This is a genomic window from Streptomyces sp. NPDC043878 (assembly GCF_056435735.1).
On record NZ_JBWKDW010000029.1, the window covers coordinates 36,606 to 90,791 of the forward strand.

At 72.6% G+C, this 54,186-nt stretch carries 56 protein-coding genes (1 of these 56 cut by a window edge); 19 read left to right on the top strand and 37 right to left on the bottom strand.

The genetic code is table 11. From position 1 onward, the window contains the following. Nucleotides 1-118 precede the first annotated feature (118 nt). The 5 genes from AC07AZ_RS31780 to fabG are packed head-to-tail and all read right to left on the bottom strand — an operon-like array spanning nt 119 to nt 5,623. On the bottom strand, nt 119-913 hold the full coding sequence (locus tag AC07AZ_RS31780) for an SDR family NAD(P)-dependent oxidoreductase (RefSeq protein WP_478853876.1): 795 nt from the start codon (nt 911-913) through the stop codon (nt 119-121). A gap of 16 nt (nt 914-929) precedes the next feature. Further along, complete coding sequence (locus tag AC07AZ_RS31785) at nt 930-2,138, bottom strand: acetyl-CoA acetyltransferase (RefSeq protein WP_478853878.1); 1,209 nt, start codon at nt 2,136-2,138, stop codon at nt 930-932. Nucleotides 2,139-2,150: 12 nt separating this feature from the next. Then, nucleotides 2,151-3,575: an OB-fold domain-containing protein gene (locus AC07AZ_RS31790; protein ID WP_478853880.1), complete on the bottom strand. Its 1,425-nt coding sequence runs from the start codon at nt 3,573-3,575 to the stop codon at nt 2,151-2,153. Next, the gene (locus AC07AZ_RS31795; RefSeq protein WP_478853882.1) at nt 3,575-4,828 is read right to left on the bottom strand and encodes an acetyl-CoA C-acetyltransferase; all 1,254 of its coding nucleotides are present in this window, start codon (nt 4,826-4,828) and stop codon (nt 3,575-3,577) included. The genes AC07AZ_RS31790 and AC07AZ_RS31795 overlap by 1 nt, the downstream gene beginning before the upstream one ends. Nucleotides 4,829-4,876: 48 nt before the next feature. Beyond that, a complete protein-coding gene (gene fabG / locus AC07AZ_RS31800; protein ID WP_478853884.1) occupies nt 4,877-5,623 on the bottom strand; it encodes a 3-oxoacyl-ACP reductase FabG in 747 nt (248 codons plus the stop codon). A gap of 177 nt (nt 5,624-5,800) precedes the next feature. Between fabG and AC07AZ_RS31805 the strand changes: the two genes are divergently transcribed. Next, nucleotides 5,801-7,027, top strand: a complete 1,227-nt coding sequence (locus tag AC07AZ_RS31805) for an acyl-CoA dehydrogenase family protein (RefSeq protein ID WP_478853886.1) — start codon at nt 5,801-5,803, stop codon at nt 7,025-7,027. Between the two features lie 140 nt (nt 7,028-7,167). On the opposite strand, the gene AC07AZ_RS31810 is transcribed toward AC07AZ_RS31805, so the two are convergent. Together AC07AZ_RS31810 and AC07AZ_RS31815 are read right to left on the bottom strand one after the other, a co-directional pair. Next, nucleotides 7,168-7,737, bottom strand: a complete 570-nt coding sequence (locus AC07AZ_RS31810; protein ID WP_478853888.1) for a DUF2889 domain-containing protein — start codon at nt 7,735-7,737, stop codon at nt 7,168-7,170. After that, nucleotides 7,734-8,606: an enoyl-CoA hydratase-related protein gene (locus AC07AZ_RS31815; RefSeq protein WP_478853890.1), complete on the bottom strand. Its 873-nt coding sequence runs from the start codon at nt 8,604-8,606 to the stop codon at nt 7,734-7,736. Before AC07AZ_RS31815 ends, AC07AZ_RS31810 begins: the two co-directional genes overlap by 4 nt. Before the next feature lie 209 nt (nt 8,607-8,815). On the opposite strand from AC07AZ_RS31815, the gene AC07AZ_RS31820 reads away from it, so the two are divergent. Continuing rightward, nucleotides 8,816-9,619 (top strand): FadR/GntR family transcriptional regulator, encoded by an 804-nt coding sequence (locus AC07AZ_RS31820; RefSeq protein ID WP_478853892.1) that lies wholly within the window; start codon nt 8,816-8,818, stop codon nt 9,617-9,619. A gap of 113 nt (nt 9,620-9,732) precedes the next feature. Further along, the gene (locus AC07AZ_RS31825; RefSeq protein ID WP_478853894.1) at nt 9,733-10,914 is read left to right on the top strand and encodes an amidohydrolase family protein; all 1,182 of its coding nucleotides are present in this window, start codon (nt 9,733-9,735) and stop codon (nt 10,912-10,914) included. Between the two features lie 73 nt (nt 10,915-10,987). Here the strand turns inward: AC07AZ_RS31825 and AC07AZ_RS31830 are convergent, their stop codons facing one another. The 6 genes from AC07AZ_RS31830 to AC07AZ_RS31855 all read right to left on the bottom strand — a co-directional run bounded on the left by AC07AZ_RS31830 (nt 10,988) and on the right by AC07AZ_RS31855 (nt 15,900). Continuing rightward, complete coding sequence (locus tag AC07AZ_RS31830; protein ID WP_478853896.1) at nt 10,988-12,133, bottom strand: serine hydrolase domain-containing protein; 1,146 nt, start codon at nt 12,131-12,133, stop codon at nt 10,988-10,990. Next, complete coding sequence (locus AC07AZ_RS31835) at nt 12,123-13,595, bottom strand: class I adenylate-forming enzyme family protein (RefSeq protein WP_478853898.1); 1,473 nt, start codon at nt 13,593-13,595, stop codon at nt 12,123-12,125. The genes AC07AZ_RS31830 and AC07AZ_RS31835 overlap by 11 nt, the downstream gene beginning before the upstream one ends. Before the next feature lie 4 nt (nt 13,596-13,599). Then, nucleotides 13,600-14,022, bottom strand: a complete 423-nt coding sequence (locus AC07AZ_RS31840) for a MaoC/PaaZ C-terminal domain-containing protein (RefSeq protein WP_478853900.1) — start codon at nt 14,020-14,022, stop codon at nt 13,600-13,602. After that, on the bottom strand, nt 14,019-14,471 hold the full coding sequence (locus AC07AZ_RS31845) for an FAS1-like dehydratase domain-containing protein (protein ID WP_478853902.1): 453 nt from the start codon (nt 14,469-14,471) through the stop codon (nt 14,019-14,021). Before AC07AZ_RS31845 ends, AC07AZ_RS31840 begins: the two co-directional genes overlap by 4 nt. 72 nt (nt 14,472-14,543) lie before the next feature. Continuing rightward, the gene (locus AC07AZ_RS31850; RefSeq protein WP_478853904.1) at nt 14,544-15,404 is read right to left on the bottom strand and encodes an enoyl-CoA hydratase-related protein; all 861 of its coding nucleotides are present in this window, start codon (nt 15,402-15,404) and stop codon (nt 14,544-14,546) included. 4 nt (nt 15,405-15,408) lie between these two features. Further along, nucleotides 15,409-15,900: a PaaI family thioesterase gene (locus tag AC07AZ_RS31855; protein WP_478853906.1), complete on the bottom strand. Its 492-nt coding sequence runs from the start codon at nt 15,898-15,900 to the stop codon at nt 15,409-15,411. 147 nt (nt 15,901-16,047) lie between these two features. Here AC07AZ_RS31855 and AC07AZ_RS31860 point away from each other — a divergent pair, with 147 nt between their 5' ends. After that, the gene (locus AC07AZ_RS31860; protein ID WP_478853908.1) at nt 16,048-17,259 is read left to right on the top strand and encodes a CaiB/BaiF CoA transferase family protein; all 1,212 of its coding nucleotides are present in this window, start codon (nt 16,048-16,050) and stop codon (nt 17,257-17,259) included. Between the two features lie 120 nt (nt 17,260-17,379). Here AC07AZ_RS31860 and AC07AZ_RS31865 read toward each other — a convergent pair whose 3' ends face one another. Genes AC07AZ_RS31865 through AC07AZ_RS31880 form a run of 4 tightly spaced genes read right to left on the bottom strand, consistent with a single transcriptional unit; the run spans nt 17,380 to nt 21,020 of the window. Next, nucleotides 17,380-18,147 carry an SDR family NAD(P)-dependent oxidoreductase gene (locus tag AC07AZ_RS31865; protein ID WP_478853910.1) on the bottom strand — a complete coding sequence of 256 codons (768 nt, stop codon included), beginning with the start codon at nt 18,145-18,147 and terminating at the stop codon, nt 17,380-17,382. Then, nucleotides 18,144-18,683 (bottom strand): nuclear transport factor 2 family protein, encoded by a 540-nt coding sequence (locus AC07AZ_RS31870; RefSeq protein WP_478853912.1) that lies wholly within the window; start codon nt 18,681-18,683, stop codon nt 18,144-18,146. The genes AC07AZ_RS31865 and AC07AZ_RS31870 overlap by 4 nt, the downstream gene beginning before the upstream one ends. Next, nucleotides 18,680-19,858, bottom strand: coding sequence for an acyl-CoA dehydrogenase family protein (locus AC07AZ_RS31875; protein WP_478853914.1), 1,179 nt, complete (start codon nt 19,856-19,858; stop codon nt 18,680-18,682). The genes AC07AZ_RS31870 and AC07AZ_RS31875 overlap by 4 nt, the downstream gene beginning before the upstream one ends. Nucleotides 19,859-19,901: 43 nt before the next feature. Next, nucleotides 19,902-21,020 (bottom strand): acyl-CoA dehydrogenase family protein, encoded by a 1,119-nt coding sequence (locus AC07AZ_RS31880; protein ID WP_478853916.1) that lies wholly within the window; start codon nt 21,018-21,020, stop codon nt 19,902-19,904. Between the two features lie 121 nt (nt 21,021-21,141). Here AC07AZ_RS31880 and AC07AZ_RS31885 point away from each other — a divergent pair, with 121 nt between their 5' ends. Further along, a complete protein-coding gene (locus AC07AZ_RS31885; RefSeq protein ID WP_478853918.1) occupies nt 21,142-21,963 on the top strand; it encodes an enoyl-CoA hydratase/isomerase family protein in 822 nt (273 codons plus the stop codon). Nucleotides 21,964-22,016: 53 nt separating this feature from the next. Then, nucleotides 22,017-22,517, top strand: a complete 501-nt coding sequence (locus AC07AZ_RS31890; RefSeq protein ID WP_478853920.1) for a MaoC family dehydratase — start codon at nt 22,017-22,019, stop codon at nt 22,515-22,517. On the opposite strand, the gene AC07AZ_RS31895 is transcribed toward AC07AZ_RS31890, so the two are convergent. Together AC07AZ_RS31895 and AC07AZ_RS31900 are read right to left on the bottom strand one after the other, a co-directional pair. After that, the gene (locus AC07AZ_RS31895; protein WP_478853922.1) at nt 22,496-23,908 is read right to left on the bottom strand and encodes a family 1 glycosylhydrolase; all 1,413 of its coding nucleotides are present in this window, start codon (nt 23,906-23,908) and stop codon (nt 22,496-22,498) included. The two genes, AC07AZ_RS31890 and AC07AZ_RS31895, sit on opposite strands and share 22 nt — an antisense overlap. 109 nt (nt 23,909-24,017) lie before the next feature. After that, nucleotides 24,018-24,215 (bottom strand): GMC oxidoreductase, encoded by a 198-nt coding sequence (locus tag AC07AZ_RS31900; RefSeq protein WP_478853924.1) that lies wholly within the window; start codon nt 24,213-24,215, stop codon nt 24,018-24,020. Nucleotides 24,216-24,293: 78 nt separating this feature from the next. Here AC07AZ_RS31900 and AC07AZ_RS31905 point away from each other — a divergent pair, with 78 nt between their 5' ends. Beyond that, nucleotides 24,294-24,416, top strand: coding sequence for a hypothetical protein (locus tag AC07AZ_RS31905; RefSeq protein WP_478853925.1), 123 nt, complete (start codon nt 24,294-24,296; stop codon nt 24,414-24,416). A 66-nt stretch (nt 24,417-24,482) separates the two neighbouring features. Here the strand turns inward: AC07AZ_RS31905 and AC07AZ_RS31910 are convergent, their stop codons facing one another. After that, nucleotides 24,483-25,349 carry a crotonase/enoyl-CoA hydratase family protein gene (locus AC07AZ_RS31910; protein ID WP_478853927.1) on the bottom strand — a complete coding sequence of 289 codons (867 nt, stop codon included), beginning with the start codon at nt 25,347-25,349 and terminating at the stop codon, nt 24,483-24,485. Between the two features lie 91 nt (nt 25,350-25,440). Between AC07AZ_RS31910 and AC07AZ_RS31915 the strand changes: the two genes are divergently transcribed. Genes AC07AZ_RS31915 through AC07AZ_RS31925 form a run of 3 tightly spaced genes read left to right on the top strand, consistent with a single transcriptional unit; the run spans nt 25,441 to nt 28,451 of the window. Continuing rightward, the gene (locus AC07AZ_RS31915; protein WP_478853929.1) at nt 25,441-26,235 is read left to right on the top strand and encodes an enoyl-CoA hydratase/isomerase family protein; all 795 of its coding nucleotides are present in this window, start codon (nt 25,441-25,443) and stop codon (nt 26,233-26,235) included. Between the two features lie 45 nt (nt 26,236-26,280). After that, nucleotides 26,281-27,432, top strand: a complete 1,152-nt coding sequence (locus AC07AZ_RS31920) for an acyl-CoA dehydrogenase family protein (RefSeq protein ID WP_478853931.1) — start codon at nt 26,281-26,283, stop codon at nt 27,430-27,432. Continuing rightward, nucleotides 27,429-28,451 (top strand): TIGR03617 family F420-dependent LLM class oxidoreductase, encoded by a 1,023-nt coding sequence (locus AC07AZ_RS31925; RefSeq protein WP_478853933.1) that lies wholly within the window; start codon nt 27,429-27,431, stop codon nt 28,449-28,451. The genes AC07AZ_RS31920 and AC07AZ_RS31925 overlap by 4 nt, the downstream gene beginning before the upstream one ends. Nucleotides 28,452-28,486: 35 nt before the next feature. Here AC07AZ_RS31925 and AC07AZ_RS31930 read toward each other — a convergent pair whose 3' ends face one another. The 10 genes from AC07AZ_RS31930 to AC07AZ_RS31975 all read right to left on the bottom strand — a co-directional run bounded on the left by AC07AZ_RS31930 (nt 28,487) and on the right by AC07AZ_RS31975 (nt 38,136). Continuing rightward, nucleotides 28,487-29,269 (bottom strand): FadR/GntR family transcriptional regulator, encoded by a 783-nt coding sequence (locus AC07AZ_RS31930; protein ID WP_478853938.1) that lies wholly within the window; start codon nt 29,267-29,269, stop codon nt 28,487-28,489. Between the two features lie 90 nt (nt 29,270-29,359). Further along, nucleotides 29,360-29,956, bottom strand: a complete 597-nt coding sequence (locus tag AC07AZ_RS31935; protein WP_478853940.1) for a GTP-binding protein — start codon at nt 29,954-29,956, stop codon at nt 29,360-29,362. Next, a complete protein-coding gene (locus AC07AZ_RS31940) occupies nt 29,937-30,305 on the bottom strand; it encodes a DUF742 domain-containing protein (RefSeq protein ID WP_478854036.1) in 369 nt (122 codons plus the stop codon). The genes AC07AZ_RS31935 and AC07AZ_RS31940 overlap by 20 nt, the downstream gene beginning before the upstream one ends. Before the next feature lie 17 nt (nt 30,306-30,322). After that, nucleotides 30,323-30,757, bottom strand: coding sequence for a roadblock/LC7 domain-containing protein (locus tag AC07AZ_RS31945; protein WP_478853942.1), 435 nt, complete (start codon nt 30,755-30,757; stop codon nt 30,323-30,325). A gap of 2 nt (nt 30,758-30,759) precedes the next feature. Next, a complete protein-coding gene (locus AC07AZ_RS31950; protein WP_478853944.1) occupies nt 30,760-32,034 on the bottom strand; it encodes a sensor histidine kinase in 1,275 nt (424 codons plus the stop codon). A gap of 31 nt (nt 32,035-32,065) precedes the next feature. Next, a complete protein-coding gene (locus AC07AZ_RS31955; RefSeq protein WP_478853946.1) occupies nt 32,066-32,464 on the bottom strand; it encodes a Zn-ribbon domain-containing OB-fold protein in 399 nt (132 codons plus the stop codon). Next, complete coding sequence (locus AC07AZ_RS31960) at nt 32,461-33,615, bottom strand: thiolase family protein (protein WP_478853948.1); 1,155 nt, start codon at nt 33,613-33,615, stop codon at nt 32,461-32,463. The genes AC07AZ_RS31955 and AC07AZ_RS31960 overlap by 4 nt, the downstream gene beginning before the upstream one ends. Nucleotides 33,616-33,627: 12 nt before the next feature. Then, nucleotides 33,628-35,259, bottom strand: coding sequence for an AMP-binding protein (locus AC07AZ_RS31965; protein WP_478853950.1), 1,632 nt, complete (start codon nt 35,257-35,259; stop codon nt 33,628-33,630). A 148-nt stretch (nt 35,260-35,407) separates the two neighbouring features. Continuing rightward, nucleotides 35,408-36,898: an aldehyde dehydrogenase family protein gene (locus tag AC07AZ_RS31970; RefSeq protein WP_478853952.1), complete on the bottom strand. Its 1,491-nt coding sequence runs from the start codon at nt 36,896-36,898 to the stop codon at nt 35,408-35,410. A gap of 95 nt (nt 36,899-36,993) precedes the next feature. Further along, a complete protein-coding gene (locus tag AC07AZ_RS31975) occupies nt 36,994-38,136 on the bottom strand; it encodes an acyl-CoA dehydrogenase family protein (protein ID WP_478853954.1) in 1,143 nt (380 codons plus the stop codon). A 142-nt stretch (nt 38,137-38,278) separates the two neighbouring features. On the opposite strand from AC07AZ_RS31975, the gene AC07AZ_RS31980 reads away from it, so the two are divergent. Genes AC07AZ_RS31980 through AC07AZ_RS32005 form a run of 6 tightly spaced genes read left to right on the top strand, consistent with a single transcriptional unit; the run spans nt 38,279 to nt 43,710 of the window. Continuing rightward, nucleotides 38,279-39,034 (top strand): SDR family NAD(P)-dependent oxidoreductase, encoded by a 756-nt coding sequence (locus AC07AZ_RS31980; RefSeq protein WP_478853956.1) that lies wholly within the window; start codon nt 38,279-38,281, stop codon nt 39,032-39,034. Nucleotides 39,035-39,044: 10 nt separating this feature from the next. After that, nucleotides 39,045-39,824 carry an enoyl-CoA hydratase/isomerase family protein gene (locus AC07AZ_RS31985; protein ID WP_478853958.1) on the top strand — a complete coding sequence of 260 codons (780 nt, stop codon included), beginning with the start codon at nt 39,045-39,047 and terminating at the stop codon, nt 39,822-39,824. A 59-nt stretch (nt 39,825-39,883) separates the two neighbouring features. Then, nucleotides 39,884-41,038, top strand: a complete 1,155-nt coding sequence (locus tag AC07AZ_RS31990; RefSeq protein WP_478853960.1) for a CaiB/BaiF CoA transferase family protein — start codon at nt 39,884-39,886, stop codon at nt 41,036-41,038. 28 nt (nt 41,039-41,066) lie between these two features. Further along, a complete protein-coding gene (locus tag AC07AZ_RS31995) occupies nt 41,067-41,978 on the top strand; it encodes an SDR family NAD(P)-dependent oxidoreductase (RefSeq protein ID WP_478853962.1) in 912 nt (303 codons plus the stop codon). Further along, nucleotides 41,975-42,517: a DoxX family protein gene (locus AC07AZ_RS32000; protein WP_478853964.1), complete on the top strand. Its 543-nt coding sequence runs from the start codon at nt 41,975-41,977 to the stop codon at nt 42,515-42,517. Before AC07AZ_RS31995 ends, AC07AZ_RS32000 begins: the two co-directional genes overlap by 4 nt. A gap of 29 nt (nt 42,518-42,546) precedes the next feature. After that, on the top strand, nt 42,547-43,710 hold the full coding sequence (locus AC07AZ_RS32005; protein ID WP_478853966.1) for an acyl-CoA dehydrogenase family protein: 1,164 nt from the start codon (nt 42,547-42,549) through the stop codon (nt 43,708-43,710). 150 nt (nt 43,711-43,860) lie between these two features. Here the strand turns inward: AC07AZ_RS32005 and AC07AZ_RS32010 are convergent, their stop codons facing one another. Together AC07AZ_RS32010 and AC07AZ_RS32015 are read right to left on the bottom strand one after the other, a co-directional pair. Beyond that, nucleotides 43,861-44,505 carry a GAP family protein gene (locus AC07AZ_RS32010; protein ID WP_478853968.1) on the bottom strand — a complete coding sequence of 215 codons (645 nt, stop codon included), beginning with the start codon at nt 44,503-44,505 and terminating at the stop codon, nt 43,861-43,863. Between the two features lie 289 nt (nt 44,506-44,794). Further along, on the bottom strand, nt 44,795-45,433 hold the full coding sequence (locus tag AC07AZ_RS32015) for a TetR/AcrR family transcriptional regulator (RefSeq protein ID WP_478853970.1): 639 nt from the start codon (nt 45,431-45,433) through the stop codon (nt 44,795-44,797). A 267-nt stretch (nt 45,434-45,700) separates the two neighbouring features. Here AC07AZ_RS32015 and AC07AZ_RS32020 point away from each other — a divergent pair, with 267 nt between their 5' ends. The 3 genes from AC07AZ_RS32020 to AC07AZ_RS32030 all read left to right on the top strand — a co-directional run bounded on the left by AC07AZ_RS32020 (nt 45,701) and on the right by AC07AZ_RS32030 (nt 48,964). Next, the gene (locus AC07AZ_RS32020) at nt 45,701-47,113 is read left to right on the top strand and encodes a lipase family protein (RefSeq protein ID WP_478853972.1); all 1,413 of its coding nucleotides are present in this window, start codon (nt 45,701-45,703) and stop codon (nt 47,111-47,113) included. 469 nt (nt 47,114-47,582) lie between these two features. Continuing rightward, nucleotides 47,583-48,179 carry a TetR/AcrR family transcriptional regulator gene (locus tag AC07AZ_RS32025; protein WP_478853974.1) on the top strand — a complete coding sequence of 199 codons (597 nt, stop codon included), beginning with the start codon at nt 47,583-47,585 and terminating at the stop codon, nt 48,177-48,179. Nucleotides 48,180-48,274: 95 nt separating this feature from the next. Beyond that, nucleotides 48,275-48,964 carry a type 1 glutamine amidotransferase domain-containing protein gene (locus AC07AZ_RS32030; protein ID WP_478853976.1) on the top strand — a complete coding sequence of 230 codons (690 nt, stop codon included), beginning with the start codon at nt 48,275-48,277 and terminating at the stop codon, nt 48,962-48,964. A gap of 369 nt (nt 48,965-49,333) precedes the next feature. Here AC07AZ_RS32030 and AC07AZ_RS32035 read toward each other — a convergent pair whose 3' ends face one another. The 5 genes in view from AC07AZ_RS32035 to AC07AZ_RS32055 are tightly spaced (at most 21 nt apart) and all read right to left on the bottom strand, a layout consistent with a single transcriptional unit that may run on beyond the window. Beyond that, nucleotides 49,334-50,449: an acyl-CoA dehydrogenase family protein gene (locus tag AC07AZ_RS32035; RefSeq protein WP_478853978.1), complete on the bottom strand. Its 1,116-nt coding sequence runs from the start codon at nt 50,447-50,449 to the stop codon at nt 49,334-49,336. Beyond that, nucleotides 50,446-51,690, bottom strand: a complete 1,245-nt coding sequence (locus AC07AZ_RS32040; protein WP_478853980.1) for an acyl-CoA dehydrogenase family protein — start codon at nt 51,688-51,690, stop codon at nt 50,446-50,448. Before AC07AZ_RS32040 ends, AC07AZ_RS32035 begins: the two co-directional genes overlap by 4 nt. Nucleotides 51,691-51,711: 21 nt before the next feature. Then, on the bottom strand, nt 51,712-52,860 hold the full coding sequence (locus AC07AZ_RS32045; protein ID WP_478853982.1) for a thiolase family protein: 1,149 nt from the start codon (nt 52,858-52,860) through the stop codon (nt 51,712-51,714). Next, entirely contained in the window at nt 52,857-53,300 is a 444-nt protein-coding gene (locus tag AC07AZ_RS32050) for a Zn-ribbon domain-containing OB-fold protein (RefSeq protein WP_478853984.1), read from the bottom strand. Before AC07AZ_RS32050 ends, AC07AZ_RS32045 begins: the two co-directional genes overlap by 4 nt. A gap of 1 nt (nt 53,301) precedes the next feature. Next, nucleotides 53,302-54,186: the 3' portion of an SDR family oxidoreductase gene (locus AC07AZ_RS32055; RefSeq protein WP_478853986.1), read on the bottom strand. Its footprint extends 27 nt past the window's final position; 885 of the gene's 912 nt are visible here — the last part of the coding sequence; its start codon lies off the right edge, out of view — the gene reads right to left on this strand; the stop codon is at nt 53,302-53,304.

The following is a 54,186-nucleotide window of genomic DNA, read 5'->3' on the forward strand; positions in this document are numbered from 1 at the left end:
GGTCGCACACGTGGGCAACCGATCCTCGTACCCTCTCACCTGAGCGGGGTCGTCACGCCCCGCACGCGATGCCTCCCCCTTCCGGTCCGTACGGCGGCGCCCTCGCGTGCGGGGCATGTCAGGCGTCGCGCAGGTCCGCGACGTAGGGCTGGTGGGCGAGCAGGCCGCCGTCCACGCGCAGGGTGTGCCCGGTGACGAAGGCGGACTCGTCGGAGGCGAGGAAGACGACCGCCGAGGCGACGTCCTCGGGCCGGCCCAGCCGGGGGGTGAGGTGATGGCGCAGCATCGCGTCCCGGATCGCCCCGTGGGCCGAACCGGAGCTCGCCGGCGTGACGATGAAACCCGGCGCGACGGCGTTACAGCGCACGCCCTGCTTGCCGTACTGGGTGGCGACGTACTGCGTCAGGTTGATGAGCGCGGCCTTCGAGGCGCCGTACGCGGGATTGCGCAGGTCGCCCGCGAGTCCGGCACCGGAGGAGGTGTTGATGACGGAGCCGCCGCCGCGCGCGATCATGTGCGGGACCGCGGCCTGGATGGCGACCATGGTGCCGCGCAGGTTGATCCGCATGGTGTCGTCCCAGACCGCCGGGTCGGCCTCCAGCACGGCGAGGTCCTGCCGGGCGGCGAGGTGCGTGGCCGCCGCGTTGTTGTGCAGGACGTCCAGACCGCCGTACGTCTCGACGGCCGCCGCCACCATGGCCCGCACGCTGTCGATGTCGCCGAGGTCGACCGCCACCGCCGTCGCGGAGCCGCCCGCGTCGCGGATCTCCTCCGTGACGGTTTCGGCGCCCTCCAGATTCAGGTCGGCGACCACCGTGTGCGCGCCCTCGGCCGCGAGCCGCCGCGCCGTGGCCGCGCCGATGCCCGACGCCGCCCCGGTGACGACGGCGACCTTGTCCTCCAGTCGTCCCATGGACGAACCACCCTTCTCAGTCGCTGCGTTCGCTGCCGACGACCGACACGAACGACACGCACTCGCCGGGCCCGCCGCCGAGGTTGTGGGTCAGGGCGAGGGAGCGGCCCTCGGCCAGTGTCCGTACCGTCCGCTCGGGCGGTGCCTCTCCGCGGAGCTGGAGCCACGCCTCGAACATCATCCGCAGCCCCGAGGCGCCGATGGGGTGTCCGAACGCCTTCAGTCCGCCGTCCGGGTTCACCGGCAGCGGGCCGTCCAGGTCGAACAGCCCGCTGGTGACGTCCTTCCAGCCCTGTCCGCGTTCGGAGAAGCCCAGGTCCTCCATCAGCACGAGTTCCGTCGGGGTGAAGCAGTCGTGGACCTCGGCGAGCGCGAGCTCGGCGCGCGGGTCGGTGATGCCCGCCTGCCGGTAGGCCTCCTGCGCGGAGGCGACGACCTCGGGGAACGTCGTGAAGTCGTACTCAGGGTCGAGGAGACCGTCCGCCGGGCCGGCGACGAAGGACAGCGCCTTCACGAAGATCGGCCGGTCGGTGTAGCGGTACGCGTCCTCAGCCCGCACCACGATCGCGGCGGCCGAACCGTCGGACACGCCCGAGCAGTCGAACACGCCGAGCATGCCCGCGATGATGGGCGCCGACCGGATGCGCTCCAGCGGCACCTCCCTGCGGAACTGGGCGCGCGGGTTGCGGGCCCCGTTGGCATGGTTCTTCCAGGCGATGCGGGTGATGACGTCCTTCATCTCCTCCTGGTCCAGGCCGTACTTGGCGGCGTAGGCGGGAGCGAGGAGGGAGAAGTTCGCCGGGGCGGTGATCTCGCCGCGGCTGTCGTCACCGGCGCCCGGGATGGCGGTGCCGGAGAGCCCCGACATGCCGGAGTCCTTCAGTTTCTCCACCCCGACCGCCATCGCCACGTCGTAGGCGCCGGAGGCCACCGCGTAGCAGGCGTTGCGCAGCGCCTCGGAGCCGGTCGCGCACATGTTCTCCACGCGGGTGACCGGCTTGTCGGGCAGCCGCAGCACCCGGCTCAGCGTGAGACCGGACACGCCGGACGCCTGGGTGCCGAACCAGTACGCGTCGATGTCGTCCAGGGTGATGCCGGCCGAGGTCGTCGCCGCGCCGACCGCGTCGATCAGCAGGTCGTCGGCCGACTTGGTCCAGTGCTCGCCGAACGGCGTGCACCCCATGCCGACGATCGCGACCCGGTCCCGAATTCCGTGCGAGCCCATTGCCCCGTCCCCTCAGTTCCCGCCCGGCCGCACCGGCCGGGCCTTCCAGAAGTAGTTGTGGATGCCGGCCGCGGTGACCGTGCGGCGGAAGGTCATCTCCACCCGGGCGCCGATGACGGCGTCGGCCTCGGTCGCGTCGGTGAGCTGGCAGCGGAACCGGCCGCCGCCGTCGTAGTCGACGACCACGACGAGCATCGGCGGGCTGGGCGTGTGGGCGAGCCGGTCCACGGTGAAGGTGGCGACCGTCGCCTGTACGGCGTCCATCGGCTCGTCGGTCATGGCGTCGACGGCGTGGCAGGAGGCGCACACCCGCTCGGGCGGCAGATGCCGGGTGCCGCACTTGTCGCACCGGGCGGCGACGAAGCCGAACTTCCAGCCGCCGCGGCGGTGCGCGGGCGGGGCGTACGGCGGCTCGGGGTCCGGCCGGCGGGGCGGCTCACGGTCCAGCAGTCCGCGCCAGGAGAGGTAGGTGGCGTACGGCAGCGGGGGCCCGCCCGCGGCGATCTGCGCGGCGACCGGGCGGGTGCCGCGGTGCGCCGGGAGCGCGTCGGTGGCGCGCAGCAGCAGCACGCCGGCGCCGTCGCCGAGCACGACGAGGGCGATCGTCTCCCCCGGCCGGGCCCGGTCGAGGACGTCGGCGAGGAGCAGTCCCGGCTGTGCGGTGCCCGCGTTGCCGATCACGCCGGCGAGGTCCGGGGCGAGGGCCTCGGGCCGGACGCCTGGGGTGCGCCGTACCGTGGCGCAGGCGCGCGCGTGCAGGCCGGACACCACGAAGTGGTCGATCGCGCCGATCTCCAGGCCGGCCTGGTCGAGGGCGGCGTCGAGCGCCTGGCCGGCGAGGGACACGTAGAGCTGTTCGGCGAAGCGCTCCTCCCAGACGCGGGAGGCGGTCGCGCCCGGCAGCCGCCAGCGTTCGAGGATCTCGTCGCTGACGGTGTCGTGGGCGAGGAGTTCCGCGATGACCGGTGCGCCGTTGCGGTGGCCGCCGAAGACGAACGCGGCCGCGCCGTCGCCGCCGGCCGACTCGTCGGCGCCGCCGGGCAGGCCGGTGCGCAGGTCGGACAGGACGGCCAGGGTCGGGACCGGGGAGCGGGCGGCGGTCACCAGCGCGCCGAGTCCGGAGCGCACGGAGCCCGCCATGTCGGCGGCGAGCACGTGCGGGTCGAGGCCGAGCGCGGCGTGGACCGCGGTCGCGTTGGTCTTGTCGAGGTAGGCGGGCGCGGCGGTGGCCAGGAACAGCTGGCCGATCCGGGGGCGCAGTCCGTCGCGGGCCAGGGCGCCGCGGGCCGCCTCCACGGCCATCGACGTGGTGTCCTCGTCGTAGCCGGCCACCGCCCGGGTGCCGCGGCCCGCCGCCGTCCCGAGGACGGCGGCGACGTCGGCGCGGGCGAGACGGTGGTACGGCACGTAGGCGCCGTACGCGATCAGTCCGGGCATCAGCGTCCTCCATGAACGTGGGTTGCGTGGGCCGGCCGTTCGAAGACCGCGGCCAGCCCCTGGCCGCCGCCGAGGCACATGGTCTCCAGGCCGTAGCGGGCCTGGCGGCGGTCGAGTTCGCGCAGCAGGGTGGCGAGGATGCGGCCACCGGTGGCGCCGACGGGGTGGCCCAGCGAGATGCCTGAGCCGTTGACGTTGAACCGCTCGAAGTCGGCCTCGGTCAGGCCCCATTCACGGGTGCAGGCCAACACCTGCGCGGCGAAGGCCTCGTTGAGTTCGATCAGGTCGATGTCGGCGAGCTTCAGTCCGGCGCGTTCCAGAGCGCGCGCGGTGGCGGGCACCGGGCCGATGCCCATCGTCTCCGGCGGCACGCCCACGACGGCCCAGGAGACCAGGCGGCCCAGCGGGCGCAGCCCGAGAGCGGCGGCGCGTTCGGGGTGGGTCACCACGCAGAGCGCAGCGCCGTCGTTCTGGCCGCTGGCGTTGCCCGCGGTGACGGTGGCGTCCGGGTCCTGCCGGCCGAGCACCGGACGCAGGCTCGCGAGCTTCTCCAGCGAGGAGCCGGGGCGCGGGTGCTCGTCGGTGTCGATGACCGTCTCGCCCCGGCGTCCGCGGACCGTGACCGGCACGACCTCGTCGGCGAACCGGCCCTCGCGCTGGGCCGCGACGGCCTTCTCGTGCGAGCGCAGGGCCAGCCGGTCCTGCTCCTCGCGGGGGATGCCGTAGGCGCGCCGCAGGTTCTCGGCCGTCTCCAGCATCCCGCCGGGGATCGGATGGTTGACGCCGCCCGAGGTGACCCGGCCGCGGGCCAGACGGTCGTGCAGCGTGGTGCCCGCGCCGACCACGCCCCAGCGCACGTCGGTGGTGTAGAACTCGGCCCGGCTCATGGACTCCACGCCGCCGGCCAGGACCAGGTCGCTCGCGCCGGTCTGCACCTGCATGGCCGCGGTGACGACCGCCTGGAGTCCGGAGCCGCAGCGGCGGTCGATCTGCAGTCCCGGCACCTCCACCGGCAGACCGGCGTCCAGCGCCGCCACCCGGCCGATGGCCGGGGCCTCGCCGTTGGGGTAGCACTGGCCGAGCAGGACGTCGTCGACGGCGGCGGGCGGGATGCCGGTGCGCTCCAGCACGGCGCGGACGACCGTTGCGGCGAGTTCGGCCGCCGGCACGTCGCGCAGGACACCGCCGTAGCCGCCGACGGGGGTACGCACGGGTTCGCAGATCACCGCGTCACGCAGGAGGGGGGCGGGCATCCTTCGGGCCTTTCGTCGGGGGTGGTGGAGAGCGGGACGGCGGGGTGCTCACATGTATCGGCCGCCGGTCACCTCGACGACGGCTCCGGTGACGTAGCTCGCCATGCCGGAGGCGAGGAAGAGGACGACCTGGGCGACCTCGGCCGGTTCGCCGGCCCGGCCCAGCGGGATCTCGGCGAGCTTCGCGTCCCACGCGTCCTTGGGCATCGCCTCGGTCATCGCGGTGCGGATCAGGCCGGGCTGTACGGCGTTGACGCGGATGCCCGCCTTCGCGAGCTCCTTGGCGGAGGCCTTGGTGAGACCGACGAGCCCGGCCTTGGCCGCGCTGTAGTTCGTCTGACCGAAGTTGCCGACCTTGCCGGCGATGGAGGAGATGTTGACGATGCTGCCGCCGTGGCCGTGCGCGCGCATCGCCTCGGCGGCGTACCGGGTGCCGTTCCAGGCGCCGGTGAGATGGACGTCGAGGACGGCGCGGAAGTCGGCGAGGGCCATCCGGCGCAGGGTCGCGTCCCGGGTGAACCCGGCGTTGTTGACCATCACGCCGACCGGCCCGAAGGTCTCGCCGCAGTGCGCGACCAGGGCGGCGACCTCGCCCTCGTCGGTGACGTCGCAGCGCAGCGAGGTGGCCGCCACGCCGTTCCTGCCGAGGCGTTCGGCGGCGTCCGCCGCGGCCTCCTCGTTGACGTCGCCGAGGACCACGCGGGCTCCGGCGGCGCCCAGGGCGCCCGCTATCTCGAAGCCGATCCCCTGCGCGCCGCCGGTGATCACCGCGTTGCGGCCGTCCAGCAGTCCCATGTCAGCCCGCCCTGGCTCGTCACTATTCCCGTTAAATAGATAACCTATTATGCTGAAACAATCAATACGGCGATACGCTGCCGACCGGCCGGGCCGGAGCGCTGGGCACGGTCGCCCCCGACCCCGGCCGTGGCGCCCCGGAGGCGGACCGCGCCACGAAGAACGAAGGAGCCGCAGGTGGACATCAGCTATCCCCCGGAGACCGAGGCGTTCCGCACCGGGGTCAAGGCGTTCCTGTCCGCGGCGCTGCCGGCCGACTGGCAGGGCATCGGCGCCCTCGGCGAGGAGGAGGCCTGGGCCTTCGCCCGCGACTGGCGCCGGCGCCTGGCCGAGCACGGCTACCTCTCCCTGACCTGGCCCGAACGGTACGGCGGACGCGGGCTGTCCAAGCTGCACCAGGTCGTCCTGATGGAGGAACTGGCCCTGGCCGGCGTGCCGTTCGGGCTGCCCCAGGACACCTTCGGCGTGAAGATGCTGGCCAACACCCTGCTGCGCTGGGGCACCGAGGAGCAGAAGAGCCACTTCCTGCCGCGCATCCTCAGCGGTGAGGACACCTGGTGCCAGGGCTACTCGGAGCCGGACGCGGGCTCGGACCTCGCCGCGCTCACCACCCGCGCCACGCGGGAGGGCGAGGAGTGGGTGATCGACGGCCAGAAGGTGTGGACCTCGGGCGCCCACCACTGCGACTGGATCTTCGTACTGGCCCGCACCGACCGCGAGGCCCCCAGACACCGGGGCATCTCCTTCCTCCTCGTCCCGCTCCGCCAGCCGGGCGTCGAGGTGCGGCCGTTCCGCATGATGAGCGGCCAACTGCACTTCAACGAGGTCTTCTTCGACGGCGCCCGCACCCGCGCCGACCTCGTGGTCGGCGGCGTCGACAACGGCTGGACGGTCGCCCAGAGCCTGCTGGGCGTGGAGCGCGGCGAGGAGGCGGCGACCAACCCCATCCTGTTCCGCGCCGAGGTGGAGCGGCTGGTGGCGCTGGCCCGCCTGTACGGCAGGGACCAGGACCCGGTGATCCGGCAGCGGATCGCCTGGTGCTGGTCGAAGGTCGAGATCATGCGCTACCTCGGCTACCGCATCCTGACCGGCTGGCTGAAGGGCGCCGAGCCGGGCCCCGAGTCCTCGATCGCCAAGCTGTACTGGAGCGAGTACCACACGAAGGTCACCGACCTGGCGCTCGACATCATGGGCCTGCACGGCCAGGTGCCGGCCGGGCGTCCGCCGCTGCGCACCTACCGCACCGACGACCCCGGCGCCGCCAACTCCTCGGCGTCCTGGTCGACGACGTATCTGATCGCCCGCTCCGGCACGATCTACGCGGGGACCTCGCAGGTGCAGCGCAACATCCTCGCGGAGAAGGTGCTGGGCCTGCCACGCGAGCCGAGGACACCGGCGAGCTGACACCGTGCCGTCCGGCCGCCGCGGGGCGTCACCTGACGACGGAGGGCGGCCCCCGCCCGGGAGCCGGGCGGCAGCGCAAGGCCGCCGGACAGGGTCACCGGCCGGCACCGCCCGTCACGGCCACCGCTCGGCACCGCCCGTCACGGGCGTTCGAAGGTGCTGAGTTCCGGGACCGGGCGCGGGCCGGTCCCCGGGCGCCAGCCGGCGTCCAGTTTGCGCAGGCCCACGCCGTCCGGCGCCCAGACGTGACAGCTGTTGAGCACCCCCGCGGTGGCGCGCGGACCGTCGGCGGGCTCACCCGCGTCCCGGCGCCGGGTGTTGGCCGACATGGCCGCCTGCACGACCGCGGGACCGAGGACACGGGCCAGCTCGTACAGGTGCGAGCAGCCGAGGACGCCACGGAAGCGTTCCTGGATGGCCCGGTTGTACCCGGCGGCCACACTGAGCCCGACCAGGCTGTCGAAGGCCGGCGTGATCAGGGGGCACTCGGCGTGCGGGAAGGTCAGCATGTCGGCGCCGGCGGCCACCACGACCATGTCCGTGACACGGACGCGCACGGTGAGCACCATCCGGTGCACGGCGGCGGCCGACGGCTCCGCCCACGGCCGCTCGTCGCGCAGCTCCGCCTCGACCGAGATCTCGTCGCCGGTCTCCTGGTAGGCGGTGCAGGTGACGGTGCGGCGGTGCAGCGGCAGTTCGGCGCGTGTCATGACGTGGCCTTCCCCGGGACCCGCGCGATCTCCCCCAGCGGCGCGAACCGGGGCGGTCTGCGTTCGATGAAGCTGAGCACGCCCTCGCGGTAGTCCGGGGCGCGCTTCGCGGTGGCCAGCAGCGCGATCGCGTCGTCACGGCTGCCGGTGAAGGTCTTCGCCTGGTCGTCGGCGAGCTGCCGCTTGATGAGGGACATCGCGTACGGGCTGGCCGAGCGGGCCAGTTCCGTGGCGTAGGCGAGCGCCGCCGCAAGCAGGTCCTCGGGCTCGGCCAGCCGGTTGACCAGGCCCATGGCCAGCGCCTCGGTGCCGGTGAGGCGGCGCGAGGACAGCAGCAGGTCACTGGCTTGGCCGTAGCCGACGAGCCGGGGCAGGAGCCAGGAGACACCGTCCTCGGCCACCAGCCCGCGCGCGCTGAAGGCGGCGGCGAACTTCGCCTGCGGCACGGCGAACCGGACGTCGCACATCAGCGCCTGGTTGAACCCGATGCCCGCGCAGGCGCCGTTGACGGCCGCCACGACCGGCTTGGGGAGGAACAGGGGCCGCGAGCGCGGGGGCAGCCGGTCGGTCGGCCAGGGGCGGGCGCCGGAGGAGGCTCCGTCCAGCACGCTCATGTCCATGCCCGGGCAGAAGCTGCGGCCGGCGCCGGTGAGCACGACCGCCCGCACCTCCGGGTCCCGCTCGGCGCGGTCGAACAGCTCGTTGTAGAGCAGTTCCATCTCCAGCGTCCAGGCGTTGTGGCGCTCGGGACGGTTCAGGGTGAGCAGCAGGACCCCGTCGCCGGTGAGCTCGGTGAGGATCACCGGGTCCGGGCTCTTCGCCGTCGAGGCTGCCGGGTCCGTCGAGTCGATCGATGCCGTCGAGTCCATCGAGGTCACTCCCGCGAGGCGGCCCACCATGGGGGCGAATAGATAGATGAATCATCTATATACCAAGGGAGGTCCCGGCACCAGGGACAACCTCGACCGACGGGTGATCACCGCCCTCTTGACCTGGTACCCTCGATGCACTAAGCAGATTCATTTTGCTATATACGGCGAAACTGAACAGGGTAGACCACCAGCGAGGAGAGTGCACCGTGGCCGAGGCAGCCCGTGCAGTACAGACGCCGACCCTACCCGCGCCCTCCCGCGCCCGGGTCGGACGTCAGGTCCGCGTACCGAAGACCGCCGAACTGGTCGCCGCCCACCTGCGCCGCCAGATCGTGCGGGGCGAGCTGCAGCCCGATGACGCCCTGCCCCCGGAGTCGGGCCTGATGGAGCAGTTCGGCATCTCCCGGCCGACCCTGCGCGAGGCGTTCCGCGTCCTGGAGTCGGAGTCGCTGATCACGGTGCGCCGCGGCGCCCACGGCGGCGCCCGGGTGAGCGCCCCCGACTCCGACGTGGCGGCCCGTTTCGCCGGGCTGATCCTGGAGTACCGCGGCGCGACCCTCGGCGACATCTATCGCGCGGCCGCCGTCATCGAGCCGCCCTGCGCCCGGCAGGTCGCCGCCAAGAACTCGCCGGCCGACATCAAGCGGCTGCGGGACGCGGTGGCCACCGAGAAGGCCGCCCTGGACGACCCGCTCGCCCTGGTGGAGGCACAGGACGCGTTCCACGCCCTGCTGATCGAGCTCACCGGCAACGAGACGATGATCCTGCTGTGCGGCATGCTGCGCAACATCATCGACCGCGCCAACGCCTCGTACACGGCGGGCGCCACGGACGCGGAGGCCCAGAAGGCGCAGGCCCTCAAGGGGCACCGGGCCCACGTCCGGCTGGTCGGCCTGATCGAGGCCGGCAAGGCGGACGAGGCCGAGAGGCTGTGGCAGCGGCACATCTCCAGCGCCGACGACGTCGTGAACGCGGCCGGGCCCAAGACGGTGCTCGAACTCCTCGACTGAGCCGCCCGGCCACGTTCCCCGCACCGCGTCCCCCTCACCCCTTGCGCCTTCGAATCAGTTAGATAATTATAGAAGGCGTACTGAATAGCTCAGGGGTCTCGGAGGCGACGGCCATGGCCGAACAGCGCAAGCGAATCTTCGACTGCGACCAGCACATGTACGAGGAACGGGACTCCTTCACCCGGTATCTCCCGAAGGAGTTCCTCGGCCAGGCAGTGGCCCCGGTGACACTGCCCGACGGCCGCGAGGTCATCCTCGCCGGGGACCGCGTCGTGGTGTGTCTGGAACCGGAGTTCGGGCAGGTCTACCGGCCCGGCTCGCTCAAGGAGATGCTCAAGGCCATGGCCTCGGGCAACCCCGACGAGACGTACCAGTTCGAGCCGATGCACGAGTCGTACCAGAACCGCGAGGCCCGGCTGCGCGTCATGGACGAACAGGGCCTGGACCAGACGATCATCTACCCCGGCGGCTGGGCACTGGTCGCCGAGGAGTACGTACAGGGCGTCGAACCGCTCTACGCCAACTACCACTCGTTCAACCGCTACATGAACGAGGTGTGGGGCTTCAACCACCAGGACCGCATCTACTCCCCCGCGCTGCTGTCGCTGCGCGACCTGCCCAGTGCGGTCAAGGAGCTCGAGTACGTCCTGAACGAGGGCGCGCGGTTCATCATGCTGCCGACCGGACCGCAGTACGGCCGCTCACCCGGCGACCCGTACTTCGACCCGTTCTGGAAGCTGGTCAACGAGGCCAAGGCCAGCGTGTGTTACCACATCAGCGAGTTCTACTACAACTCGCACGTCGCACCGGCCTGGGGCCACGACGCCAGCCCGATCCACTTCCGGATGTCGGCGTGGCAGTGGATGAACACCTACGGCCAGCGCCCCATCGAGGAGACGCTGTCCGCGCTGATCTTCGACAACCTCTTCGGGCGCTTCCCGGACATCAACGTCCTTGTGTCGGAGTTCGGCGCCGAGTGGGTGCCGCACTTCGTCCGGCACATGGACAAGAGCCGGGGCATGGGCCGCAACGGGCCCTGGATCGGCGGCCAGCTCGCCGAGCGTCCCAGCGAGGTCTTCCGCAAGCACGTCCGGGTGGTGCCCTACCCGGAGGACGACATCCCGAGCCTGGTGAAGCGGCTCGGGTACCACGAGTCCATCGTGATGGGCTCCGACTTCCCGCACGCGGAGGGCATCGCCAACCCGGCGGACTACCGCAAGCTCCTCGCGGAACTCGACGAGTCGGTCCAGGACGACATCATGTACAACAACGCCCAGCAGCTGATCAGCCGCTGAGCCCCCTGGCACACGGAGGCGGGCCCGGTACCGAGGTTCGGTACCGGGCCCGCTCCGCGCCGGCCGCCGGAACTCAGCCGGCGGGATCGGGGAGATCGGTGAGGTCCGCAGCGAGGTTCGCGACGTTGGTCAGCAGTGCCTTGCCGCGCGGGGAGTGGTCGTAGCCGGCGAGCGGGTAGCCGTTGCTCAGGCAGGCGAAGGACAGGCCGCTGGCCGGGTCCATGAAGCCCAGCTGGTAGGCGGCTCCGGCGCTGCCGAAGAGCGCGGGGGAACCGGTGGACGGCAGCCCGCTGCCCGCGTCGGGACCGGCCACGGTGACGAACAGGGCCATGCTGGTGCGCGGGCCACCGCCGCCGCCGTAGATCCGCTCCCCGTGCGGGTGGTCGGTCAGCCGGATCCGGGTGCCCTCGGCCACCGCCTCCGGCTTCCACAGACCGGAGTGCTCCAGCGCCTGGAAGTACAGCGCGACGTCGGCGGCGGTGGCGACCAGGGCGTGACTGGGCTCGCCCGCCGCGAGGACGCGTGGGTCGGACAGGTACCAGGGTCCCCAGGGGTCGACCTCCTGGTCGTCGCTGGTGCGGTCGGTGGCGGTCATCGGGGCGACGGAGCCCGGCTGCCGGTCCACCGGGACCCCGAGTTCGAGCGACGCCAGTCCGAGGGGCCGGGCGATCCGCTCACGCAGGTACTCGGCGAAGGCCAGCCCGGTGCGCCGCTCGACGATCTCGGCGATCAGCCAGGCCGCCGAGGTGAGATGGAACTGGAAGCGGCTGCCGGGCGGGTAGTCCAGGCGCCAGCGGCCGAACGCGGCGAGCCGCTGCTCACGGTCGAGCGTCCTGGGGTGGCCGAGCGGCGCGAAGGGGAAGCCCGCGGTGTGCGTGAGCACCTGCTCGACCGTCACCGTCTCCTTCCCGTTCGGCGCGAACTCCGGGATGATCGCGGCGACCTCCTCCTCCACGTCGAGGAGGCCGTCGCCGATCAGCTTCCACACCGCGCCCGCCACGATCGACCGGCCGACGGACTGCAGGACGTAGCGGGTGTCGCCGTCGGCGTCGCCCCAGGTCTCGAAGGCCACCAGCCGGCCGCCGCAGGCGACGGCGACCTGCGCGGACGGCAGCGGTCCGTGCTCCACCTCCAGGCGGACGCGGCGCAGCAGGACGTCCAGCCGGTGCGGGTCGACGCCGGCGGCCTCGGGGGCGACGAGGGTGTGGTCAAGCGTCACGTGTCTCTCCTTCGCGTGCGGCGGGCTCCCGCAGGCCGCGCCGCAGGACCTTGCCGTTGGCGTTGCGCGGCAGTTCGCCGGTGAACCACCAGCGCACGGGGACCTTGAACCCGGACAGCCGGGCCCGGGCGTACGCCCTGAGCGCCGCGGGGTCGGGCGGGGCGCCGGGGTCCGACGGCACGACCCAGGCGACGACCGTCTGGCCGAGCCGCTCGTCCGGGGCGCCGGAGACCGCCACGTCGGCGATGCCGGGGTGGGCGGCCAGGACGGTCTCCACCTCCAGCGGATGGACGTTCTCACCACCGCGGATGATCATGTCGGAGTGCCGGCCGGACAGGTAGAGGTAGCCGTCCGCCGCGACCCGGCCGAGGTCGCCGCTGTGCAGCCAGCCGCCGGCGTCCACCCGGAAGAGGTGATCGGCGCGGGCGTGGATCTCGCCGACGCCGTCCACACCCGCCTCGTGCAGGCGCAGTTCGACGCCGGGGGCGGCGCGACCGACGGACCGCAGCAGCTCGGCGCGTCCGGCGACCGCCTCCCGGTGGTCCTCCGGCGTGAGAACGCTGATCGGGGAGCCCTCGGTCTGACCGAACATGTTGAGCATGCGGACGCCGGGCATGGCCTCGTAGGTCCGCCGCAGCGTCTCGGGGCGCACGGGCGCACCGCCGTACTGGAGGACCCGCAGCGTCTCGTGGCGGGCCTGCCCGGCCGTCAGCAGGGTCTCCAGCATCGCCGGGACCATGCTGGTGTGCGTGGTGCCGAGCTCCCGCAGCAGGGTCCAGCCCTCCACGGTGAAGCGGGGCAGTCCGGTCACCAGGGCGCCCGCGGCGAGGGCCACGGCGATGTTGCCGAGGCCCGCGATGTGGTGGAAGGGCGCGCTGCCGCCGTAGAAACTGTCGGGGGCGAGGGCGCACAGCAGTCCGTTGACGCGGGCGCGGGCGGCCAGCCGCCGCTGCGTCATGGTGACGGGCTTGGGGCGTCCGGTCGTCCCGGAGGTGTGCAGCACTGCGGCGAGGTCGTCCGGACCGGCCGCCAACTGCCGTGTGGACGGTCGTGGTTGCGGAACCTGCACGGCGCGACGACCGGACAGGGCGGCCACCTGGCGGCCCAGCGCGGCGAACTCGGGCTGGACGACGAGCACCTCCGACCCCGTCGCCTCGACGACGGTGGCGATCTCGTACGCCGTCATGCGCACGCCCAGCGGCGCGAGCGGATGGTTCGATCCGGCGCCGCCGATCACCAGCGCGAGGGCCTCCGCGGAGGTGGCGACCAGCGCGGGCACCGGGGCGCCGGGCTCCAGGGCGAGCGTGTCGAGCCAGTCGGCCGCGCCGGCCGCCCGGTCCAGGAGTTCGCGTCCGCTCCAGGTGAGGTCACCGAACCGGACGGCGGGGCGGGTGTGGTCGTGGGCCCGGCCGACCATGGCGGTCCAGGTGTCCGGCGTCCCGGTGTCCTGCGCGGCGCCCACCGGTTCAGGGCTCCAGGCGGGCCGTCGCGGTGCCGGTGACCACCTCGGCGCCGTCCTGGGTGACGGTGCGCAGCGAGAAACGGGCGACCGGGCCGTCCGGGGTGTCCTCCACCGACTCGACGGTGGCCGTGGCGGTCAGCGTGTCGCCGGGCCAGACCTGCGCCCTGAAGCGGACACCGAAGCTGAGCAGCGCCTCGGGGCCGACCCAGTCGGTGAGGACCCGCCCGGTCATGCCCATCGTCAGCATGCCGTGCGCGAAGACCCCGGGGTATCCGGCGGTCTCGGTGGCGAACCGGTCGTCGGTGTGCAGCGGGTTGAAGTCGCCGGACGCGCCGGCGTACTGCACGATCCGGGTCCGCTTCAGGTCGTCGACCAGCACGCTCTCACGGGTCTCGCCGATCTTGACGTCGGCCGCGTGCACGCTCATCGGACGTCCTTCGGGGTCGCGGGGCCTTCGGGCACGACGGCCACGGTCCGGGCGCTGACGACCGGTCGGCCGTCGGCGTCCCGGTACTCGGTGACCCGCTCGCTGAACAGCAGCCGGCCGGTGCGGCCCTGCTTCTCCCAGCTGCGTCCGGGCACGGTGTGCGCGTGCAGCGTCTCGCCGGCGCGCACCGGCCGGTGATAGGTGAAGTGCTGCTCGGCGTGCAACCCGCCGCCGCCCTCCAGCATCACCCCGGGGCCCGCCCCGGAACCGAACCACTCCTGGCCCGGCTTGGGCCGCAGGTGGTAGTCGGGGTCGTGGTGGGCGCTCGCCATGGTGAAGGTGGGCGGCGCGAGCGCCGACTCCCCCTGGTACGCCGGGTTCTCGTCGCCGATGGCGCGGGCGAACATCATGATGTGCCCGGCTTCGACGGGGAACGGCTGCCCTGTCATCGTCCAGTCTCCTCGGTCGGTACGGCGGCGGGTCGGTACGGCGGGTCGGTACGGCAGATCCGTGCCGCGGGGTCAGTACGGCAGGAACGCGTCGCGCGTGGCCTCGTCGGGGTCGAAGTCCGGGGGCAGCCCCTCGAACTTGGGCTCCCGCTTCTCGGTGAAGCTGGCCACGCCCTCGCGGAAGTCCGGCGAGCCGGCGAAGAACTCCATGGCGGAGTAGGAGCGGGCGAGGGCTTCGGTGAAGGTCCGGTCCAGATCGCCGTACACCTGGTGCCGTACGACGGCCATGGCGCGCGGCGAGCAGTTGCGGGCGATGTCCCGGGCGTAGGCGCGGGCGGCGTCCAGCAGGTCCTCGGGTTCCACCACGCGGCTGACCAGGCCGAGTTCCCTCGCCTCGTCGGCGTCGAAGACCCGGCCGGACAGCAGCAGGTCAAGCGCGTTCTCCAGGCCGACGAGGCGGGGCAGGACGTACGGCAGGTTGTACTCGCCGGCCAGGCCGCGGCGGGTGAAGGCGGTGGTGAAGCGGGCGCCGCGGGCGGCGAAGCGGACGTCGCAGATGAGCGCCTGGATCAGGCCGATGCCCGCGCAGGCGCCGTTCACGGCGGCGATCATCGGCTTGGGCATGTTCCGTCTGCTGTACATGGGCACGCGGGCCTGGAGGTTGAGGGACTGGCCCGGCTGGGAGTTCTGCTCCAGCCGCTGCATGTCCATGCCCGGGCAGAACGACCGGCCCGCCCCCGTGATGATCACGGCGCGGACGGCGGGGTCGTGCGCGGCCTCGTCCAGGAGCGCGAAGAAACGGCGCTCCATCGGCAGGCTCCAGGCGTTCTTGCGCTCGGGCCGGTTGAGGGTGACGGTGGCGACGCCGTCCTCGTCGACCTCGTACAGCACCAGGTCCAGGTCCTCGGCGGACACCTCGGGTTCCTCGGGCATCACGTCACTCCTCGGTCAGCGGTTCGATGGGGTCGCCGACGCCCGGCCGTTCGCCGGAGATGGTCACCACCACCTGGCCGCGGGCGCAGATGCGTCCGTCGGTCATCACGTCGACGTCGGCGAAGTGCACCCGGCGGCCCCGGCGCACACAGCGGGCGTGGGCCACGGCCTCGCGGCCGCGGGCGGGTGCGAGGTACTGCACCGACATCGACACGGTGCTCAGCCGGCTCCCCTTGTCGAAGTCGTGTCCGGCGATCACGGCGCCGGCGCCGGCGGTGTCGATGAGGGCCGAGACCACTCCGCCGTGGAAGATGCCCTCGTGGGCGGAGAGGGACTCCGCGTAGGGCAGCACGATCTCGACACCGTCCGGGTCCCAGCGCGTCACGCGCAGCCCGCAGCGGCGGTTGAAGGCGACCCCGCGTTCCCAGCGGGCTCGGAACCACTCGCGGCGTTCGAGCTGTTCCTGGTCGGTGAGGGACCTCGCTGCGACGGTCATCCGCGTGCCCTCCGGTCTCGGCGATCAGCCGATCGATATAGTTACATGATTAAACAGATGAGGCAATCGTACGGGATGAGCCTCGGCGCCAGATGTATTATTTATATAACTCATTCGCCTGTTCGTCACGCAGAGAGGAACTCCCAGATGCCGTCGACCGCCCTGGCCGGTGTCCGCGTCCTCGACCTGTCCCGCATCCTCGCGGCCCCGCTCGCCACCCAGATGCTGGCCGACCTGGGAGCCGAGGTGATCAAGGTCGAGCGCCCCGGCGGCGGCGACGACTCCCGGACCTACGGGCCGCCCTTCGCCGGCGGACCCCGTGGCGACCGGACGGACACCGCCGCCTTCTACCTCTCCTGCAACCGCAACAAGCGGTCCATCACCGTCAACCACGCCTCCGCGGAGGGGCAGGAGCTGATCCGCGCCCTGGCCGCGCGTTCGGACGTCGTGGTCGAGAACTTCCGGGCGGGCACCCTCGCGAAGTACGGCCTCGACCACGAGAGTCTCCGGGCGCTCGACCCACGGCTGGTGTACCTCTCGGTGACCGGCTTCGGCCAGACCGGGCCGTACGCCGAACGCCCCGGCTACGACGGCATCTTCCAGGCCATGTCCGGCATGATGAGCGTCTCCGGGCACCCCGGCGAGCCGATGAAGGTCGGCGTCAGCATGGTCGACATCCTCACCGGGCTGTACGCCTCCACGGCCGTGCTGGCGGCACTGCGGCACCGGGACGCCACCGGCGAGGGGCAGTTCATCGACCTGTCCCTGCTGGACTGCGGGCTGGCCTCGCTGTCGCACTTCGCGATGAACTACCTGGTCTCCGGCGAGGTCCCGCGCCGCCGCGGCAACGGCGGCTACGGCGGCATCCCCTCCCAGGCGTTCGCCTGCCAGGACAAGCCGATCTTCCTCGTCGCGGGCAACGACAAGCAGTTCGCCGGGTTCTGCGCGGCGGCCGGCCGCACCGACCTGCTCCAGGACGAGCGGTTCGCCACGACCTCCGCCAGGATCGCCCACCGCGAGGAGATCGTGCCCGTCCTCGAAGCGGTCCTGCGCACCAGGACCCGGGACGAGTGGCTGACCGTGCTGGACGAACACGACGTGCCGGCGGGCCCGTTCAACGAGCTGCCCGAGGTCTTCGCCGACCCCCAGATCCGCCACCGCGAGATGCTGGTCGAGGTCGAGGACCCCGTGTCCGGCCGCCTGCCCCTGCTGGCCAACCCGATCCGCTTCTCGGCCACCCCGGTCGACGGCTACACCCCGCCCCCCGCACTCGGCGAGCACACGGCGGAAGTCCTCACCGGACTGGCAGGCGTGACGGACGACCGGCTGGCGGGGCTGCGGGCCCGGGGAGTGGTGTGAGGGGGCCGCGACGCGGCGGCCGGGAGTGAGCGCCGGCCGGCCGGGCGACGCGGCCCGCCCGGCCGTCACCCCGGCCGCCTCACCCAGCCCACCCCGCCCGCCTCACCCGCCTCACCCGCCTCACCCGAGGAGCGTTCGCCCGCCCTCCAGCATCAGGGTCGCGCCGGTCAGGTAGGTCATGTCGTCGCTGACCAGCGCGGCCACCGCCCGGCCGATGTCCGTCTCCGGGTCGCCCATCCGGCCCAGCGGGATGGCGGCCAGGACGCGTTCGGCCTTCTCCGGGTTGGCGCTGAGGTACTCCTCGGCCGCCGGGCTCAGCGCCGCCGGACAGACGACGTTCACGCGGATGCCGTACGCCCCCCACTCCCGCGCGGCGACCCGGGTGAGCCCGCGGACGGCCTCTTTGGCCATCGCGTAGGCCGCGAAGGTCACCTCGCCCTGCACGGCGGCCGAGGAACCGAGGTTCACCACGCTGCCGCGGCTGGCCCGCAGGTGTGGCAGGGCCGCCTGCATGGCATGGAAGGCGGCCAACGGCCCGCTGCGGTAGGTGAGTTCGACGTCGTCGTACGAGGTCGCCTCCAGCCGCCGCTGCACGGAGCTCTGCGCGTTGTTGACGAGCACGTCCAGCCCGCCGAACTCCGCCACCGTCTCGGCCACCATGCGGTCGACGTCGTCGCGTTCGCCGACGTCCCCGACCACGGTGTGCGCGCGTCCGCCGCGCCCGGTGATCTCCGCGGCGACCTCCTTCAGCTTGCCCTCGGTGCGGCCGGTGACCACCACGGCCGCCCCCTCGGCGGCCAGCGCGAGCGCGATGCCGCGGCCCACGCCCTGTCCGCCGCCGGTGACCAGTGCCGTCCTCCCGGTGAGCCGGGTCCCTCGCCGTGTCACGTCGTCTCCTTCCAGAAGGCCGCCCAGGAGGGAAAGGCGTCCGGGAGCGCCGGTTCACCGGCCCCCTCCCAGCCCTGGAATCCCACCGCCTGCGGGCGCTCGGTCGTGTCGGCCGCGTACCAGTGCTGCTCGCGGCGCCGGGAGAAGTACCACTCGCCGTCCACGCGCGCGTACTCGTCGAGGTAGCGGATGGCCATGACGATCCACCGCTCCCCCACCTCGTGCTCGGCCCGGCAGTACACCGAGCCGGTCGCGGTGTCGCGGCCGGTGAACTCGATGTGGTGGCCGCAGACCTGGTGGACCGACCGGCGAAAACCGCGGACCAGCGGCTCGATGTACGACACCAGTGCCTCCCGGCCGCGGCCCAGGCGCCCCATCTCCACGTCGGGCCGGAAGCAGCCGGCCCAGGCGCCGAGGTCGCGGGCGTCCACGGCGAGGGCGTAGCGGACGGGCAGCTGCTGGATCGCCAGGTGCGACTCGATGCGGTCGACCCGGTCCTCGAGGGACGGCGGGGCGCTCCCGTCGGGCGGCGTCACGGCCGGGGCTCCTTCGGCAGGCCGAGGAGCTGCTCGCCGATGATGTTCCGCTGGATCTCGCTCGACCCGCCGTAGATCGTCTCCGCGAGCGACAGCAGGAACGAGCGCTGCCGCCGGTCCAGGCCGTAGTCCTCGCCGACGATCTGTCCGGCCGGCCCGGCCAGCTCCATCGCCAGGTGGCCGAGTCGCTGGTGGCGGGTGGAGGCGTACAGCTTGGCCGTGGTGGCCTGCGCGCCCGGTGCGCGGCCGGCGGTGAGTTCGCCGAGGGTCCGCAGGTTCGTGGTGCGCATGATGCGTACGGAGATCCAGGCGTCCACGATCCGGCCGCGCAGCATGGGGTCCTCCAACGCGCCCCGCCGCCGGGCCAGTTCGACCAGCGCCTCCGCCTCCCGCTCGAACCCGAGCTGCTGGGGCAGCAGGGTCGTGCCGCGTTCGATGCCGAGGGTGGCCATCGCGGTGCCCCAGCCCCCGCCGACCTCGCCGACGACCATGTCCGCGCCGGTGCGCGCGCCGGAGAGGAAGACCTCGGCGAACTCGTCCTGGCCGGCGAGGTTGCGGATGGGCCGGATCTCCACGCCCGGCTGGCGGGCCGGGACGAGCAGCATGGTCAGCCCCTTGTGCCGGCGGGATTCGGGGTCGGTGCGGGTGAGGACGTAGAGCCAGTCGGCGTGCAGGCCGAAGGACGTCCACACTTTCTGTCCGTCGATCACCCACTGGTCGCCGTCCAGCACGGCCCGGGTGCGGACCGAGGCCAGGTCGGAGCCGGCGCCCGGTTCGCTGAAGCCCTGGCCCCACAGTTCCTCGACGGCGAGGATCGGCGGCAGGAACCGCTTGCGCTGCGCCTCGCTGCCCGTCTTCAGGAGCATGGGCCCCAGCAGGTCGAGGGCGTTGCCGGTGGCCCGGTAGGGGGCGTCGGCCCGCGCGTACTCGTACTCGAAGACGATCTCCTCGACGAGACCGAGGCCGCGGCCGCCGTACTCCCGCGGCCAGCCGACGCCCAGCCAGTTCCCGGCGGACAGCTCCCGGTCCCAGGCGAGGCGGACCTCCCAGGCGGCGCCGTCGGTGGGGCCGCCGACGCCCCGGTGCTCGGCGAACTCCCCCACGAGGTGGTCCGCCAGCCAGTCCCGCAGCTCCTGGCGGAACTCGTGTACGACGGGCCCGAAGTCGAGCTCCATGCCGGCTCCTTCACTAACGGTCGGGCGGTTCGGGCGATGAGGTTCAGATGCCGAGCCGGGTGGCGAGCAGTTCCCGGTGGTACGACGGCGGTCCGAGGAGCGCCTCGGAGCTCTTGGCGCGCTTGAAGTACAGGTGGGCCGGGTGTTCCCAGGTGAAGCCGATGCCGCCGTGCACCTGGATGTTGTCGCCGGCGACCCTGGTGAACGCCTCCGAGCAGAAGGTCTGGGCGAGGGCCGCCGCCATGGCGATCTCCGTCTCGTCGCCGTCATCCAGCGCCCACAGTCCTCCGTACGCCGCCGAGCGGGCGGACTCGATCTCCACCAGCATGTCGGCGCACTTGTGCTTGATCCCCTGGAACGAGCCGATGGCCCGGCCGTACTGGACGCGGATGCGGGCGTAGCCCACCGCGGCCTCCAGGGCGGCGGCGGCTCCGCCGGTCTGTTCGGCGGCCAGCAGGACGGAGGCGGTGGCGAGGGTGCGCTCCAGGGCGGGCCAGGCGGTGCCCTCGGCGCCCAGGAGCCGGGCGGGCGTGTCCGTGAACCGGACGCTCGCCTGCTTGCGGGTCTGGTCCAGGGTGGGCAGCGGGGTGCGGACCAGGCCGGGCGCGTCGGCGCCGACGGCGAACAGGCCGATGCCCGAGGGGGTACGCGCGGCCACCAGCAGCAGGTCGGCGAGGTGGCCGTCGGGGACGTAGGTCTTGACGCCGGTCAGGCGCCAGCCGTCGGTCCCCTCGGTGGCCGGGAGGCCGATGCCGCGCTCGTCCCAGCGGCCGGCGTCCTCGGTGAGGGCCAGCGTGGCCACCGTCGAGCCGGCGGCGATGCCCGGCAGCAGGTCGGCCCGGGCCCGCTCGTCGCCGCAGCGCAGCAGCGCCTCGGCGGCCAGCGCCACGGTGGCGAAGTACGGTCCGCCCAGCAGGGCGCGGCCCGCCTCCTCGAAGACGATGCCGAGCTCGACGTAGCCGAATCCGGAGCCGCCGTACTCCTCCGGTATCGCGAGGCCCTGGAGGCCGAGTTCGGCGGCCATGCGCCGCCAGACGACGAGGTCGTAGCCGCGCGGGTCGGCGGCCAGCCGGCGCACGTCCGGCTCGCCGGAGTACTTGCCGAGGAAGGACCGCACGACCTTGCGCAGTTCGTCCTGCTCCTCGCTGAAGGTGAGATCCATGCCGGGCTTCCCGTCCTGAGTGTGGCCCGCTCGCCAGTCCGCCGGTCGGGCGGCTTGTCGACCCGCCCTCGATACAGTTAGATAATTATAGTATCCACACTGAATGCACCAGGAGCGTGACGTGACCGATCTCTACGACCAGTTCACGAGCCTGACCTTCGAGCGGCCCGCACCCGGCGTGCTCCGCCTCGTGCTCGACGCCCCGAACCTCAACGCCGTGGACCCCCGGATGCACGGGGAACTGGCCGACGTCTGGCCGGTGATCGACCGCGACCAGCAGACCCGCGCGGTGATCGTCCAGGGCGCGGGCAAGGCGTTCTCGGCCGGCGGGACCTTCGACTCCATCGAGGCCATGACCGAGGACCACGCGGTCCGCGCCCGGGTGATGCGCGAGGCCAGGGACATGGTCTACGGGGTGATGAACTGCTCCAAGCCGGTGGTCTCCGCGATCCACGGTCCGGCGGTCGGCGCGGGACTGGTCATCGGTCTGCTCGCGGACATCTCGATCGCCGCCCGCACGGCGAAGATCGTCGACGGCCACACCCGGCTCGGCGTCGCGGCCGGTGACCACGCGGCCATCTGCTGGCCGCTGCTGTGCGGCATGGCGAAGGCCAAGTACTACCTGCTGACCTGCGAGGTGCTCACCGGTGAGGAGGCCGAGCGGATCGGCCTGGTCTCCCGGTGCGTGGACGCCGGCGAGGAGCACGCCGAGGCGCTGCGGGTGGCCACCGCGCTGGCCGCCGGCCCCGCCAGCGCCCTCAGCTGGACCAAGCGCTCGCTCAACCACTGGTACCGCTCGGCCCAGCCGATCTTCGAGGCCTCGCTGGGCCTGGAGTTCTTCGGTTTCGCCGGACACGAGGTCGTCGAGGGACTGGCCGCCCACCGCGAGAAGCGCGCCCCGGACTTCGAGGGCGTCGGCGAGAAGCACCCGATCGACCTGTGACGCCCCGGCCCACGCCCCGACCACCCACGCCCCGGCCCACGAAAGGCACCGCCATGACGACCGAGCACACCGTCACCGACGTACCCCCGCTGGTGCGGGGGCTGACCTATGAGGACATGCCGGTCGGGCAGGTCTTCCGGACCGCCCGCCGTACCGTCACCGAGACCGACCTGGTCAACTTCGTCACCTGGGGCGGGTTCACCGAACCGCTGTTCTGGGACGCCTCGCACGCCGCGGAGGGCGGCTACACCGGTCGGCTGGTGCCGGGCGGGCTGACCTACTGCCTGGCGGAGGGGCTCGTGCTCCAGACGAACGTGCTGCACGGCACCGGTCTGGCGTTCCTGCACATGGAGCTGAGCGTGCGGGGGCCGGTGTACGTCGGCGACACGGTGTACGCCGTCGTGGAGACCACCGGCAACCGTCCCTCCAGCAAGCCCGGCCGGGGCGTGGTGACCAGCCGGATCACCGTCCGCAACCAGCGGGACGAGGAGGTCCTCGTGTACACGCCGGTCCGGCTGATCCGGGGCCGGGACTACGGGGCCGGGACGCCCTGAGCCCGGGACGCGGCGGTCGGCACCAGGGTCAGCCGGCCCGCGGGCCCGGTCACCACGGCGTCCGCGAACGCTCCCCCGTGCACCCAGTCCGAGGGGATCGCGGGGCGCGGCGGGGCCTCGTGGTCCGGGACCGCCATCGCGTACAGCCGGGTGTAGCGGAACTTGGCCTCCAGGTTGTCCAGCACCGACCAGTACTCGTAGCCGCACACCTCCACCCCGGCGTCGACCAGTCCGGCCAGCCAGGACAGCCGGGCGCGCAGCAGGGCCCGCCGCCGGTCGTCGTCGCTGTGGCCGCTCTCGTCGACGAGGTCCAGGTCGGCCATGCCGTTGTCGATGACGGACAGCGGCGGCAGCAGGTCCCCGTACAGGTCGTGCAGGCCGGCGACGGCGTCGGCGAGGCCCTCGGGGATGATCGGCCAGCCGTACGCCGTGGTCTCCACGTCGTCGAAGGGGACGACGGCGAAGCCGAGGCCGACGAGCAGCCGGTTCACCTCGTTCAGGGCGCTGAGACAGCGCGTGGTCGGCAGCACCCGGGGCAGGTTCTCCGGCGCGGTGACGCGGAACGGAGTGTGCCAGGACAGGCCCAGCAGGTCCTGGTGCGTGGCGATGGTCTCCAGGTCCCCGGGGTGTACGCAGCCGGTGGCCTCGACGGGTGAGACGTCGTCCTCGGTGACCATGTGCTCACCCAGCAGCAGCGGGTCGAGGAAGAGCCGGTTGGTCCAGCTCTCGACCCGTTCCACGGCGAGGCGGTCGTAGGGGTCCTCGGTGGCCGGGTAGCCGCCGACGAGGGTCACCGTGGTGCCGGTCCGGCCGCGCGCGCCGACCCCCCTGAGCGCCTGCACGGCGAGCCCGTTGGCCAGCAGGATGTGGTGGACCGAGGCCAGCCCGGCCAGGCCGATGCCCCGGCGGGGCGGGTACATCCCGGCCACGTGCTCGGCGAGGGTGGGGCCGGCCAGGTCGGTGGAGGTGATCCAGCGCTCCACCCGGTCGCCGAGGCGGCGGCCCAGTTCGGCGGCGTACGCGCCGAAGTGCTCGGCGGTGTCGCGGTCCAGCCAGCCCCCGGCGGCGTCCAGCCAGGGCGGGAGGTTGCGGTCGAGCAGGGTCACCGCGGGTCGTACGCCGTCCGCGAGCAGGGCGTCGAGCGCGCGGTCGCAGCGGTCCAGCGCCACCGGGTCCCAGGTGCCGGGGCCCTCGGGCTGGAGCTGCGGCCAGCCGGCGACCATCCGGTGCGTGTCGGCGGTGACGCCGAACAGCTGCCGCATGTCCTCGGTCCACTGCCGGAAGTGGCCGCCGCGTTGCGACGGGGATGCCGGCGGGGCCGCGAGTGCGTCCGCGGTGGCGACACCCCAGTCGACTCCGGGGAGGGGATCGTGCAGGAAACCATCGCTCATGGTTGCCGTCCAGGCGGTAAATGGTTCAGCGCATTCAACTGAATGCCCGCCGTCCGGACGCTAACAGTTCAAACAAACCACGACAATGTTTCGGCCAGATCTCCTGAAATCAGGCGGTTCCGAGAACGAGATCCGCCGCCCGCCATGCCATGGCCATGACCGGCGCGTTCAGGTTGCCGGACACCATGGCGGGCATGATCGAGCAGTCCACGGCCCGTAGGCCGTCGAGCCCGCGGACACGGGCTGTCCTCGGCGTCGGGGCGCGGGACGTAGCCGAGGCCCACCAGCCCGGGCGCCCGCTCCACACCGGTCTTCCTGCCGCGGATCTCCGGGGTCGGTGGCACCGGCGCGATCAGCAGCCGCGCGCTTGCCGAAACCCTTGGGCATGCCGATCAGCGGGGTGCTGTCCCGGCCGCCCGCCCCGATCGGCAGCACGCTCGTGCGCGCGTCCGCGGAGAGGCGGTTGGCCGGCACGCACCCCGCCGACCCGGCTCCCACCACGATGTAGCCGTACGTCGTCATCCCGTCCCCCTGCGTGTCGGTGTCCCGTGCTCCATGGCGTGCCCGGGCGGTGCTACTCGCCGAGGGGACGGAACTCCTCCTCCCGCCACCAGGGATAGACGGCCGGCATGTCCTTGCTGACCAGGCCCGGGAACGCGGGCGGTCGCTTGGCGAGGAACGACTCGACGCCCTCGGTGGGGTCGGGGCCGCCGCCGATCTGGCTCATGATCCGCGAGTCGAGGCGGTGCGCCGCCATGGGGTGGGGCTCGCCGAGCATCCGCCACATCATCTGCCGGGACAGGGCGACCGACACGGCGGAGGTGTTCGCGGCGATCTCCCGGGCGAGTTCGTAGGCCGCGGGCAGGAGGTCGCCGGGCGCGTGGACCGAGCGCACCAGCCCGGCCGCGAGGGCCTCGTCGGGGCCGAAGAGCCTGCCGGTGGCCACCCACTCCATCGCCCGCTGCATGCCCACCGCGCGCGGCAGGAACCAGCTCGCGGCGGACTCGGGCACGATGCCGCGGCGGGCGAAGACGAACCCGAACTTCGCCGAGGTCGACGCCAGCCGGATGTCCATGGGCAGGGTCATGCTGGCTCCGACACCGGCGGCCGGCCCGTTGACCGCCCCGATCACCGGCTTGGTGCAGGCGAAGATCCGCAGCGCGACCCGGCCGCCGGTGTCCCGGTGCCAGGCGCCCGCCGTACGGTGGTCGAAGGCGGACCGGCCGGCGCTGACGTCGGCGCCCGCGCAGAACCCGCGCCCCGCACCGGTCACCACGATCACCCGCACCTCGTCGTCGGCGTCGGCCGCGTCCAGCACGTCGAGCAGGTCCCGCATCATCTGCGGGCCGAACGCGTTCAGCTTCTCCGGCCGGTCGAGGGTGACGGTGAGGATCCGGTCCTTCACCTCCGCACGCACGGTTTCGTAGGTACGACTCGACATGGCGCGTCCTCCGTCACTCGGCTACCCGGTTCTCAGAAAGCTTAATTAGTTATAGCATTCAACTCTACTGACTGATTTATGATCGTGATCGATGGCGGTGGAGATGGCGGACCTGGTGGAAACGGATCTCGTGGTGACGGCGGTCGGACCGGTCAGGCTGGTCGAACTGAACCGTCCGGAGCAGCTCAACTCGATGAGCGAGGAGCTGCATTCCTCTCTCGCCTCGGTCTGGGACGAGCTCGCCGCCGACCCGCGGGCACGGGCCGTGGTGCTCACCGGGCGCGGCCGGGCGTTCAGCGCCGGCGGCAACTTCGACATCATGACCCGGGTCCAGCGCGACAGCGTCTTCCGGCAGCAGAACGTCGACGAGGCCCGCAGGATCATCACCGGCATGGTCCGCTGCCCACTGCCGGTGATCGCGGCGGTCAACGGGCCCGCCGTGGGCCTCGGTTGCAGCCTGGCCCTGCTCAGCGACCTGGTGCTGGTCGCCGACGACACCTACCTCGCCGACCCGCACGTCCAGGTGGGCCTGGTCGCGGGCGACGGCGGCGCCCTCGTGCTGCCGCTGCTCGTCGGGCTGACCCGCGCGAAGGAACTGCTGTTCCTGGGCGAGCGGGTGAGCGCCGAGGACGCGGTCCGGCTCGGGGTCGCCAACCGCGCCGTCCCCAAGGACAAGCTCCTGGACGAGGCCATGGACCTGGCCGGACGGCTGGCGGCCCTTCCGGCACAGGCGCTGCGCGAGACGAAGCGGGCGGTGAACCTGCACCTGGAGCAGGCCCTGGCCACCGTGCTGGAACCGGCCCTGCTCGCCGAGCGGGACAGCATGCACACCGCCGACCACATCGCCGCCGTCGAGAAGATCATCGCCGCGCGCGGTCGTCGCTGAGCGGCAAGCCGGGCGGAAGCCGGGCAGGAAGAGGAGGACCGAGGCATGGACTTCGCGTTCAGCGACGAGCAGGAGGAACTACGGCGCACGGTCCGGGCGTTCCTCGCCGCCACCTCACCCGAGACCGAGGTACGGCGGCTGATGGAGACCCCGGAGGGCTTCGACCGGACGCTGTGGCACCGGATGGGGACGGAGCTCGGCCTCCAGGGCCTTGCCGTCCCCGAGGAGTACGGCGGCGCCGGCTGCGGGCCGGTCGAGACGGGCGTGGTCATGGAGGAGGCGGGCCGGGCGCTGCTGTGCGCCCCCTTCCTCGCCTCGGCGGTCCTGGCGACCACCACCCTGCTGCGCTCGGCCGACGAGGACGCCCGCAAACGGCTGCTGCCGGCGCTGGCCGCCGGCGAACTGGTGGCCACCCTCGCCCTCACCGAGGACTCCGCCCGCTGGGACCGGCAGGGCGTCACGCTCACCGCCCGCCCCTCGGACGGCGACTGGCTGCTGGACGGGCACAAGACGTTCGTCCTCGACGGAGCCGCCGCCGACGTCGTCCTCACCGTGGCCCGCACCGGCGACGGGGGCATCGGCGTGTTCCGGGTGGACGGCGACGCGCCGGGCCTCACCCGCCGGCCGCTGCCGACGCTGGACCCGACCCGCCGCCAGGCACGGCTGGAGTACACGGCCGTACCGGCGACCCGGCTGCGCACGCACGGCGACGGCGACGGCTGGGACCTGGTGTCGCAGGTGCTCGACCGGGCCGCGGTCGCCCTGGCCGCCGAGCAGGTCGGGGTGGCCGCACGCGCCCTGGACACCGCCGTGGAATACGCCAAGGTACGACGGCAGTTCGGCCGGCCCATCGGCTCCTTCCAGGCCGTCAAGCACCTGCTGGCCGACGTCCTGCTCGAAGTGGAGTCGGCGCGCGCCGCCGCCCACTACGCGCTGCTCGCGGCGGAGAACGAGGACCCGCAGCTGCCCGCCGTGGCGAGCCTCGCCACGGCGTTCTGCTCCGACGCCTGCCTCCGGGCGACCGAGGAGAACATCCAGGTGCACGGCGGCATCGGCTTCACCTGGGAACACCCGGCCCACCTGTACCTGAAGCGGGCGAGGACGTCGCAGCTGCTGTTCGGCGATCCCGCGTACCACCGGGAACGGCTCGCCCGGCACATCGGACTGGACACGCACACGGTCGAGGGAGTGGCATGAAGGTCGACGGCAAACTGAACGTCTGGGGCACCGCCGAGGTGGTCGAGGAGGCCCGGCACCACGAGAAGGCCGGCTACGACGGCCTGTGGGCCTCGGAGTCCAAGCACGACCCCTTCCTGCCGCTGCTGCTGGCCGCCGAGCACACCGACCGGCTGGAGGTGGGCACGGCCATCGCGGTCGCCTTCGCCCGCTCCCCCATGCAGCTCGCGTACACCGCGCACGACCTGCAGAGCTACTCCGGCGGACGCTTCTCGCTCGGCCTCGGCAGCCAGATCAAACCGCACATCGAGCGCCGCTTCGCGATGCCGTGGAGCCGGCCGGCGGCCCGCATGCGGGAGTACGTCGGCGCGCTGCACGCCATCTGGGACGCCTGGAACGAGGGCGCGAAGCTCGACTTCCGCGGCGACTTCTACACGCACACGCTGATGTCCCCCTTCTTCTCGCCCCCGCCCGCGCCGGGCGGGGCGCCGAAGGTGTTCGTGGCCGCCGTCGGGGAGGCGATGACCAAGGTGGCGGGCGAGGTGGCGGACGGGCTGCTCGCGCACGGCTTCACCACCGAGCGGTACCTGCGGGAGGTGACCCTGCCGACCCTGGAGGCGGGCCTCACGGCCTCCGGCCGCACCCGCGGCGACTTCTCCGTCTCACACCTGCTGCTGACCGCGACCGGCCGCACCGAGGAGGAACTGGCCCGCGCGATCGACGGCACCCGCCGCCAGATCGCCTTCTACGGCAGCACCCCCGCCTACCGCGGGGTGCTGGAGCTGCACGGCTGGGGCGAACTCGGCGACGAGCTCAACGCGTTGTCGAAGTCCGCGCGCGAGGACAAGTGGGAGGCGATGGGCCGGCTCGTCGACGACGAGGTCCTGCACGCCTTCGCGGTCGTGGCCGAACCGGACCGGGTGGCCGCCGAGATCCGCGGCAGGTACGGGGCGCTGGTGGACCGGGTCTCCTTCTACACCGCGTACGAGATCGACGCCGCGGTGTGGGAGCCCATCGTGCGGGAGCTGCACGGCAGTTGAGAGCGGGGACGTGACCCCGGCCCCCGGGGCCGGGGTCAGCCCAGCAGGTCCAGGACGGTGGTCATGGACTTGTTCCGCAGCAGGTAGTCCTCCGCCTCCTGGAGGTGGACGCGCCACAGGTCCTCGGCGTCCTCGGTCCGGCGCGCGGCGACCAGCTCGACGAGGGCCACATGGGCGCGGAATCCCCGCCGGTTGGCCCGGAGGTTCTCGGGGCTGCCGGCGTCGAGGTCGACATGGGACCAGTTGGCCTGGTCGATGATGTGCCGGACCATGCCGTTGAGGACGGTCAGAGTCTGGTTGGCGGCCAGCTCGACGACCAGGGCGTGGAACTCCATGTGGGCCCGGATGAACGCCGACGGGTCGTCCATCAGCCCCTCCGCCTCGGCGACGGCGGCCCGCAGCCGCCGCAGGTCCTCCCCGGTGCGCCGCTCGGCCAGCAGCCCGGCGCAGGGCGCCTCGATCACCGTACGGGCGTCGTAGACGTCCTTGAGGGTCGTGCCCCGGTACTCCAGGACGACCCCCGCGTAGCGGGCGGCCACCGTGCCCTCCGGGACCTGCACCCGCGCCCCGCCCCGGGCGCCCCGGCGCACGCTGATCAGGGACTCCGACTCCAGCACCCGGAACGCCTCGCGCAGGGTCGGCCGGGACACGGCGAACTCCTCCATGAGGGCCGTCTCGGAGGGCAGCGCGTCGCCCTCGGCGAGTTCGCCGCGCACGATCATCCGGCGCAGCCGTGCCGCGACCAGCTCGGCCATCTTGGGCACCCGCACCTGGACGCCGCCGCCCCGCCCACCGCCCTGTCCACCCGTCGCACGCATCGCGGGGCCCACCTCCGTCCGGCCCGCGGGCGGGACACGTGGCCCCGTCCGTCGAGTGGACCCCACTCTACAACTAGATAACTCTTTCAACTAGGTCAACGAGTTCGTCGTGATGAGGTGTTCGGCCAGCGCCAGCAGCAGGTCGCGGCCGACTGACCGTTCCCGCATGTCGCCCATCAGCAGCGGGACTTCGAGATCGAGGTCGAGCGCCTCGCGCACCTCCCGCTCGGCGCGGTCCCGGTGGCCGTAGAAGCAGTTGACCCCGACGACGAACGGGATACGGCGGCTCTCGAAGAAGTCGATGGACGCGAAGCTGGTCTCCAGGCGCCGGGTGTCGGCGAGGACGACCGCGCCGAGGGCGCCCTGCACGAGGTCGTTCCACATGAACCAGAAGCGTTCCTGGCCCGGCGTGCCGAACAGGTAGACCACCAGCTGGGGATTGACCATGATCCGGCCGAAGTCCATGGCCACCGTGGTGGTGGACTTCCGTTCGATGCCCGCGACGTCGTCGACGCCGACACTCGCCACGGTCAGGTACTCCTCGGTGCGCAGCGGCGGCACCTCGCTCACCGCCCCGGCCAGGGTCGTCTTGCCCACGCCGAAACCGCCGGCCACGAGGATCTTGACGGCCGCGGGGGCCGTGCCGGTGGGGGTGCGTTCGATGAGGTCAGAGTCTGCGAAGTCCATCCCTCACCGCCCGAAGTAGGTTCATGTCCCAGTTGCTTCCTGCCGCTACGGCGAGCGGCGGACGGGTGGTCGCCCTGCCCAGGGCGACCAGGTCGTCGATCAGGATCTTCGTCACCGACACCGGCAGGTCCAGTTCGGCGGCGATCTCGGCCACCGCCGCGGGCGCCCGGCACTGCCGCAGGATCGAGCGGTGCTCTGGCTGGAGACCGCGGGAGCCCGCCCGGGCGGGCTCGGGCTCGACGGTGGAGACCAGCGTGATCAGGGTGAGGTCGTCGCGGGCCGGCGCGGTCCGGCCCTGCGTGATCGTGTAGGGCCGGACGGACAGTGCTTCCGCGTCACCGGGTTCCATGCCGTCCGTCCAGTGGCTCACTCACGCACACCGCCCTCGCCGACGGGCGTCACGACGCGCGCTTCGCTGCCGAGGCGCTGCCCCACCTGCTGCATCAGCGTGTGCATGGCCACCGCCATCAGTTCGGCGTCGACCTCCTGGGACGCCACGACGGCCAGATGCGTGCCCCGGCCGGCCGCGGAGACGAACAGCCACAGCTCGGCCAGCTCCACGATCACCTGGTGCACCGGGCCGCCGCCGAACAGTGTGCCGACCCCGCGGGCGAGGCTCTGCTGGCCGGTGGCCACGGCGGCCAGCCGCTCCGCGTCGCCGCGGGCGATGGTGCCGGACTGGCTCACCACCAGACCGTCGTCGGACAGCACGATGGCGTGCCGGGTGCCCGGCACCTGCTCCACCAGGCCGTCCAGCAGCCAGTCGAGATCCTGATGAGTGGCGGTCGTTCGCAGTGTCATGGTCAGTCTTCCGTCGGGAACCGTCTGCGGGTCGGCAGGCCCTCCGCGGGGCCGTGGCCTGCCGTGGGTGTCGTACGCCGCGCCATCCGGGACTGGCGCTGGAAGGCGCCGACCGTGGCGCCGGAGCGGACCGGGGCGGGCCGGGGCACCGGCGGCTCACCGTCGCCGCGCGCCCCGGTGCCCGCGCCGGGGTCCCGCAGTTCGTCGACCAGGCTGGCCTGGCGCACCCGCTTGGGCAGCGGCCGCACCGTCCCCGGCCCGGGGTCGCCGGGCGCGGTGCCGGGCCGAACCGGCTCGGGCGGCCGCGGCACCCCGTGCGGGCGCGGCGGACCGGTCCGGGCGCCGTCCGGCGGACCGGCGGCGGAGACCGGGTGCCGGGTGCCGTCCGGCGGACCGGCGGCGGAGACCGGGTGCCGGGTGCCCGCGGGGGGCCCGTGCCCCGGAGTGAATCCGTACCCGGTGCCGTGCCGGGTCCCGCCGTGGCCGGTGCCGTGCCCGGCCGCGTGACCGGCGCCTTGCCCGTTTCCGTGACCGGTCGCGGGTCCGGTGCCGTGCCCGGGGAAGGTCATGAGCCGCGCGTCCGGTCCGGTCCGCGCGTCCGGTACGGCGGGGTCGGGCGACGGCGGCCACGAGGCGACGGCGACGGCAGGGCCGTTCGCGGCCGGCTCGGCGACGTCGACGACCAGTTCGTCGGGGACCAGGACGACCACCCGGGTGCCGCCGAAGGCGGAGGGCCGCAGTTCCACGTGGATGCCCAGGCCCTGGGCCAGCCGGGCGACCACGTACAGCCCGAGCCGGACGTCCTCGGCCCGGGACATGACGTCCATCCGCGGCGGTTCGGCCATCAGCCGGTTGATCGCCTCGTACTGCTCGGCGGGCATGCCCACACCGCGGTCCTCGATCTCCACCGCGAGCCCGCGCCCCACGCGGGCTGCGTACACCTCCACCGGGGTGGGCGGCCTGGAGAACCCGACCGCGTTCTCCATGAGTTCGGCCAGCACGTGGATCACCAGTCCGACCGCGCGCTCCGACAGCCACACCCGGCTCTCCACCTCGATCTGGATGCGCCGGTAGTCCTGCACCTCGCTCTGGGCGGAGCGCAGCACGTCCAGCAGCAGCACCGGCTTGCGCCAGCGTCGCTGCGGCTGGCCGCCGCCGAGGATCACCAGGTTCTCCTCGTAGCGTCGCAGGCGGGCGGTCAGGTGGTCGAGGTCGAACAGGCCCTCCAGGACCTCCGGGTCCTCGTGTCTGCGTTCGAGTTCGCTGAGCTTCTTCATCTGGAGCCCGGTGCCAGCGCGCTGAAGCGTGTCAGTTCTCGGGCACGAAGTACGGCAGCGTGATCCGGTCGGTGAGGGACCGGAAGTCGACGCGCACCCGCATACCGATGGCGACGTCGTCCGGGTCGCCGGCGTCGACGTGGGACAGCAGGGCGCCCCCGTCGTCCAGGTCGACGACGGCGAGCGCGAAGGGCCCCTCGAAGCCCGGGCCGGGCGCCCTGTGCACCACGGTCACCGTGTAGACGGTGCCCCGCCCGGTGCTCGGCGCGTACCGCCAGTCGCCTGACATGCACCCGGGGCAGGCCGGTTCGGGGACGAAGAACCGCAGGCCGCAGGAGACGCACTGGGGGACGACCAGGTCGCCGCGTCGCGCGGCCGCCCAGAACGGCTCCGACAGAACGGTGGGCTGCGGGACGGGCCTGGCGCTCATCGCATCCTCCCCAGCACGCTCATCTCGTAGTGCTGCGCGCCCGATCCGGCGTTGCCCACCACCGCCAGCTCCGCGCCCGGCACCTGGTGCACGGCGCTGCCGCGCAACTGCCTCACCGCTTCCACGACTTTGAGGGTCATCTGCTGCGTCCCGTTCCACGCGTAGGCCAGACAGCCACCGTCCGGGTTGACCGGATGCTTGCCGTCCACGGCGATGGCGCCACTGGCGGCCAGCGGTCCTCCCTCGCCCTCGCCGCACAGGCCGAGGATCTCCAACTGCCGGATGATCTCGAAGGAGTTGGGGTCGTACAGGGAGAAGACGTCCACGTCCTGCGGGCTGATCCGGGCCATCGCGTAGGCGCGGCGGGCCGCGTCCCGGCCCAGGCCGCCGACCTCCCGGTGCAGTGCGGGGTTGGCGTAGGCGGCCTGGTGGTACTCCATCGCGCCGCCGAGCACGGCGACGGCTGTGCCCGGCAGGTCGCGGGCCCGTTCGGCGGTGGTCACCACGAGCGCCGCCCCGCCCTCGCCGACGATGCAGCAGTCCAGCAGATGGAAGGGCGTGGCCACCATGCGGGAGGCGAGCACGTCGTCGGCCGTGTAGGGGCCGCGGCCGTACATCATGGCCTCGGGGTTGGTGGTGCCGTTGTTGCGGACGGTGGCGGCGACCTCGGCGAGCTGGCGGGAGGTGGTCCCGTACTCGTGCATGTGCCGGGCGGCCACCAGCGCGAACTGGGCGACCACATAGCTGCCCCACACGTCGGCGAACTCCAGCGGCACCCCGGCCCCGACCGGGCCCGTCCCGCGCGAGACCAGCTTGCAGCCGCCGACCACGACGGTGTCGGCGAATCCGGCCCGGACCGCCGCCGCCGCCTTCAGCAGGCCCCGGGAGCCCGCGTTGTCGAGCATGGAGTCGCTGGTCCAGCGCAGGTCGCGGCCGAGCATCCGGGCCCAGGAGCTGCCCTCGCCGGGCACACCGCCCGGTCCGGGCCAGTCGACCTGGGCGCCGTCGACGTCCGACGGCCGAAGGCCGGCGTCCTCGATCGCGCCGCGCACCGCTTCGAGCGCGAGGTCCATGGCGTCACGGTCGGGGAGTCTCAGCGCCTGTTCGGTGGCGTGCACTCCCACGACGACCGGCTGACGGGGATCTGGCATCTCCCGGCCCCCTCAGCGCCCGGCACCGAGTGTGGCGCCGCCCGGATACCCGCCGCCGCCGAACCGCTCGTCGAGCGCCTCGTAGTCCTTGGCGAAGTCCTTGGTGCGCGGCAGCGCCTCGACGAACTCCACCGTCTTCGGCTTCTTGTACGAGGCGATCCGCGCCCGGCAGTGCTCGATGACGTCCTCGGCGGTGAGCGGGCCGGCGCCCGGGCCGAGCACCACGACGGCCTTCACGTCCTGCGCCCAGCGTTCGTTGGGCACGCCGATCACCGCGGCCTCCCTGACGTCCGGGTGGGACTCGATGCAGTTCTCCACCTCGGCGGGGAAGATGTTCTCGGCCGCCGACTTGAGCATGCGGGTGGTCGTCCCGAGGAAGCTGATCGTGCCGTCGCTCTCGCGGCGGCCGAGGTCGGTGGTGTGCCACCAGCCGAAGCGGAAGCGCTCCGCGTTGATCTCCGGCCGGTTCCAGTAGCCGAGGTGCACCAGGTCGCCGCGGACGCAGATCTCGCCGGCCACCCCGGTCGCGCACTCCGTGCCGGTGCCGTCCAGGACGCGGACGGCGGTGAAGGGTCCCGGCCGGCCCGCGTTGCCGGTGCCGGTGCCGCCGTAGGCACCGGTCACGGCGAACCCGGTGACCTCGGTCTGTCCGTAACCGCGGCCCTCGCCGCCGCCGTTGCGGGTGAAGCGGCTCTGGTCGGTGGGTACGGTGCCCTGCCACAGGGGCGCGGCCACGCTCGCCCGCAGACGGGACAGGTCGTGGCCCGCCTCGCGGTTGAGGGCGACCAGTTGCGCGATGGTCGGGGGCATCAGGTAGGCGTGGGTGCACTGTTCCGCCGCCAGCAGCGGCAGCAGTTCCTCGGCGACGACCCGGCGGACGACGACGTTCTTGCCGCCGTGCACGAAGGCCGGGACGCCCCAGAACTGGTAGTTGCCGATGTGGAACATCGGACCGGCGCCGAGGAAGGCCGTCTCCCGGCCGATGTCGCCCATCCAGGCGGCGCTCGCGCCCATGGCGAGCAGGTTGCGGTGCGAGAGCATCGAACCGGACTGCCGTCCGGAGATCGCCGCGGTGTAGATGACCAGGAGCGCGGAGTCGGGGTCGACGTCCGCGGCCGGGTCCTCGGGGGAACCTGAGGCGAGGAACGACTCGTAGGTGCCGGGCCCCTCGGACGGCCCGGAGCCCTCGGCCGCCGCGCCCTCGGTGTCGTGCCGCAGCCACAGTGCGCGGTGGTCGTCGCCGAGTTCGGCGCGTGCCTTGCGGACCGTGTCGCCGATCTCCTCGTCCTGCCAGATCACCACGCGGGGGTCGAAGTCCTCGACCGCGAAGGCCATTTCGGGGGCGGCCCAGCGCCAGTAGCCCGGGCAGACCATGGCCCCGACCTTGGCGGCGGCGCCGAGCAGCTCCCAGATGCGGAAGGAGTTCTGCCCCAGCCACAGGATGCGGTCGCCGGCACCGACGCCCGCGTCCGTCAGGGCGTTGGCCAGCCGGTTGGTGCGCTCGTCCAGCTGCGGCCAGGTCGTCCTGACCTCGCCGTCGACCAGGGCGACACCGTCGGGGAAGGACCGCCGGTGCTCACGGATGAGGTCGCCGAACGTCAGCCGGCGGGCGCGGGGGTCCGGTCCCCCGGGAGAACTCAGCATGCTGTCTGCTCCAAAAAGCTCGGAAGGCGCGAAGGCTGCGAAGGCTGTGAGCAGTGCGAGGACTGCGAGGAGTGCGACGGCCGCGAGGGCCGCGAGGCCGTGGAAGCTGTGCGAGCTGCCGCGAAGAGGCGGCCAGGGCCCGGCGGCGTCAGACGCGCCCGATGCCGACGCCCTTGACGTTGACGAACTCCTCCAGGCCGGCCCGGCCGCCCTCCCGGCCGAAGCCGCTGATGCCGACGCCGCCGAAGGGCGTGGCCGGCGAGGTGATCGGGTTCGGGCCCGGGTTGACGTAGACGGTGCCCGCCCGCAGCCTCGGCACCAGGCGGTTGACGCGGGTGATGTCACGGGACTGGATGTAGGCGGACAGGCCGTACTCGGTGTCGTTGGCCAGGGCGACCGCCTCCTCCTCCGTGTCGAAGGGGGTGAGGGCCAGGACCGGGCCGAAGATCTCCCGCTGGGCGAGGTCGCTGCGGTTGTCGACGTCGGCGAAGACGGTCGGGGTCACGAAGTAGCCGTCGGCGTCGATGCGTTCACCGCCGTACACGAGCCGTCCCGATCCGTCGTGGATCGCCTTGTCCACCACGCCCCGCACCCGGTCGCGGGCGGCGGCGTCGACGAGCGGACCGATGTAGGTCGCCGGGTCGAGCGGGTCGCCGACGGGGAGGTGGGCGACGACACCCGTGACGCGCGCGACGACCTCCTCGTAGACCGGCCGCTCGACCAGCAGCCGGGTCGGCAGTGCGCAGCCCTGGCCGGTGTTGCTCATGGCGAACGCCGCGCAGTAGGGGACGACGGTGTCGAGGTCGGTGTCGGCGAAGAGCAGGTTGGCGGACTTGCCGCCCAGTTCGAAGACCACGGGCTTGAGGCTGAGCGCCGCGTCCGCCATGATGCGGCGCGCGGTGTCGGGGCCGCCGGTGAAGGAGATCTTGTCGACGCCGGGGTGCCGCACCAGGGCCGCGCCGGCGTCGCCGAGTCCGGTGACCACGTTGACGACGCCCTCGGGGATGCCCGCCTCCAGGGCCAGGTCGGCGAAGAGCAGCGCGGAGAACGGCGTGGACTCGGCCGGTTTGATGACCACGGTGTTGCCGGCCGCGAGCGAGGGCGGGACCTTCATCGCCAGGGACAGCGCGGGCGAGTTCCAGGTGATGATGTGGCCGATGACGCCGTACGGCTCGGCGATGGTGTACTCGACGTTCTCGTGCGGGCTGTAGGCCGCGCCGACCATGCCCTCGATCTTGTCCGCCCAGCCGGCGTAGTACTCGGTCCACTCGGCGACGTGCGGTCCGACGTTGTCGGCCCAGCCGCCGACGCACACGCCGTTCTCCAGCGGGCAGATCGCGGCGAAGTCGTGGATGTGCTCGCGCAGCAGCTGGGCGAAGCGGGTGAGCAGGCGGCGGCGCTCGGCGGGGCGCATGGTGCCCCATACCTCGAACGCCTGCCGGGCGGCGGCCACCGCCCGGTCCACCTCCAGGGCGCCCGCGAGCGGGATGTGCGCCTGGACCAGTCCGGTGGCCGGGTTGCGGTGCTCGTGCACTCCGCCGCTGGCGTCGGTGACGTCCTTGCCGCCGATGACGAGCCGCGGGCGCGGCAGGTCGTGCTCGGCCCTGTCCTGGTGCAGCTTCACGTCGACCGTGACCACGGATGCCTCCTCGAGCCCGTCCCACCTATCTCGCTTAAATAGCTAACCTATTTATCCAGTACAGTCAATGCTAGTGGAGCCGCCGGGGCCCCTCCTCACAGCCCCAGCGAGCGCCCGACGATCTCCTGCATGATCTCCGAGGTGCCGCCGAAGACCCGCTGCACCCGGCTGTCGCGCCAGATGCGGGCTATCTCGTACTCGTTGACGTAGCCGTAGCCGCCGAAGAGCTGCATGCAGCGGTCGATGACCTCCCAACCGGTCTCCGAGGTCCAGTACTTCGCGGCGGCGGCCTCCTCGGCGGTCAACTCCCCCTCGCACAGCGCCAGGATGCAGCCGTCGACATAGACCCGGGCGGCGTTCAGCTTGGCCCTGGCGTCGGCGAGCGCGAACCGGTTGGCCTGGAACTCGCCGATCGGCCGGCCGAAGGCGGTGCGGGACTTCGCGTAGTCCAGCGCGAGACGGAAGGCGCGCTCGGCGGAGGCGAGCGAGGCGACGGCGATGGCGAGCCGCTCGGTCGGCAGGTTGCCCATCATGTGGTAGAAACCGCGCCCCTCCTGCCCGATGAGGTTCTCGGCCGGGACCCGGACCTCGTGGAAGAAGAGTTCGGCGGTGTCCTGGGCCTTCATCCCGACCTTGTCGAGCTTGCGCCCCCGCTCGAAGCCCTCGGTGCCGCGCTCGACGACGATCAGGCTGATGCCCTTGTGCCCGGCCTCGGGGTCGGTCTTGCAGGCGACGATGACGAGGTCGGCCAGGATGCCGTTGGTGATGAAGGTCTTGGAGCCGTCGACGACCCACTCGTCGCCGTCCCGGCGGGCGGTGGTGCGGATGCCCTTGAGGTCGGACCCGGCGGAGGGCTCCGACAGCGCGAGGGCGCAGATCGTCTCACCGCTGACCACCCCGGGCAGCCAGCGGGTCTTCTGCTCGGGGGTGGTCAGGTTCATGAGGTAGGGCGGGATGACGTCGTTCTGCAACCCGAGCCCGATGCCGACCGTGCCGGTGGCGTGCATCTCCTCCGCCATGATGGCGTTGTAGCGGAAGTCCCGGACGCCCTGGCCGCCGTACTCCTCGGGGAACTGCCAGCCGATGAGTCCGGCCTTGCCGGCGGCCTCCCACGCGGCCCGGCTCACCTGGCCGTCGCGCTCCCACTGCTCGGTGTGCGGGGCGCATTCGCGCAGGTAGTAGGTGCGGGCGGTGTCCCGGAACAGCTCGTGCTCCTCGGTGAAGATCGTACGGCGCATGCTCGTCCCCAGTCCCTCGGCGACCCCCGGCCGGCGTTCGCCGGCCGACGTTCAGCGATCTCGATTATTTAGCTGAAGTAGTTATATGATAGAGCTGAAACGTCGGATGGTCGACGGTCCGGTCACGAGAGCGGGAGGGCGCGTGAGCGTAACGGAGAAGGTGGCACTCGTCACCGGCGCGGGCCGGGGCATCGGTGAGGCGATCGCCGGCGCACTGGCCGCCGGCGGGTCCTCGGTCGCCGTCTGCGACCTGGACGCGGAGGCCGCCGGGAAGGTCGCGGCCCGCCTGACGGAACGCCACGGCGTGCGCGCCGTGGGAGTCGGCGCGGACATCTCCGACGGCGCGGCCGTACGCGCCGCGGTGGCGCGGGTGGAGGCCGAACTCGGGCCGGTGGACATCCTGGTCAACAACGCGGCCGTGGACGTCATCGGCCGCTTCGTGGACAGCGACGAGCAGACCTGGGACCGGATCATCGCGGTCAACCTGCGCGGCACCATCACCGTGACCCGGGCCGTCCTCGACTCGATGATCGAGCGCGGCGGCGGCCGTGTCATCCACATCGCCTCGGACGCCGGCCGCGTCGGCTCGTCCGGCGAGGTGGTGTACTCCGCGACGAAGGGCGGCGTCATCGCCTTCGGCAAGGCGCTGGCCCGCGAGGTCGCCCGGCACCACATCACCGTCAACACCGTCTGCCCCGGTCCCACCGACACCGCGCTGCTCGGCCAGGTCGCCGAGTACAGCCAGAAGATGTACGACGCCACCGTGCGGGCCATCCCGCTGCGCCGGGTCGCCCGGCCCACCGAGATCGCCGACGTGGTCGCCTTCCTCGCCTCCGACAACGCCGCGTACGTGACCGGGCAGACACTGTCGGTCAGCGGCGGCCTCACGATGGTCTGAGGTGAGCCGGATGAGCAGTGTGCTGCGGGTGGAACTCCGCGAGCGTGTCGCCGTGTTGACCCTCGACCGGCCCGAGCGGCTGAACGCCGTCGGGACCGACACGGTCGAGCAGCTGACGCGCGTCCTGGAGGACACGCGGTACGACGACCGTGTCCGGGCCCTCGTGCTGACCGGGGCGGGCCGCGCCTTCTCCGCCGGCGCCGACCTCGGCGAGATCGAGTCGTTCACCTCCCCCGGACAGTTCCGGGCGTTCGTGGGCGGGCTGACCAAGGCGTTCGCGCTCCTGGAGGACTTTCCCAAGCCCTCGGTCGCCGCCGTCCACGGCTTCGCCCTCGGCGGCGGCCTGGAACTCGCGCTCGCCTGCGACCTGCGGGTGGCGGAACGCGGCGCCCGGCTGGGCGTGCCCGAGATGAAGCTCGGGGTGCTGCCCGGCGCGGGCGGCACCCAGCGGCTGGCGCGGCTGCTGCCGCCCGCGATCGCCAAGCAGATGATCCTCACCGGCGAGCCCCTGGACGCGGAGCGCGCCTGGCAGCTGGGCCTGGTCAACGAGGTGGCCGAGCCCGGCGGCGGGCTCGCCGCCGCCGAGGCGCTCGCCGGACGGCTCGCGGCCGGCGCCCCGCTGGCGCTCGCGGCCGGCAAGCGGCTGGTCGACCACGGACTCGGCATGGACCTCGACGCGGCCATCGCCTACGAGCGCGAGACCGTCTCGGTGCTGTTCTCCACCGAGGACCGGGCCGAGGGCCTCAAAGCCTTCCGGGAGCGGCGGCCCGGAGAGTTCCGCGGCGTGTAGCGGGCCCCGGTCCGGCGGACACGACAGATCCGAACCCCAACCAGGCGTGGAGGTGGGCCGTGCGGCCACTGGAGGGCATTACCGTCGTCGAGCTGGGCATGTGGGTCGCGGCCCCGGCCGCGGCCACCATGCTGGCCGACTGGGGCGCGGACGTGGTCAAGGTGGAGGCGCCCACCGGCGACCCCAACCGCTACACGCTGCGCCACGTCGGCCAGGACATCGACAGCGCGCCCCCGTTCGAGACCGACAACCGCGGCAAGCGCGGCATCGTCCTCGACCTGCGTTCGCAGGACGGCAAGGACGTGCTGGAACAACTCCTGGCGCGCGCCGACGTGTTCGTCACCAATCTGCGCCCCGGCGCCCTGGAGCGGCTCGGCCTCGGCCCGGACGCGCTGCGCGAACGCCATCCGCGGCTGGTCGTCGGCACGCTCACCGGCTACGGCTGGAGCGGCGCCGAGCGTGACCGGGCGGGCTACGACGTGTCCGCCTTCTGGGCCCGGCCCGGCATCGCCGCCATGCTCAACCCGGCCGGGGACCCCCCGCCCGGCATCCGGCCCGGCCTCGGCGACCGTACGGCCGCGGCCAACCTGGTGGCGGGTGTGCTGGCCGCGCTGCTGCGCCGGGCCCGCACCGGCGAGGGCGGGGTGGTCGACGTGTCCCTGCTGCGCTCGGGGACCTACGCCAACGGCAACGACCTCGCGCTGCAGAACTTCTTCGGCAGGCGCGGCCGTACCCGCCCGCGCACCGAGCACGAGTCCCCGCTGTACAACTCCTACCGGGCCGCCGACGACCGCTGGTTCTGGCTGGTGGGCCTGGAGGGCAACCGGCACTGGCCCGGCGTCGTCAAGGCGCTCGGCCGTGAGGACCTCGGCGTGGACGAACGCTTCGCCACCGGCAAGGCCCGCCGCGGTCACGTGCGCGAACTCATCGCCGCCTTCGACGAGGAGTTCGCGCGGCGGCCGCTGTCCGAGTGGGCCGAGCGCTTCGACGCCGAGGGCGTGTGGTGGGCGCCCGTGCAGACCCTCGCCGAGGTGGCGGCCGACCCCCAGGCCGAAGCGGTCGGGGCGTTCGTCGAACAGCCCGGCATGGGCGACGCGCCGCCCCTGCGGACGGTGGCCACCCCGGTCAGCTTCTGGGGTGTGGACGACAAGCCGCGCGCCGGGGCACCGACGCTCGGCGAGCACACCGACGCCGTACTGCGCGAACTCAACTGACCCCGTACATCAGCTCAGGAGGTAGGTCGTGGGCATCCTCGACGACAAGGTCGCCATCGTGACCGGCGGTGGCAGGGGGCTGGGCCGGGCGCACTGTCTGGCGCTCGCCGAGGCCGGCGCGACCGTGGTGGTGAACGATCTCGGCTCGGGCGTGCACGGCGAGCGGACGGGGGACTCCCCCGCCGACGACGTCGTCGCCGAGATCACCAAGCTCGGCGGCCGGGCGACGGCCAACCACGCCTCGGTCACCGACTGGGCCGCGACCGAGGCGATGGTGGCGGACACGGTCGCGGAGTTCGGCCGGCTCGACGTCATCGTGAACAACGCCGGCATCGTGCGCGACCGCATGCTGTTCTCGATGACCGAGGCGGAGTTCGACGCCGTCATCGCGGTGCACCTCAAGGGCACCTTCGCCCTCACCCGGCACGCCTGCGCCTACTGGCGGGCGGCCGCCAAGCGGGGCGAGCGGGTCACCGGCCGCGTCATCAACACGACGTCGGGGACCGGGCTGTTCGGCAACCAGGGTCAGTCCAACTACGGCGCCGCCAAGGCGGGGATAGCCGGGCTGACCGTCATCACCGCGCTGGAGATGCGCAGGTACGGCGTCACCGCGAACGCCATCTCGCCGATCGCGACGACCCGGATGACGGCCGACCTCGCGGTGGGGCAACCGGCCCCGAGCGGGGGAGGCTTCGACCCGGGCGACCCCGCGAACGCCTCCGGTGTCGTCGTCTACCTGGCCTCCGACGAAGCCGCCTGGCTCACCGGCCAGATCCTGCGCATCGAGGGCCACAAGCTGAACCGGCTGCGCGGCTGGACGGTCGCCGGCGTGCACCCCAGCCGGTCGGGCGGCGCCCTGACGACCGAGGAACTCATCGACGCCGTACCGCAGTTGTACGGCGCTCTGCCCGCCGGCCGGGCCACCGGGGCCGGCCAGTGACCGCGCGGGGCCACGACGCGGCAGCGCTCGTGCTGCGTGCCACGCTCGGCCCGATGCTGGTCGCGCACGGCTGGAACAAGGTCGCCGGGCCGGGCGGACTGGCCGGCACCACCGGCTGGTTCGAGGCGCTCGGGCTGCGGCCGGCCCGGGTGCACGCCCGGCTGGCCGCCGCGACGGAGATCGCGGCGGGCGTGGGCATCGCGGTGGGCGCCGCGGGTCCGCTGCCCGCGGCGGCGGCCGTCGGCCTGATGACCGTGGCGGCCCGTACCGACCACCGCGGCAAGGGCTTCTTCGTCTTCAAGGGCGGCTGGGAGTACACCGGCGTGGTGGGCGGCGCGGCCGTGGCGCTGGCCGCCCTGGGCCACGGCGGGTACTCGCTCGACGCCCTGCTGCGGCGACGCCGGCATGCGGGCCCCGGCCCCGCGCTGCTGGCCGCGGCCCTCGGCACGGCCGGCGCCGCCGCCCTGCTGGCCGCCTGCTACCGGCCGCACCCGGCCGGGGCCGCGGAGACGGCCGAGCCGGACACGACGGATGACTGACATCGGACATGGGCAACAAGGGAGTCGACATGGACGCGGATGACTTCAGCGCGGTGCTGTCGGAGGTCCGGCGTTTCGTGCGGGAGCGCGTCGTGCCGGTCGAGGCGGAGATCGACGAGAAGGACGAGATGCCCGCGGACATCCGCGAGGCGGCAAGGAAGATGGGCCTGTTCGGCTTCGCGCTGCCCGAGGAGTACGGCGGACTGGGGCTGTCGATGTACGAGGAGGCCCGGCTGATGTTCGAACTGGGCTACACCACCCCGTCGTTGCGCTCGATGTTCGGCACGAACAACGGCATCGCGGGCCATGTGCTGATGGTCGGCGGAACCGAGGAGCAGAAGGAGCGGTGGCTGCCGCGGATCGCCTCGGGCGACGTACTGGCGTCGTTCGCGCTCACCGAGCCCGAGGCCGGCTCCGACCCGTCGACGCTGACGACACGCGCGCACCGCGACGGCGGGGGAGGCTGGGTGATCAACGGTGCCAAGCGGTACATCACCAACGCCCCGCTCGCCGACGTCTTCATGGTCTTCGCGCGAACCGACCCCGACGCCCCGCCCACCCGGGGCATCTCCACCTTCCTGGTCCCGGCCGGCACCCCCGGTCTCACGGTGGCGCCCCGGGACCACAAGATGGGCCAGTTCGGCGCCTGGACGGCGGACGTGTTCTTCGACGACGTGCGCGTGCCGGCCGACGCCCTGATCGGCGGCGAGGAGAACGGGCTGAACCGGGGCTTCGGCACCGCGATGGGCTGTATCGCGCACGGGCGGGTGCACATCTCCGCCCTGATGGTCGGCATGGCCGAGCGACTGGTCGACGAGTCGGTGGCGTACGCGAGCACCCGCAGGCAGTCCGGGAGGCTCATCGGATCCTTCCAGCTCGTCCAGGGCCTGATCGCCGACTCGCAGACCGACTACTACGCCGGCCGTGCCACCGTCCTGGAGGCCGCCCGGCGCTTCGACTCCGGCGAGGACACGAAGCTCGGGCCGTCCTGCACGAAGTACTTCGCGAGCGAGATGGTGTGGCGGGTCGCGGACCGCGCGGTGCAGGTCCACGGCGGCGCGGGCTACATGCGCGGCGTCCCCGTCGAACGCTTCTACCGCGACGCCCGCCTCTTCCGCATCTACGAGGGCACCAGCCAGGTCCAGCAGGTCATCATCGCCAAGGCCCTGCTGGGTGAGGCCGCCCGCGGCTGAACCGGCGCTCCGCGGGGGTGCGGCTGTCGGCACGCGAGCGCCCCAGCCCGTCCCGCCGCGCGGGAGCGACCCCCATGCGGGCCGGTCCGTACGTCACGGTGTCGGCGCACCCGGCGGGTCCGGCCGGTCGACCCACGGCCCCTCCGTGGGTCACGTCACCAGTTCGTAGATACTGCGTGCCGTCAGCCACAGGCCGAACAGCAGGGAGAGGGTGACGATCAGCTGTTCCTGGCGACGGTCCAGCCAGCTGCGCAGGGCGTGCAGGCGGGCGTTCGCGGCGCTCGGCGCCCAGACCGCGTACATCTCCATGACGATGAGGCTGAGGGTGGCCAGCAGGCAGTAGCAGGTCAGGACGAGCCAGTCGGCGGTGGTGGAGAGGTCCGCGTCGACGGCGGTGGCGGCGCCGGCGCCGACCAGTGCCCAGGGCTGCAGTACCCAGGCCAGACCGGCCGCCGTGGCCAGGGATGCGTCGTCGATACGGGCGGTCCAGCGCGGCGGCCCGTGCGGGGGCGGGGGCCGACGGTGCCGGTGGGTGCCGTAGACGACGAGCAGCAGGCCGATGGCGAGTTTCGCGGCGACCGCGGCGGTCGAGGGCGCGCTGTGATGGTCCACGGGTTGACCGCCGGTCAGCAGCAGCACACAGGCGATGACCACGGTCAGGTTGGCCAGCCAGGACAGCAGGAACGCCAGCCCCTGGCGAACGCCGCGCCGCGAGGAGAGCAGCAGGATGAAGGCGCTGTTGTGCAGAGGCCCCAGGGTGATGGCTGTACCGATCACGAGCAGGTCCAGGACCATCGGATCAGTCGCTCCCGGTTGTCGGGCCGCCTGGGTCCGTGACGGGCAGGCCGGTCGGCAGGATTCGGGCGGCGCTCAGGCGGTGCCGCATGCCGACTCTGAACGCGGTGACACGGCAGGTCAAGCACGCCGTGTCCGTGTCCTGGTACACGTCTGACGTGTTCGATTTCGCTGGGGGCGACCGTGCTCACCAGCGGCGCAGGAGCGCGCGAAGTCAGCGCGGATACGGCGCGTGGAACGCGGCCCCGATGGCCCTGTCCTGGTCGCTCGGTCCCCTGGAGGCGGAGCTTCAGTACGGCAGGCCCTCCGCGGCCGCGCGCACGGCGGCGAGGAGGCAGGCGGTGATGTCGTCCGAGGCCTCGCGGGCTGCCGAGGACCGGCGGGCGAAGTCCTCCGCCGCCGCGCGCAGCGCGCCGTTGAGAGCCGCCGCGTGCACTTTCACTCGCAGGTCGTCGGCGCTGGCGCCGGAGCGCTGGGCGAGGAGCTTGCCGAGAACCGGGAGAGCGTCGTTGTGGGCCTGGAGCCAGACGGCGCTCAGGGCCGGGTCGGTGGAGGTCATGCGGATCAGGTCGAGGATGACGGGCGTGGTGGGGGGCAGTTCGCCCGGGCTGCACATCTCGGTGAAGTACTCCAGCAGGCTCGTCTGTGCCGGCCAGCGGCGCAGTTGGTCCATGGCGAAGTCGAGCCCCGCGGTGAGCAGGGGCAGAACACAGCTTTCCTTGGTGGGAAAGTGGCGCCACAGCGTACGGGAGGAGATGCCCACCGCCCGGGCGATCTGCTCCCCCGTCGTCGCGGTGACGCCCTGCGAGGTGAACAGCCGGACCGCCTCGCCGGCGATCTCCAGGCGGAGAGCCGACTTGCGGCGCTGAGCGATCGAGGGCCGTACGTCGTCAGCGTGTTCCGGTACCGCGGCGAGTGCCTCGTGCACGCTCGCTCCACCACCCATCTGTCTTCGAGCGCGCAGCATAACGAAGCAGCCGGAAGTGGCACGCGCAGACGTCTTGTCACTGACTGCCATACGAACCTACGCTCCAGTAGGTGACCCGCGAGTAATGACGTTCCCCATTGGCATGCTCACGTCATAAACGTCGCGGGGTGACGCAACACGCCCCCGTGGTCGGCCCGTTGGCCGGGACTCCGACAGCCGCCCGCGACCTCGGCACCCCCAGCTGTTCGACAGACGAGGAGCTCCCCCATGAGCCGCAAGGGATCGCGTTCCCGCCCCACAACCGTCCACCGGCCCGTCGCGGATCCGTCCGCGGACGCGGCCCGTCGCGGCAGGCCGGCCGGCCTGCGGCTGCTGGCCGGCGTCCTCACCGTCGGCGTCGTCAGTGCCGGCCCGTCGGCAGTGGCCGCCGCCGCCTCGACCGATCCCGTCGTCTCCCGCGGGGTCACCATCCCCGCCTTCTACACCCCGCCGACCGAACTGCCCGCAGCGAACGGAGCGTTGGTACGAACCGAGGCCATGCCGCTCGGGCTGAGCATCCCCGGCCTGGACGGACGGCCGATGCCGGGCACCGCGACCCGTCTGATGTACAAGTCCACCGACTCCACCGGGCAGCCCGTCGCCGTCACCGGCGCCTACATCGAGCCGTCCGCCGCCTGGAAGGGCTCCGGCCCGCGCCCCCTGGTCGCGGTGGCCTCGGGCACCATGGGCCAGGGCGACCAGTGCGCTCCGTCCTTCGCCCTGCAGAACCCCCTCACCCTGACCGGCGACACCGTGTCCGTGGGCTACGAGGCCCTGGCGATCTACCGTCTCCTCGCCACCGGCGCGGCAGTCGTCGTCACCGACTACGTGGGCCTCGGCACCACCGACCGCCTGCACACCTACGTCAACCGTCTCGACGAGGCCCATGCCCTGCTCGACGCGGCCCGTGCCGCTCACGCCGTCCCCGGCGCATCGATCACCGCCGCCTCCCGCACCGGCCTGTACGGCTACAGCCAGGGCGGAGGCGCCAGCGCCGCGGCCGCCGAACTACAGCCCTCCTACGCCCCCGACGTCCCGCTCGCCGGAACCTACGCGGGCGCGCCCCCAGCAGATCTGACCTCGGTCATGAAGGGCATCGACGGCAGTGCGCTCGCCGGCGCGCTGGCCTGGTCGATCAACGGGTTCGTCCAGGCCGACCCCGACCTGCGCGCGGTCGTCGACGCGAACATCAACGCCACGGGGAAGGCCGCCCTCGCTGACGCGTCGACCATGTGCGTCGGCGACGCGCTCTTCGGCTACGGCTTCACCAAGAGCAGCAAGTGGACCACCAGCGGCAAAACCATGGGCGACATCATCGCCGCGGACCCCCGGGCGAAGGCGGCCCTGGACAAGCAGCGCATCGGCACCCTCAAGCCCTCCGGGCCCGTGCGTCTGGCCACCGGCGTCCAGGACGACATCGTTCCTCACTCCCAGGCCCGGCAACTCGCTCTCGACTGGTGCGAGAAGGGCGCCAACGTCACCTACGAGGCCGTCGTGCTGCCGAACCTCGGTGACAAGATCCTCACCAACCATCTCGTGCCGCTCATCACCGACCAGGGCGACGCCATCTCCTGGCTCACCGACCGCCTGGCCGGCAAGACAGCCACATCCAACTGCTGGACGATGCCCGCCCAGCCCTGACCCACCGCGTCACCGAGGGGCCGAGAGCCTCCGCGGCGGCGCCCCTCACGTCCCCACCGGTTCCACGCGTCACGGTCGGCCGACCCACCCCGGATCGGCCGACTTTCCGGATACGCGCCCACTTCCGCCGCATCGCCTACACCCGCTGATCGCCCCGGATGGACAGCACCTCGACTCGCAGCCGAGATCGCCACCCGAGGCGTTCACGCACAACGGCCGCCACACGCGGTTGGCTCGCGCGTTCGGCGGTGGTCGTTGAACACCGCCACCGGCGTCGTCCGCCCGGCGGCCTGGTGGAAGAGCAGCTCCCGTTCGGCGTCCACGACGAGCGCGGGGGCCGCCTGGGCTTCGCCGCCGCACCCCGGCCTCTTCGACGGCAGCGGTCACCCGCGTCCGCGTCCGAGCCGAGGCCCGGTCAACCGAAACCCGCTCTAGACGACTGGTCTATTCGTGGCGTACAGTTCCCACCATGCCAGCCACCACAGCACGCAGCGCCGACACCCGTCGGAACATCCTTGACGCTGCCCAGCGGATCATGGCCCACAAGGGCTACTCCGCGGTCGGCCTCAACGAAGTGCTTGCGGAGGCCGGCGTCCCTAAGGGGTCCTTCTATCACTACTTCGTCTCCAAGGACGCCTTCGGCGAGGCCCTGCTGAAGAGTTACTTCGACGAGTACCTCGCCGACATGGACCGCGTTCTCGCACAGCCCGGCCGGTCCGCCGGCGAGCGCCTGCTCGACTACTGGCAACTGTGGCGGGAGACGCAGAGCTTCGACGAGTGTCAGGGCAAGTGTCTCGCCGTGAAACTCGGAGCGGAGGTCTCGGACCTCTCCGAGCCGATGCGGCTGGCACTCAAGGAAGGAACAGGCGCGATCATCGACCGTCTCGAGCGGACCATCTCCAGTGGTCTCAGCGACGGATCGATCGCGACAGACGGCGCGCCGCTCGAAACGGCGCAGGTCCTCTACGACATGTGGCTCGGTGCCAGCGTCATGGCGAAGATCCATCGCAGCCTCGAACCTCTCGACGCCACCACGGCGATGACGCGCCGACTCCTCAACGCATAGGGGCAGTTCACGCCTCCCGGTCCGGGCGACCGAGACACGGGGCGCGCTTCTTCGCCCGTTCGAATACGACTGGTCTACTCAAACAGGAGAGCACCATGAAGGTCCTGATCGTCCTCACCTCGCACGACACGCTGGGCGACACCGGCCTCAAGACCGGGTTCTGGCTGGAGGAACTGGCGGCGCCCTACTACCACTTCAAGGAGGCCGGCTGGGAGATCACCCTCGCCTCCCCCAAGGGCGGCCGGCCTCCGCTGGACCCCAAGAGCAACGAGACCGCCTTCCAGACCGAGCAGACCCGCCGGTTCGAGGCCGACGCGGAGGCGACCTCCGCGCTCGCGAACACGGTGCGCCTGGACTCCGTCTCGGTGGAGGATTTCGACACCGTCTTCTACCCCGGCGGCCACGGCCCGCTGTGGGACCTGGCCGAGGACACCGACTCGGTGCGCCTGATCGAGACCACCCTGCGCTCGGGCAAGCCGCTCGCCCTGGTCTGCCACGCGCCCGGCGTCCTGCGCCACGCCGTCAACGAGGACGGCACCCCGCTGGTGCGGGGCCGGAAGGTCACCGGGTTCACCAACACCGAGGAGGAGGGCGTCGAACTCACCAAGATCGTCCCGTTCCTCGTCGAGGACGAACTCAAGGGTCTGGGCGGCGTCTACTCCAAGGTCGGCGACTGGCAGCCCCACGTCGTGCGGGACGGCCTGCTGATCACCGGCCAGAACCCGGCCTCCTCGGGCCCGGCAGCCGAAGCCCTCATCAAGCTGGCCGGCACGGTCGCCGAGTGAACAGGCTGCCCGCCCCGCGCCGGTAGGCCATGTGTCCGTTCGGGCTGGACGGCCTCCGTGCCGGCGCGGTGCGAACGGACACAGGTGACATCGACCGCCCGTCGCATGTCCTGCCGACAGCTCCGTCCCCGCGCGGAACACGGCACGCGAACACCGCGCACATCAGATGCGCGGTGGGGACCCGCGGCGTGCCTCTCGCCGGACGGTGCCGCACCGCGCCGGGTCGCCACGACGGTCGCGGCGTGCGCCCGAAAGATCGGTCTGGCGGTCCAGGCGGTGCGGTGCGGCGCGGTGCGGGCAGCGCCGACCAGGTGTGGACGTGGCGCCGGGACGCCGGGCGGCCGCCCGGTTCAGGGCCGGGCGGCCGGGTCAGATGCCGAGCCGGTCCAGCAGCCGCTCGTGGTAGACCGCCGGTCCGCCGAACAGCAGCTGCGAGGACTTGGCCCGCCGGAAGTACAGGTGGGCCGGGTGCTCCCAGGTGAAGCCGATGCCCCCGTGCACCTGGATGTTCTCCGCGGCCGCGAACACGTACGCGCGGGAGCAGCAGGCGTGCGCCACCGCCGCCGCGACCGGGAACCCGGGCGACTCCTCCGCGGCCAGCCGGGCCGCCTCGCGGGCGGACGCCTCGGCCAGTTCCACCTGGACCAGCATGTCGGCGCACTTGTGCTTGACCGCCTGGAACGAGCCGATCGGCCGGCCGAACTGGTACCGGGTGCGGGCGTACTCGGCGCTCGTCTCCAGGCACCGGCGGGCCCCGCCCGCCTGCTCTGCGGCCAGCCCGACCGAGGCGACGTCCAGGACCCGGGCCATGACCCGGCCGGCCGCCCCGTCCGCGCCGACGAGCACGGCGGGCACGGCGTCCAGGGTCAGCCGGGCCATGGCGCGGGTGGCGTCCAGGGTCTCCAGGGGCTCCGCGGCCAGTCCGGGCGCGCGCCGGTCCACGGCGAACAGGGAGGGGCCCGCGACGGTGCGGGCGACCACGAGGAGCAGATCGGCCGTCGTACCGTCGACGACGAAGCACTTGCCGCCGCTCAGCCGCCAGCCGCCCTTCCCGTCGGGGCGGGCCCGCGCGGAGATCAGGGCGGGGTCCCAGGAGCCGCTGTCCTCGGCGACGGCGAGGGTGGCCGTGGTCCGGCCGGCGGCGATGCCCGGCAGGTGGCGCGCGCAGGCCGCACGGTCGCCGGAGGCAAGCAGGGCCTGCGCCGCCAGGACGACGGTGGCGAAGAACGGCGCGCACAGCAGCGCACGGCCCATCTCCTCCAGTACGACGCCGAGTTCGACGAGTCCGAAGCCGTCACCCCCGTACTCCTCGGGGATCGCGAGGCCCGGCAGACGCAGCTGGTCGGCGGCCTGCGCCCACACCGCCTGATCGAAGCGCGGTTCGCTCTCCATCAGCTTGCGGACGGCTTCCTCCGGCGACTTGGCCTCCAGGAACTCCCTTACGGCGGACCGCAGTTCGCGCAGTTCGCTCTCTTCGGCGGTCACGGACGCACCTCCTTGGCAGCGGGGCTCACCGGTTCCCTGGGCAGGCCGAGGACGCGTTCCGCGAGGATGTTCTTCATGATCTCCTCGGTGCCTCCGAGGATGCGCAACGCCGGTGTGGCGAGCAGCAGTTCGGTCCAGGCGTAGGTGCCCCAGCGGCCGGTGTCGGCGATCAGCCGGGGGCCGAGGGTGTCGGACACGAAGTGCGCGGCGCGGGTCAGGTTCTGGGCGTACATCAGTTTGGAGACGGACCGCTCGGGGCCGGGTGCGACCCCGGCGCGCAGGGTGCGCCCGGCGCGCGCGTTGAGGTGGCCGGTGGCCATGGCGTCCACCAGGAGTTCCGCGAGGCGGGCGCGCAGGGCGCGGTCGTCCCAGGTCCAGGTGGCGCGCATGAGCGCCGAGAGCCGGTCCGGGGAGAGGGCGGCGGCCACCGGGCCCGCGCCCTCGCTGCCGACGGTGGCCCGTTCGTTCATCAGGGTGGTCAGGGCGACCGTCCAGCCGCCGTCGACCTCGCCGAGGCGGTGGTCGTCGGGGACGCGGACGCCGGTGAGGAAGACCTCGTTGAAGTCGGCGCCGCCGGTCATCTGGCGCAGCGGCCTGACCTCCACGCCGGGCGCGTCCATCGGGACCAGGAAGGCCGTGATGCCGCGGTGCTTGGGCGCGCCGGGGTTCGTGCGGGTCAGCGCGATGCCGATCTGGCTGTGGTGGGCGACCGACGTCCACACCTTCTGCCCGTCGAGGACCCAGTCGTCGCCCTCCCGGACGGCGCGGGTGCTCACGCTCGCCAGGTCCGAGCCCGCGCCGGGCTCACTGAACAGCTGGCAGGCGATGGCGTCCCCGCGGTACATCGCCGGCAGCCAGCGGTCCTTGAGGTGCTGCTGGGCGTGGGCGAGGATCGTCGGGCCGATCATGCCGAGGCCCACCACGGAGAGCACACCGGTGTCGGGGACGTCGTACTCGGACTCGACGGCGTCGTAGACCAGGTCGTGCACGGGGGTCAGGCCGCGGCCGCCGTACTCGGGCGGGCCGGTGATCCAGCCGAAGCCGTTCTCGTGGCGGATGCGCTGCCACTCCCGCGCCCGCTGCACGTGCTCGCGTTCCTCCTCGGGCGGCAGGCTGCTGAAGTAGGCCGTCGAGTCGTCGCCCTCGCCCCAGGTGAAGGCGGCGGGGTCGGGGGCCTTCGCCACGTGCGCGTCGAGGAAGCGGCGCGCCTCGGCGGCGAAGTCCCGGGTGTTGTCTGCCATCGCGTGTGCGCTCCGAACGAGTCAGGTCGAGAGGATCGTCACCGCCGACACGCCGGGCGCGCCGTACAGGTGGGTGTAGCCGACGCGGGGCGTGCCGGAGATCTGCCGGGGGCCGGCCGTGCCGCGCAGCTGGAGCACGATCTCGTGGATCTGGCGGAGCCCGGAGGCGCCGATCGGTTCGCCGTTGCCGAGCAGTCCGCCGTCGGTGTTGACCGGGAGCCGGCCGCCGATCTCGGTGGCGCCGGCCGCGACGAGGCGTTCCTGCTCGCCGTCCTTGCAGAGGCCGTTCTCGGCCATGTGGATGATCTCCGACCCGGCGTCGGTGTCCTGGAGCTGGGCGACGTCGACGTCCTCGGGGCCGATGCCCGCGAGCTCGTAGGCCGCCCGGGAGGCGTCCACCGTCGGGCTGTCGACCGGTTCCCCGACCGGGAAGGACGGGCTCTGCACCTCGAAGGCGCCGAGTCTGCGGCTGCGCAGGGCGGTGGCGCGGACCCGTACGGGGGTGGAGGTGTACCTGTGCGCCTGGTCGGCGCGGCAGAGCACCAGGGCGGCGGCGCCCTCGTTCGGGCCGCAGTACATGAACTGGCGCAGGGGGTGGTTGAGGACCGGCGAGGCGAGGACCTCCTCGGGGGTGAGGGGGGTGCGCCGCCAGGCCTTGTCGTTGCCGGCCGCGTTGCGGAAGTTCTTCGAGGCGACCCGGGCCAGCGTCTCGTGGGAGATGCCGTGGTCGTGCATGTAGCGGTTGATCTTCATGCCGAAGAAGTGGGTGGTCAGGAACATTCCGGTCTGCCCGTACCAGGCGGGGATGCCGGCCACCGACGGGTCGGCGGCGAACGCGCCGCGCGGGTGCTTGTCCAGGCCGATGGCGATGGTCAGGCCGTGCTCGCCGGTCTCGATGGCCTTCGCGGCCAGCGCCACCGCCGTACCGGCCGTGGCGCAGCCGTTGAACACCCCGCGCAGCGGCACCCCGGTCAGGCCGAGGCGGCCGACGATCGCGTCCGGGTTGGCGACCTCGTAGCTGCCGATGTAGCCGCCCTGGATCTGCGGCCAGGTCACGCCCGCGTCGGCGAGTGCGAGGCGGACCGCGTCGGCGCCCATGTCCAGCGCGGGCTTGCCGGGGAAGCGGCCGAACGGGTGGAGTCCCACCCCGATGATGACAGCCTCGGTCACGGTGTCTCCTCCTCGGCCGGGGCGAACGCGAACGTCATGACCTCGGTTCCGTCGTCCTGCACGGTGTAGGGCACGAGCGTCAGCCGCATGTCCTGTCCGATGCGGAGCCTGTCCGGGTCGGGTTCGGTGAGGCGGGCCTCGACCAGCAGCTCACCGGGCAGCTCGATGTATCCCACGGCGTACGGCTCGAAGGCGGCCGGTCCGTCGTACGGCGGGGACGGCGGACGGAAGTCCTGGGTGGTGTACGTCCACAGGGTGCCGCGGTCCGCCAGCAGCCGCTCCTTCGACTCCCCGCTCGCGCACCGGACGCAGTCCGTGGCGGCGGGAAAGCTCACCAGGCCGCAGTCCGCGCACTCGGAGGCGATCAGCCGGGGTGGCTCGGTCTCCGAGGCGGGCCAGGTGAACAGGCCCTCGGCGACCGGTCGTCGTGTCGTCGTCATCTCAGGCTCCGTTCCGGTTGCCGAGGGCGTCCGCGTTCGGGGCGGCCTTGGCCACCAGGTTGGGCACGACGGAGGTCAGCTCCTCCGGGGTCCACCGGGTGTCGGTGCTCGCGGCGGGGCCGTTGACCCAGCCCTCCAGGACGGTGATCCGGCTGCCGACGACGCCGAACACCCGGCCGGTGACCTCGCGGGAGGCGGCCGAGCCGAGCCACACCACCAGCGGTGAGATGGCCTCCGGGGTGAGGTCCTGCGCCTCGGCGGCCCGTCGCATCATCTCGATGTCCTCGGTGAGCCGGGTCAGCGCGGTGGGCGCGATGGCGTTCACCGTCACGCCGTAGCGGGCGAGTTCGGCGGCGGCGATGAGGGTGAGGCCGGCGATCCCGGCCTTGGCCGAGCCGTAGTTGGACTGGCCGGGGTTGCCGAAGATGCCGGACGGCGAGGTCGTGTTGATCACCCGGGCGTCGTTGCTCAGCCCGGACTTGGCGCGCTCGCGCCAGTAGGCGGCCGCGTGGTGCAGGGTGGCGAAGCTGCCCTTGAGGTGGACGGCGAGCACACTGTCGAAGTCCCGCTCGGTCATCGACACGATCATCCGGTCGCGCAGGATGCCCGCGTTGTTCACCAGCACGTCCAGGCCGCCGTAGGTGTCCACGGCCTGCCGGACCAGGTGGGCGGCGCCGTCCCAGGAGGAGATGTCGTCGGTGTTGGCCACCGCCTCGCCGCCGGCCGCGACGATCTCGTCCACCACGCTCTGCGCGGGTCCGGCCGAGGCGCCCGCCCCGTCCCGCCCGCCGCCCAGGTCGTTGACCACGACCTTCGCCCCCTGCGCGGCGAACGCCAGTGCGTGCGCCCGCCCGATGCCGTTGCCGGCGCCGGTGACGACCACCAC

Excerpts from the sequence above, each read along its gene's own strand:
- AC07AZ_RS31960 (WP_478853948.1), bottom strand. The coding sequence starts at position 33,615 with ATGCCAGATCCCCGTCAGCCGGTCGTCGTGGGAGTGCACGCCACCGAA.
- AC07AZ_RS31905 (WP_478853925.1), top strand. The coding sequence starts at position 24,294 with ATGCCGATCAGCGGGGTGCTGTCCCGGCCGCCCGCCCCGATCGGCAGC.
- AC07AZ_RS31895 (WP_478853922.1), bottom strand. The coding sequence starts at position 23,908 with ATGAGCGATGGTTTCCTGCACGATCCCCTCCCCGGAGTCGACTGGGGT.
- AC07AZ_RS32040 (WP_478853980.1), bottom strand. The coding sequence starts at position 51,690 with ATGGCAGACAACACCCGGGACTTCGCCGCCGAGGCGCGCCGCTTCCTC.
- AC07AZ_RS31925 (WP_478853933.1), top strand. The coding sequence starts at position 27,429 with ATGAAGGTCGACGGCAAACTGAACGTCTGGGGCACCGCCGAGGTGGTC.
- AC07AZ_RS31955 (WP_478853946.1), bottom strand. The coding sequence starts at position 32,464 with ATGAGCGCCAGGCCCGTCCCGCAGCCCACCGTTCTGTCGGAGCCGTTC.
- AC07AZ_RS31855 (WP_478853906.1), bottom strand. The coding sequence starts at position 15,900 with ATGACCGTCGCAGCGAGGTCCCTCACCGACCAGGAACAGCTCGAACGC.
- AC07AZ_RS31975 (WP_478853954.1), bottom strand. The coding sequence starts at position 38,136 with ATGCGCCGTACGATCTTCACCGAGGAGCACGAGCTGTTCCGGGACACC.
- AC07AZ_RS31950 (WP_478853944.1), bottom strand. The coding sequence starts at position 32,034 with ATGAAGAAGCTCAGCGAACTCGAACGCAGACACGAGGACCCGGAGGTC.
- AC07AZ_RS31910 (WP_478853927.1), bottom strand. The coding sequence starts at position 25,349 with ATGTCGAGTCGTACCTACGAAACCGTGCGTGCGGAGGTGAAGGACCGG.
- AC07AZ_RS31920 (WP_478853931.1), top strand. The coding sequence starts at position 26,281 with ATGGACTTCGCGTTCAGCGACGAGCAGGAGGAACTACGGCGCACGGTC.
- AC07AZ_RS32020 (WP_478853972.1), top strand. The coding sequence starts at position 45,701 with ATGAGCCGCAAGGGATCGCGTTCCCGCCCCACAACCGTCCACCGGCCC.
- AC07AZ_RS31810 (WP_478853888.1), bottom strand. The coding sequence starts at position 7,737 with ATGACACGCGCCGAACTGCCGCTGCACCGCCGCACCGTCACCTGCACC.
- AC07AZ_RS31850 (WP_478853904.1), bottom strand. The coding sequence starts at position 15,404 with ATGCCCGAGGAACCCGAGGTGTCCGCCGAGGACCTGGACCTGGTGCTG.
- AC07AZ_RS32005 (WP_478853966.1), top strand. The coding sequence starts at position 42,547 with ATGGACGCGGATGACTTCAGCGCGGTGCTGTCGGAGGTCCGGCGTTTC.
- AC07AZ_RS32010 (WP_478853968.1), bottom strand. The coding sequence starts at position 44,505 with ATGGTCCTGGACCTGCTCGTGATCGGTACAGCCATCACCCTGGGGCCT.
- AC07AZ_RS31825 (WP_478853894.1), top strand. The coding sequence starts at position 9,733 with ATGGCCGAACAGCGCAAGCGAATCTTCGACTGCGACCAGCACATGTAC.
- AC07AZ_RS31780 (WP_478853876.1), bottom strand. The coding sequence starts at position 913 with ATGGGACGACTGGAGGACAAGGTCGCCGTCGTCACCGGGGCGGCGTCG.
- AC07AZ_RS31940 (WP_478854036.1), bottom strand. The coding sequence starts at position 30,305 with ATGGAACCCGGTGACGCGGAAGCACTGTCCGTCCGGCCCTACACGATC.
- AC07AZ_RS31840 (WP_478853900.1), bottom strand. The coding sequence starts at position 14,022 with ATGAGCGTGCACGCGGCCGACGTCAAGATCGGCGAGACCCGTGAGAGC.
- AC07AZ_RS31860 (WP_478853908.1), top strand. The coding sequence starts at position 16,048 with ATGCCGTCGACCGCCCTGGCCGGTGTCCGCGTCCTCGACCTGTCCCGC.
- AC07AZ_RS31880 (WP_478853916.1), bottom strand. The coding sequence starts at position 21,020 with ATGGATCTCACCTTCAGCGAGGAGCAGGACGAACTGCGCAAGGTCGTG.
- AC07AZ_RS32050 (WP_478853984.1), bottom strand. The coding sequence starts at position 53,300 with ATGACGACGACACGACGACCGGTCGCCGAGGGCCTGTTCACCTGGCCC.
- AC07AZ_RS31845 (WP_478853902.1), bottom strand. The coding sequence starts at position 14,471 with ATGACAGGGCAGCCGTTCCCCGTCGAAGCCGGGCACATCATGATGTTC.
- AC07AZ_RS31795 (WP_478853882.1), bottom strand. The coding sequence starts at position 4,828 with ATGCCCGCCCCCCTCCTGCGTGACGCGGTGATCTGCGAACCCGTGCGT.
- AC07AZ_RS31785 (WP_478853878.1), bottom strand. The coding sequence starts at position 2,138 with ATGGGCTCGCACGGAATTCGGGACCGGGTCGCGATCGTCGGCATGGGG.
- AC07AZ_RS31815 (WP_478853890.1), bottom strand. The coding sequence starts at position 8,606 with ATGGACTCGACGGCATCGATCGACTCGACGGACCCGGCAGCCTCGACG.
- AC07AZ_RS32030 (WP_478853976.1), top strand. The coding sequence starts at position 48,275 with ATGAAGGTCCTGATCGTCCTCACCTCGCACGACACGCTGGGCGACACC.
- AC07AZ_RS31930 (WP_478853938.1), bottom strand. The coding sequence starts at position 29,269 with ATGCGTGCGACGGGTGGACAGGGCGGTGGGCGGGGCGGCGGCGTCCAG.
- fabG (WP_478853884.1), bottom strand. The coding sequence starts at position 5,623 with ATGGGACTGCTGGACGGCCGCAACGCGGTGATCACCGGCGGCGCGCAG.
- AC07AZ_RS31945 (WP_478853942.1), bottom strand. The coding sequence starts at position 30,757 with ATGACACTGCGAACGACCGCCACTCATCAGGATCTCGACTGGCTGCTG.
- AC07AZ_RS31985 (WP_478853958.1), top strand. The coding sequence starts at position 39,045 with ATGAGCAGTGTGCTGCGGGTGGAACTCCGCGAGCGTGTCGCCGTGTTG.
- AC07AZ_RS32025 (WP_478853974.1), top strand. The coding sequence starts at position 47,583 with ATGCCAGCCACCACAGCACGCAGCGCCGACACCCGTCGGAACATCCTT.
- AC07AZ_RS31915 (WP_478853929.1), top strand. The coding sequence starts at position 25,441 with ATGGCGGTGGAGATGGCGGACCTGGTGGAAACGGATCTCGTGGTGACG.
- AC07AZ_RS31965 (WP_478853950.1), bottom strand. The coding sequence starts at position 35,259 with ATGCTGAGTTCTCCCGGGGGACCGGACCCCCGCGCCCGCCGGCTGACG.
- AC07AZ_RS31875 (WP_478853914.1), bottom strand. The coding sequence starts at position 19,858 with ATGGAGCTCGACTTCGGGCCCGTCGTACACGAGTTCCGCCAGGAGCTG.
- AC07AZ_RS31935 (WP_478853940.1), bottom strand. The coding sequence starts at position 29,956 with ATGGACTTCGCAGACTCTGACCTCATCGAACGCACCCCCACCGGCACG.
- AC07AZ_RS31790 (WP_478853880.1), bottom strand. The coding sequence starts at position 3,575 with ATGCCCGGACTGATCGCGTACGGCGCCTACGTGCCGTACCACCGTCTC.
- AC07AZ_RS31890 (WP_478853920.1), top strand. The coding sequence starts at position 22,017 with ATGACGACCGAGCACACCGTCACCGACGTACCCCCGCTGGTGCGGGGG.